The 56,234-nt window shown below is 67.3% G+C and carries 52 protein-coding genes and 1 tRNA gene (1 of these 53 running past the window's edge); 30 read left to right on the forward strand and 23 right to left on the reverse strand.

Translation table 11 applies throughout. The annotated features are described in order from the left end of the window. Positions 1-427: 427 nt before the first annotated feature. Entirely contained in the window at positions 428-886 is a 459-nt protein-coding gene (locus MKI84_RS13265) for a CBS domain-containing protein (RefSeq protein ID WP_241620172.1), read from the forward strand. Positions 887-1,108: 222 nt separating this feature from the next. Here MKI84_RS13265 and rpoH read toward each other — a convergent pair whose 3' ends face one another. Continuing rightward, positions 1,109-2,020: an RNA polymerase sigma factor RpoH gene (rpoH, locus tag MKI84_RS13270; protein WP_241620175.1), complete on the reverse strand. Its 912-nt coding sequence runs from the start codon at positions 2,018-2,020 to the stop codon at positions 1,109-1,111. A gap of 167 nt (positions 2,021-2,187) precedes the next feature. Beyond that, the gene (locus tag MKI84_RS13275; RefSeq protein WP_241620177.1) at positions 2,188-3,252 is read right to left on the reverse strand and encodes an RluA family pseudouridine synthase; all 1,065 of its coding nucleotides are present in this window, start codon (positions 3,250-3,252) and stop codon (positions 2,188-2,190) included. On the opposite strand from MKI84_RS13275, the gene MKI84_RS13280 reads away from it, so the two are divergent. Next, complete coding sequence (locus MKI84_RS13280; RefSeq protein ID WP_241620179.1) at positions 3,251-3,589, forward strand: hypothetical protein; 339 nt, start codon at positions 3,251-3,253, stop codon at positions 3,587-3,589. The two genes, MKI84_RS13275 and MKI84_RS13280, sit on opposite strands and share 2 nt — an antisense overlap. Before the next feature lie 76 nt (positions 3,590-3,665). Then, a tRNA-Glu gene (locus MKI84_RS13285) sits at positions 3,666-3,740 on the forward strand. A 633-nt stretch (positions 3,741-4,373) separates the two neighbouring features. Here MKI84_RS13285 and MKI84_RS13290 read toward each other — a convergent pair. From MKI84_RS13290 to MKI84_RS13300, 3 genes are all read right to left on the reverse strand, one after another. Next, complete coding sequence (locus tag MKI84_RS13290; protein ID WP_241620181.1) at positions 4,374-5,189, reverse strand: NAD-dependent epimerase/dehydratase family protein; 816 nt, start codon at positions 5,187-5,189, stop codon at positions 4,374-4,376. Next, positions 5,186-5,653 (reverse strand): MarR family winged helix-turn-helix transcriptional regulator, encoded by a 468-nt coding sequence (locus MKI84_RS13295; RefSeq protein ID WP_241620183.1) that lies wholly within the window; start codon positions 5,651-5,653, stop codon positions 5,186-5,188. Before MKI84_RS13295 ends, MKI84_RS13290 begins: the two co-directional genes overlap by 4 nt. A gap of 142 nt (positions 5,654-5,795) precedes the next feature. Next, positions 5,796-6,728, reverse strand: coding sequence for a LysR family transcriptional regulator (locus tag MKI84_RS13300; protein ID WP_241620185.1), 933 nt, complete (start codon positions 6,726-6,728; stop codon positions 5,796-5,798). Positions 6,729-7,028: 300 nt separating this feature from the next. Here MKI84_RS13300 and MKI84_RS13305 point away from each other — a divergent pair, with 300 nt between their 5' ends. The 8 genes from MKI84_RS13305 to MKI84_RS13340 all read left to right on the forward strand — a co-directional run bounded on the left by MKI84_RS13305 (position 7,029) and on the right by MKI84_RS13340 (position 15,211). Beyond that, positions 7,029-7,577 carry a hypothetical protein gene (locus MKI84_RS13305; RefSeq protein ID WP_241620188.1) on the forward strand — a complete coding sequence of 183 codons (549 nt, stop codon included), beginning with the start codon at positions 7,029-7,031 and terminating at the stop codon, positions 7,575-7,577. After that, positions 7,574-7,816, forward strand: a complete 243-nt coding sequence (locus MKI84_RS13310; protein WP_241620190.1) for an alcohol dehydrogenase catalytic domain-containing protein — start codon at positions 7,574-7,576, stop codon at positions 7,814-7,816. Before MKI84_RS13305 ends, MKI84_RS13310 begins: the two co-directional genes overlap by 4 nt. 257 nt (positions 7,817-8,073) lie before the next feature. Next, a complete protein-coding gene (locus MKI84_RS13315; protein ID WP_241620192.1) occupies positions 8,074-10,374 on the forward strand; it encodes an FdhF/YdeP family oxidoreductase in 2,301 nt (766 codons plus the stop codon). A 1-nt stretch (position 10,375) separates the two neighbouring features. Further along, complete coding sequence (locus MKI84_RS13320) at positions 10,376-11,791, forward strand: cytochrome ubiquinol oxidase subunit I (RefSeq protein WP_241620194.1); 1,416 nt, start codon at positions 10,376-10,378, stop codon at positions 11,789-11,791. A gap of 2 nt (positions 11,792-11,793) precedes the next feature. After that, entirely contained in the window at positions 11,794-12,831 is a 1,038-nt protein-coding gene (gene cydB, locus MKI84_RS13325; protein ID WP_241620195.1) for a cytochrome d ubiquinol oxidase subunit II, read from the forward strand. Between the two features lie 429 nt (positions 12,832-13,260). Then, the gene (locus MKI84_RS13330; RefSeq protein WP_241620197.1) at positions 13,261-13,662 is read left to right on the forward strand and encodes a RidA family protein; all 402 of its coding nucleotides are present in this window, start codon (positions 13,261-13,263) and stop codon (positions 13,660-13,662) included. Between the two features lie 91 nt (positions 13,663-13,753). After that, the gene (locus MKI84_RS13335; RefSeq protein ID WP_241620199.1) at positions 13,754-14,104 is read left to right on the forward strand and encodes an ethanolamine utilization protein; all 351 of its coding nucleotides are present in this window, start codon (positions 13,754-13,756) and stop codon (positions 14,102-14,104) included. An 87-nt stretch (positions 14,105-14,191) separates the two neighbouring features. Beyond that, complete coding sequence (locus MKI84_RS13340) at positions 14,192-15,211, forward strand: homoserine dehydrogenase (protein WP_241620201.1); 1,020 nt, start codon at positions 14,192-14,194, stop codon at positions 15,209-15,211. 59 nt (positions 15,212-15,270) lie between these two features. Here MKI84_RS13340 and MKI84_RS13345 read toward each other — a convergent pair whose 3' ends face one another. The 5 genes from MKI84_RS13345 to MKI84_RS13365 all read right to left on the reverse strand — a co-directional run bounded on the left by MKI84_RS13345 (position 15,271) and on the right by MKI84_RS13365 (position 21,867). Beyond that, positions 15,271-16,404, reverse strand: a complete 1,134-nt coding sequence (locus MKI84_RS13345; RefSeq protein ID WP_241620203.1) for a response regulator — start codon at positions 16,402-16,404, stop codon at positions 15,271-15,273. Between the two features lie 8 nt (positions 16,405-16,412). Further along, entirely contained in the window at positions 16,413-16,976 is a 564-nt protein-coding gene (locus tag MKI84_RS13350) for a chemotaxis protein CheB (RefSeq protein ID WP_241620205.1), read from the reverse strand. Further along, positions 16,973-17,812: a CheR family methyltransferase gene (locus MKI84_RS13355; protein ID WP_241620207.1), complete on the reverse strand. Its 840-nt coding sequence runs from the start codon at positions 17,810-17,812 to the stop codon at positions 16,973-16,975. Before MKI84_RS13355 ends, MKI84_RS13350 begins: the two co-directional genes overlap by 4 nt. Next, positions 17,809-21,243, reverse strand: a complete 3,435-nt coding sequence (locus MKI84_RS13360; protein ID WP_241620209.1) for a response regulator — start codon at positions 21,241-21,243, stop codon at positions 17,809-17,811. Before MKI84_RS13360 ends, MKI84_RS13355 begins: the two co-directional genes overlap by 4 nt. 141 nt (positions 21,244-21,384) lie before the next feature. After that, entirely contained in the window at positions 21,385-21,867 is a 483-nt protein-coding gene (locus MKI84_RS13365; RefSeq protein ID WP_342593637.1) for a response regulator, read from the reverse strand. Positions 21,868-22,227: 360 nt separating this feature from the next. Between MKI84_RS13365 and MKI84_RS13370 the strand changes: the two genes are divergently transcribed. From MKI84_RS13370 to MKI84_RS13395, 6 genes are all read left to right on the forward strand, one after another. Continuing rightward, on the forward strand, positions 22,228-23,286 hold the full coding sequence (locus MKI84_RS13370) for a pyridoxal phosphate-dependent aminotransferase (protein ID WP_241620211.1): 1,059 nt from the start codon (positions 22,228-22,230) through the stop codon (positions 23,284-23,286). Between the two features lie 52 nt (positions 23,287-23,338). Then, positions 23,339-24,346 (forward strand): GlxA family transcriptional regulator, encoded by a 1,008-nt coding sequence (locus tag MKI84_RS13375; RefSeq protein ID WP_241620213.1) that lies wholly within the window; start codon positions 23,339-23,341, stop codon positions 24,344-24,346. A gap of 12 nt (positions 24,347-24,358) precedes the next feature. Then, a complete protein-coding gene (locus MKI84_RS13380; protein WP_342593638.1) occupies positions 24,359-26,101 on the forward strand; it encodes a thiamine pyrophosphate-requiring protein in 1,743 nt (580 codons plus the stop codon). Then, positions 26,102-27,436 (forward strand): dihydroorotase, encoded by a 1,335-nt coding sequence (locus MKI84_RS13385; RefSeq protein WP_241620217.1) that lies wholly within the window; start codon positions 26,102-26,104, stop codon positions 27,434-27,436. It abuts the gene before it with no gap. 633 nt (positions 27,437-28,069) lie between these two features. Next, entirely contained in the window at positions 28,070-29,317 is a 1,248-nt protein-coding gene (locus MKI84_RS13390; protein ID WP_241620219.1) for an MFS transporter, read from the forward strand. A gap of 232 nt (positions 29,318-29,549) precedes the next feature. Further along, entirely contained in the window at positions 29,550-30,575 is a 1,026-nt protein-coding gene (locus MKI84_RS13395) for a GlxA family transcriptional regulator (RefSeq protein WP_241620221.1), read from the forward strand. On the opposite strand, the gene MKI84_RS13400 is transcribed toward MKI84_RS13395, so the two are convergent. From MKI84_RS13400 to MKI84_RS13425, 6 genes are all read right to left on the reverse strand, one after another. After that, positions 30,560-31,822 carry a Zn-dependent hydrolase gene (locus tag MKI84_RS13400; protein WP_241620223.1) on the reverse strand — a complete coding sequence of 421 codons (1,263 nt, stop codon included), beginning with the start codon at positions 31,820-31,822 and terminating at the stop codon, positions 30,560-30,562. The two genes, MKI84_RS13395 and MKI84_RS13400, sit on opposite strands and share 16 nt — an antisense overlap. A 1-nt stretch (position 31,823) precedes the next feature. Continuing rightward, complete coding sequence (gene puuE / locus MKI84_RS13405; protein ID WP_241620225.1) at positions 31,824-32,741, reverse strand: allantoinase PuuE; 918 nt, start codon at positions 32,739-32,741, stop codon at positions 31,824-31,826. Positions 32,742-32,803: 62 nt separating this feature from the next. After that, positions 32,804-33,697 carry a glycine betaine ABC transporter substrate-binding protein gene (locus tag MKI84_RS13410; RefSeq protein WP_241620227.1) on the reverse strand — a complete coding sequence of 298 codons (894 nt, stop codon included), beginning with the start codon at positions 33,695-33,697 and terminating at the stop codon, positions 32,804-32,806. A 30-nt stretch (positions 33,698-33,727) separates the two neighbouring features. Next, the gene (locus MKI84_RS13415; protein WP_241620230.1) at positions 33,728-34,468 is read right to left on the reverse strand and encodes an ABC transporter permease; all 741 of its coding nucleotides are present in this window, start codon (positions 34,466-34,468) and stop codon (positions 33,728-33,730) included. 6 nt (positions 34,469-34,474) lie between these two features. Further along, entirely contained in the window at positions 34,475-35,599 is a 1,125-nt protein-coding gene (locus tag MKI84_RS13420) for an ABC transporter ATP-binding protein (RefSeq protein WP_241620231.1), read from the reverse strand. Further along, positions 35,596-36,264 (reverse strand): ABC transporter permease, encoded by a 669-nt coding sequence (locus MKI84_RS13425; protein ID WP_241620234.1) that lies wholly within the window; start codon positions 36,262-36,264, stop codon positions 35,596-35,598. Before MKI84_RS13425 ends, MKI84_RS13420 begins: the two co-directional genes overlap by 4 nt. Positions 36,265-36,499: 235 nt before the next feature. Between MKI84_RS13425 and MKI84_RS13430 the strand changes: the two genes are divergently transcribed. Further along, positions 36,500-37,375 (forward strand): LysR family transcriptional regulator, encoded by an 876-nt coding sequence (locus MKI84_RS13430; RefSeq protein WP_241620236.1) that lies wholly within the window; start codon positions 36,500-36,502, stop codon positions 37,373-37,375. A gap of 34 nt (positions 37,376-37,409) precedes the next feature. Here the strand turns inward: MKI84_RS13430 and MKI84_RS13435 are convergent, their stop codons facing one another. From MKI84_RS13435 to MKI84_RS13455, 5 genes are all read right to left on the reverse strand, one after another. Then, positions 37,410-38,333 (reverse strand): nitrilase-related carbon-nitrogen hydrolase, encoded by a 924-nt coding sequence (locus MKI84_RS13435; RefSeq protein WP_241620237.1) that lies wholly within the window; start codon positions 38,331-38,333, stop codon positions 37,410-37,412. Then, complete coding sequence (gene hydA / locus MKI84_RS13440; RefSeq protein WP_241620239.1) at positions 38,318-39,745, reverse strand: dihydropyrimidinase; 1,428 nt, start codon at positions 39,743-39,745, stop codon at positions 38,318-38,320. Before hydA ends, MKI84_RS13435 begins: the two co-directional genes overlap by 16 nt. A gap of 73 nt (positions 39,746-39,818) precedes the next feature. Then, positions 39,819-40,166 carry a RidA family protein gene (locus MKI84_RS13445; RefSeq protein WP_241620242.1) on the reverse strand — a complete coding sequence of 116 codons (348 nt, stop codon included), beginning with the start codon at positions 40,164-40,166 and terminating at the stop codon, positions 39,819-39,821. Between the two features lie 12 nt (positions 40,167-40,178). Beyond that, positions 40,179-41,345, reverse strand: coding sequence for an NAD(P)/FAD-dependent oxidoreductase (locus MKI84_RS13450; protein WP_241620244.1), 1,167 nt, complete (start codon positions 41,343-41,345; stop codon positions 40,179-40,181). A 221-nt stretch (positions 41,346-41,566) separates the two neighbouring features. Continuing rightward, positions 41,567-42,466 carry a LysR family transcriptional regulator gene (locus MKI84_RS13455; RefSeq protein ID WP_241620246.1) on the reverse strand — a complete coding sequence of 300 codons (900 nt, stop codon included), beginning with the start codon at positions 42,464-42,466 and terminating at the stop codon, positions 41,567-41,569. 151 nt (positions 42,467-42,617) lie between these two features. Between MKI84_RS13455 and mmsB the strand changes: the two genes are divergently transcribed. The 7 genes from mmsB to MKI84_RS13490 all read left to right on the forward strand — a co-directional run bounded on the left by mmsB (position 42,618) and on the right by MKI84_RS13490 (position 48,934). After that, positions 42,618-43,523: a 3-hydroxyisobutyrate dehydrogenase gene (mmsB, locus tag MKI84_RS13460; RefSeq protein ID WP_241620247.1), complete on the forward strand. Its 906-nt coding sequence runs from the start codon at positions 42,618-42,620 to the stop codon at positions 43,521-43,523. Between the two features lie 86 nt (positions 43,524-43,609). Beyond that, positions 43,610-44,821 (forward strand): ABC transporter substrate-binding protein, encoded by a 1,212-nt coding sequence (locus MKI84_RS13465; RefSeq protein ID WP_241620249.1) that lies wholly within the window; start codon positions 43,610-43,612, stop codon positions 44,819-44,821. Between the two features lie 84 nt (positions 44,822-44,905). Further along, entirely contained in the window at positions 44,906-45,448 is a 543-nt protein-coding gene (locus tag MKI84_RS13470) for an amino acid synthesis family protein (RefSeq protein WP_241620251.1), read from the forward strand. A gap of 138 nt (positions 45,449-45,586) precedes the next feature. Beyond that, positions 45,587-46,342 (forward strand): ABC transporter ATP-binding protein, encoded by a 756-nt coding sequence (locus MKI84_RS13475; protein ID WP_241620253.1) that lies wholly within the window; start codon positions 45,587-45,589, stop codon positions 46,340-46,342. Then, the gene (locus MKI84_RS13480) at positions 46,335-47,054 is read left to right on the forward strand and encodes an ABC transporter ATP-binding protein (RefSeq protein ID WP_241620255.1); all 720 of its coding nucleotides are present in this window, start codon (positions 46,335-46,337) and stop codon (positions 47,052-47,054) included. Before MKI84_RS13475 ends, MKI84_RS13480 begins: the two co-directional genes overlap by 8 nt. A 27-nt stretch (positions 47,055-47,081) precedes the next feature. Beyond that, positions 47,082-47,945, forward strand: a complete 864-nt coding sequence (locus MKI84_RS13485) for a branched-chain amino acid ABC transporter permease (protein ID WP_241620563.1) — start codon at positions 47,082-47,084, stop codon at positions 47,943-47,945. A gap of 2 nt (positions 47,946-47,947) precedes the next feature. Then, a complete protein-coding gene (locus MKI84_RS13490) occupies positions 47,948-48,934 on the forward strand; it encodes a branched-chain amino acid ABC transporter permease (protein WP_425353842.1) in 987 nt (328 codons plus the stop codon). Positions 48,935-49,061: 127 nt separating this feature from the next. Here the strand turns inward: MKI84_RS13490 and MKI84_RS13495 are convergent, their stop codons facing one another. Continuing rightward, positions 49,062-50,054: an MBL fold metallo-hydrolase gene (locus MKI84_RS13495; protein ID WP_241620259.1), complete on the reverse strand. Its 993-nt coding sequence runs from the start codon at positions 50,052-50,054 to the stop codon at positions 49,062-49,064. Between the two features lie 134 nt (positions 50,055-50,188). Here MKI84_RS13495 and MKI84_RS13500 point away from each other — a divergent pair, with 134 nt between their 5' ends. Then, positions 50,189-51,085: a LysR family transcriptional regulator gene (locus tag MKI84_RS13500; RefSeq protein WP_241620261.1), complete on the forward strand. Its 897-nt coding sequence runs from the start codon at positions 50,189-50,191 to the stop codon at positions 51,083-51,085. 152 nt (positions 51,086-51,237) lie between these two features. Further along, a complete protein-coding gene (locus MKI84_RS13505) occupies positions 51,238-51,723 on the forward strand; it encodes a fasciclin domain-containing protein (RefSeq protein WP_241620263.1) in 486 nt (161 codons plus the stop codon). An 89-nt stretch (positions 51,724-51,812) separates the two neighbouring features. On the opposite strand, the gene MKI84_RS13510 is transcribed toward MKI84_RS13505, so the two are convergent. Further along, on the reverse strand, positions 51,813-52,415 hold the full coding sequence (locus MKI84_RS13510) for an IMPACT family protein (RefSeq protein ID WP_241620265.1): 603 nt from the start codon (positions 52,413-52,415) through the stop codon (positions 51,813-51,815). A 357-nt stretch (positions 52,416-52,772) separates the two neighbouring features. Between MKI84_RS13510 and MKI84_RS13515 the strand changes: the two genes are divergently transcribed. The 3 genes from MKI84_RS13515 to MKI84_RS13525 all read left to right on the forward strand — a co-directional run. Then, on the forward strand, positions 52,773-53,819 hold the full coding sequence (locus MKI84_RS13515) for an AbrB family transcriptional regulator (protein WP_241620267.1): 1,047 nt from the start codon (positions 52,773-52,775) through the stop codon (positions 53,817-53,819). A gap of 291 nt (positions 53,820-54,110) precedes the next feature. Then, positions 54,111-55,664 (forward strand): glycerol-3-phosphate dehydrogenase, encoded by a 1,554-nt coding sequence (gene glpD, locus MKI84_RS13520; protein WP_241620269.1) that lies wholly within the window; start codon positions 54,111-54,113, stop codon positions 55,662-55,664. Beyond that, positions 55,661-56,234: the 5' portion of an ABC transporter ATP-binding protein gene (locus MKI84_RS13525; RefSeq protein WP_241620271.1), read on the forward strand. It continues 560 nt past the right edge of the window; only the first 574 of its 1,134 coding nucleotides appear in the window; the start codon lies at positions 55,661-55,663; its stop codon lies off the right edge, out of view. Before glpD ends, MKI84_RS13525 begins: the two co-directional genes overlap by 4 nt.

Genomic DNA, 56,234 nt, shown 5'->3' on the forward strand with positions numbered 1-56,234 from the left:
AACGAGCTGTTCTTCCGCGACAACACCATGATGCTCTTCGCCGACGCAAAGAAAATGGTCGAGGATATCGTCAAGAACCTCGCGCACTGAGCGACGTCGCTCCGCCGCTTCCGACAGCGACACCAAGGCCGGGCTCACGCCCGGCCTTTTGCGTTTGCAAGGTCCGCGCCTCGTCTGGCTGCATCGGCCTTACTGCACGCGCCATGCTGCACCGCCGCGACACTTCTTGTTGACGGCAGGTGTATTGCATACCAGACTTCGACAAAAGAATAAGATCGACGTGTCGGCCACGAGCATCCTCGTCGTTCCGCCGATGTGGGCGGACCGGGAACCGGGTGCTCAGCTCAGTGAATCCAGAGCCCTTCGGAACGATCAGCCGGCTTCATCCGATCGCCAGGGGCTCCGGACATCAACCGGAGGGAATGCCATGCTGGTCGCTGATCTGATGAAGCTGAAAAGCGCGCGGGTGCCGAGCATCCGCATGAACGAAACCATCGAAATGGCCGCGACGCTGCTCAACCGCGAGCGGATCGGCGCCGTGGTGGTGAAGGATGCCTGCGGTTCGGAGGGCGATACCGTGGTCGGCATCTTCTCCGAGCGCGATGTGGTGCGTGCCATCGCCGAAAAGGGCGGCGCGTCGCTCAAGCTGCCGGTGTCGACGCTGATGTCGCGCAACATGATCTCCTGCGCCATGGAAGACACGGTGGACCATGTGCGGGCGCTGATGGACAGCCATCATGTCCGCCACCTGCCGGTGCTGGAAAATCATCAACTCGTCGGGGTGTTGAGCATTCGCGACGTGCTCGCCCATGACGTGCGTTGCGCCGAGGAGGTTGCGGCGGCCGCCCGGCCGCTGGCGAGCGCGGGAATGACGCTGCCGGCCTGAAGCCTCAACACATCGAGGCGGACCATCGATCTGCGTTCGGCCGGCGCCTCGCACGGCCGGAATGACCCCGGCAGGCGGGCAGGGGCTGGCCCTCCTGTCGGGTGTCGCCGTTGATCGCGCCTCCCGAGACGAAAACGCGCAAGGCAGAAAACGCGCACGACGAAAACGCCGGCGCATCGTGCGACGCGCCGGCGTGAACTCGTTAATGCGCAGGCGCGCCGCTCAGTGCGCGGGGGAAGCTTCCTGCCGCATCGGCGCGGCTTCCATCTGGTGCACGCGGTCGATGACCGCCTTCTGCACCTTCTCGAAGGCCCGCACCTCGATCTGCCGCACGCGCTCGCGCGACACGCCAAACTCGGCGGCCAGTTCTTCCAGTGTCACCGGATCATCCGCGAGACGGCGCGCCTCGAAGATGCGGCGCTCGCGCTCGTTCAACACCGAGAGCGCACCGGACAGCGCATTGCGGCGATTGTCCATTTCCTCATGCTCGACGAGGATGGTCTCCTGGCTGTCGGAATCGTCGGCCAGCCAGTCCTGCCATTCGCCGCCAGCCTCAGCCTCGCCGCGGATTGGGGCGTTGAGCGAGGAATCGCCGCCGAGGCGACGGTTCATCTCCACCACCTCCTGCTCGGTGACGCCGAGCTTGGTGGCGATCTGCTGCACCTGGTCGGGGCGTAGATCGCCTTCCTCCAGCGCGGAAATCTGGCTTTTGGCCTTGCGCAGGTTGAAGAACAACTTCTTCTGCGCCGCCGTGGTGCCCATCTTCACGAGGCTCCACGACCGCAGGATATATTCCTGGATCGAGGCCTTGATCCACCACATGGCATAGGTGGCGAGGCGGAAGCCCTTGTCCGGCTCGAAGCGCTTCACCGCCTGCATCAGGCCGACATTGCCCTCCGAGATCACTTCGGAGATCGGCAGGCCATAGCCGCGATAGCCCATCGCGATCTTGGCGACGAGGCGCAGATGACTGGTGACGAGCTTGTGCGCGGCTTCCGGGTCGTCATGCTCGCGCCAGCGCTTGGCGAGCATGTACTCCTCCTGCGGTTCCAGCATGGGGAAGCGCCGGATCTCGGACAGATAGCGGGACAGGCCGCCTTCTGCCGACGGGATGGACAAAGCGGAACGGGCCATGGAGCGCCCTCCTTCCTTTCATTCGGCCCCCATTCTGGGCGACCGTGAACGCGACCGCAATCAGCCGGCCGCTGCAACATACTAATAGGAACGGCCTAAAATTTCCAAAGCGCAAGATGGCGTATCGGTTCGCGGCGGTCACGAACGGTTGATCGCGCGCGATATATCTACAGCGCGTCGGCCAGCGTCGCCTCCAGCGCCAAGAGGTCGGGCGGCAGCGGGCTGTCGAAGACGAGGAAGTCGCCGGTCACCGGGTGCTCGAAGCCGAGCCGCCCGGCATGGAGCGCCTGCCGGCCCAGCGCGTCGAGCGCCGCGCGGGCCTGCGGGCCGAGCCGCCCGGCCTTGGTGCGCTGGCCGACGCCATAGAGCTGATCGCCGAGCAGCGGATGGCCGATATGGTCCATATGGACGCGGATCTGGTGGGTGCGCCCGGTTTCCAGCCGGCACTCCAGCCGGCAGGCGAGGGGGCGGCCCTGGGGGTCGTCATAGGCCTCCTGCCGCTGCCAGTGGGTGATGGCGAAGCGTCCGCCGGCGCGCACCGCGATCTTCTCGCGCGACACCGGATGGCGGCTCAGAGGCGCATCCACCGTGCCGCTCGGCAGGTCCGGCACGCCCCAGGCGAAGGCGACATAGGCGCGCTCCAGCGGGCCGGTCCGGCCATGATCGGCGAATTGCGCGGCGAGCGCCTTGTGGGCGCGGTCGTTCTTGGCGACCACCAGCAGGCCGGAGGTATCCTTGTCCAGCCGGTGCACGATTCCCGGCCGGCGCACGCCGCCGACGCCCGAGAGGCTGCCGGCGCAATGATACAGCAGCGCATTGACCAGCGTGCCGTCGGGATTGCCCGGCGCGGGATGCACCACCATGCCGGCCGGCTTGTCGATGACGATGAGGTCGTCATCCTCATAGACGATGGCGAGGGGGATATCCTGCGCCACCGGCTCGGCCGCCTCGGGCGGCGGCAGGATCAGGCTGAAGCTCTCGCCGGCGCTCACTTTTGCCGAGCTGCCGCCGACCGCCCGGCCGTCGCGGGTGAGCTGGCCCTGCGCGATCAGTGCCTGCAGCCGGGTGCGACTGATCTGCGGGGCGAGCGTCGCGAGATGGCGCGCGAGCACGCGGTCGAGCCGCAGGCCTTCATCCTGCGGCCCGGTGATGATATCGACGCGCTGGGCGGCCGCTTCCTCGGCCGCGCCCTCGTCCCAATCGTCCATTTGTTCGCCCGGCGGTGCCCGCATGACTTCTCCTGACGCAGACGACAAGCTCGACCCGCAGCAGGAGCGGATCCTGCGTAAGCTGCGCGGCTTCGCCGTCGGCTCCGGCGTGCTGATGGGCTTCGGTTTTCTCGCCCTGTTCGGTGCTATCGGATACAGGGTCGTGGTCGGATGGCAAAGCGTTCCGGAGACGATCTCTGGCACCATCCAGCTTCCTCAAGGGTCGCAGGTGCTGTCGGCCATGGTTTCGGCCGATCTGATCGCGGTGACGATCGAGCGGCAGGGCCTGGTGGAAACCCGTTTCTTCGACGCGAAGACCCGCGCGCCGCGCGGCACACTCGGCTTTGCGGGCGAGCCCTGAGGCGAGACTGTTGATTAGTCGTGCCGAGGGCCTTGATCCCGTGCGCGTTTAGCCCTAAGAGACCGGCCTGCCGCACGCGCCCATCGTCTAGCGGTCAGGACGTCGCCCTCTCACGGCGAAAACCGGGGTTCGATTCCCCGTGGGCGCGCCACTTCCGTACAAAACCGCGAACACCCGGCTGGGTGGCGTGGTCGGCGAGTACGGCTCTCTCCAGCACCGTCCTTGATCCGTGGATGCGCACGACGTGCTGGTCGACTTCGACGGCGTCGATCAGCGAGAGCAGACAGGCTTTGCCGAACGGTACCTCGCCCTCGGTGATGTTTGACCACATGAGCTGCCCGAAGCGGGCGAGCTTGTCTGGATCAAGCCGGCTTGCGGCGGCACCCTGATTCTCGATCCGCTCCAGCGCCGAATGTGCACGGTCCCGATCTGCCTTCAGCTTGGCAATCTGCTCCTTGAGCAACTCGTCGGGCTCAGTGATGCCCTCGGCGACAATCTGTTAGAGCCGCCGCAGCTTGTCTTCCGCTGTCGTCTTTTCGCGCGAGAGTTCGTCAATCCGCGCCTGTACCTCGGCATCGGCTTTCACCCACCGATCGACGACGGACTGTAGCAGCGCATCCACCGCTGGTGCATCAGGACGCCTTCGGCCATATGGCGTGTAACCAGATGTACAAGGCATCGGGCAACATCCGCGCGATCCAGATAATCGCCGCAGACAAATATGTCGGTTCCAGGCTGCCTGAAGTCGCACGAGATTGCGGAGAGTCGGTTGCCCTGAAAAATGTCACATCAGCCCTTGTCGCGCGGCTTGATGGACGCTTCGCACGACTGGCTGGAAGCCCAGGCTGCGCGCGAGGGAGGCATCCACATGCAGATGCCATGGATGGGCGAGCGGAGCGGACGATGGCTCCATCGTTTCGCCAACCAGCGTTGCCAATTCATAAATCGACGTTGGCGCCTCGTCCGCGATATTGACGATCTGGCCGTCCATCGCGCCGGCCAGGGCAAGGTTCACCGCCGTGGCGATGTCCCGGTGATGAACCAGGCTCATGCGCTGGGCGGGATGCATGTTGAAACGGGCAGCGAGCCGGGGCAACTCGTCCAGGTGGCCATCCCCATCGCCGTAAACGAAGCCGAAGCGCAGAATCGCCCAGTTCAGCCCGCTGTTCCGGAGCAGGTTCTCGGCGGCAAGCTTGCTGGCGGGATAGGCCTGCTGAGGGTTCACGGCATCGTCCTCGCGGCCGGGGCGCGGGCTGTCCAGGCCGTAAATATTGGACGTGCTCGCGAGGATGAAACGCGCCTGCGGGGCACCCGCCTTCGCCGCTGAAATGAGGTTGCGGGTGCCTTCGAGGTTGCTCTTCCAGATCAGGTCGGTATCCGGCGTGCGAAAGACCGCCGCAAGATGAATGATCGCGGATACGCCCTTCACCGCGCGCAGGAGGGAGGCGGGATCGAGAAGGTCCGCCTCCACGGATGCAACGCCGGCCGGCACGTCTTTGCCCCCACGCAACAGGACGCGACAGTCCAGCCCGGCATCGACAAGGTGCGGAAGAAGACGGGCTCCGACGAGCCCGGTGGCGCCGGTGAGCAGAATTGTCATGGGTGGTTTCCTTTCTGCAGGAGCTTTTCGAGCCGCTCCGTCGCGGTCTGAAGCACGCGCACCGCGACCGCGATGTCCGCCTCGTCGATCCCGCCAAATGCGGCTGCACGAATGAAGGTGAGATCCGGCAACTCGGCCCACAGCCTTGCGCCGGCATCCGTGAGGCGCAGGCATCTCTGGCGCTGATCGACGCTGTCAGGCGCTTGCTCGATGAGGCCCTTGCGTACGAGCGTCGCGACAATGCCGGTCATCGTCGCGCGTTCGACGGCGAGTAACCGCACGAGATCGCGCTGCATGGTCGGGCCGGAAGTGGCGAGATGGTAGAGCACGTACCACTGCACAGAGCCGAGATCGTGCGGGCGCAGGACTGAATCCATGACGGCCCGGCCGGCGAAATAGCAGCGCTTTGTCCATGTGGCGACGAGGCCCTGATCCTGGCGTTCCCGTTCATCCACCAACCGCATCCCTCTATTTCGCTAACTACCTAACGATTAAATGTAAGGTAGCAAACAATGTCAAGGAGCACATATATGGGAGCGTCTGCCTGCCCGGAGTTGGGGGAGGTGCCCATGCTGTCCATCGGGGCTGCGGCACAGCCATCGACCGTCAGCCGTCCGTCACGCACCGCTCCCAACTTGGCGGGCTCCCGATAGAAGCCCGCAATGCCTCGGTGAAGGCGCGCACCTTCGCGCTCGGCTGCGGCAGGGCGCGAAGGAGATAGATGCCCGACGGCCCATCGTTCCAGGGCTCGCCGCCCAGCCCCAGCCGCACCAGCGTTCCCGCCCGGACATCGGGTCCGACGACCCAACTCGACAGGAACGCGATGCCAAGCCCCGCCTTGGCCGCCGCGCGCAGGGCCTCGAAATCGTCCGAGCGGAAGGTCACCGTGCCGTTCCCGGCATGGCCGGCCGGGCAGCCGAGCACGTCGCGCCAGCCGAGAAGATCGGCGCCATGCAGCTTGTCGAGCAGACGATGCGAGGTCAGATCCGCCGCGCTGCCGGGCGTGCCCGCGCGCGCCAGATAGGCCGGGCTCGCCACCAATAGCCGCGTGAGGGGCGCGAGCTTTGTCGCGATCAGCGTGCTGTCGGTCAGCGCGCCCATGCGGATGACGGCGTCGAGACGTTCGATGACCGGATCGGCCAGCCGTTCCGTCAGGTCGAGTTCGACAAGGAGGGCGGGGTGTTCGGCCTGCAGCGCCGCGACGACCGGCAGGACATAGCGCTTGCCGAAGGTCGGGAAGCAGGCGATGCGCAGCGTGCCCGAAACGGAGCCGTCAAAGGCCGCCACCTCGGCATGGGTGTCGGCCAGTTCGTCGAGATGGCGCAGCGCCCGCTCATGCAGCCGCCGGCCGGCATCGGTGAGCGTGAGCGCCCGCGTCGAGCGGATGAACAGGGCAACGCCGAGATCCTCCTCCAGCGCATCGATCTGGCGGACGATCGCCGAGGGCGTAACCGCCCGCCGGCGGGCGGCGCCGGAAAAGCTCCCCGCCCGGACGACATCGACGAAGGTGGCGAGATATTCGGCGAAATGGGGTCTCATCTTTGCGATCCGGGCAAAGCCGTTTGCAGCAGGCTCCGGCTTATCGCCGGTCCGGGACCGTCGCATATTCGCGGCGTTCACACAGCGGCCGCACCGCGTCGCCGCACCATAATCGCGCGGCGGAGCAGGCCGGCGTTTCATCTCGCAAGCGCTGGCGGCGGCCGTGGAATTCTCGAAATACACCTCGCCCGAGCGTCGCGCATAACCCTGTGCAGGGCGGTTCTTCGTCGGCCGGCATCCCGGCCACCGAGAAGACGACCGCTTTTGTTCCAGTACAGTTTTCATCGAGAAGGCAATTCCATGAAAATCCTGACCGGCAAGATCCTCTCGCAGTCTGCCTATACCGCGGAGATCGACATGCCGCTGGAGAAAATCGACATCGCCGAGTGGCTGTTCAACCTGCCGGAGGCGGAATATCTGCGCTGTTGCCCGCCCGACCATATTGGCTCCGGCGTCACGACGACCGATGATGGACGCCGCATGGTGATCAATGTCGAGATGATCGGCACCGGGCTGGTGATCCAACACTATGTCGCGGAGGAAGCCACGGCGAGCTATTGCCGGATGAACTCGATCTCCGACGTGTTCACGCCCGTGGGCCGCACGCAGGTCAACGTGATCTGGGAACTGATCGCCGAGTCGATCGAGGGCGGGCGCACCCGCTACACCAACCGCGTCACCTCGCACCCGACCGACGTGTTCATGGACTTCGTGGCCGCGCACGGCCAGACCTTCGAGCAGGCGGCCGTGGCCCGGCAGGAAGCCGGCGGCGACCACAATCGCCGCGAGACGCCGCTCTTCGCCGCCAGCATCGCCCGCCGGGCGCTGGCCAAGGCCGCGGCGAAATGAAAGCGATCACGTTCGACGCGTTCGGTGCGGCGGATGTCCTCCGCCTCACCGAGGCGCCCATCCCGGAGCCGCGCCCCGGCGATCTTCTCGTCAAGGTGCACGCGGCCGGCGTCAACCGCGCCGATCTGCTGCAACGGCAGGGCTATTACGGCCGCCAGAGCTATGGCGAGAGCGATCTGCTCGGCCTGGAAGTGGCGGGCCAGGCGGTGGCCGCAGCGGCGGGGGCGGCGTGGACGTGATCGTCGATTTCGTCGGCGGTAATTATCTCGCGCGCCCTCACGAAACCCGCACGGCGGGCGAAAAGGTGGGTCATGCCCACCATGAGCGGAAGCCGTAATACCTAGGTTTATTGCCCGCATATGATGAGATCATTTATCCGCCCCCGCCTTCGTCTTTAGATGACGATGGGTTGGCTGGGCGAACTTCTATAGCGCAGCGATTTCTTTGGCGGCGACACGCCGACCGATCTCTCAAGCCATGCGGATAGGAGACTTCTATGGGCGTTGTGAAGACTATTCGTCCTTATCATGAGCCGGCCGGTGGCTGGGGGGCGCTGAAGGCGATGGGCACCGCCCTCGTCGAACAGGATATCGCCCTCTCCGGCATGGCCACATTGTCGCGCATGAACCAGCATGGCGGTTTTGACTGCCCAGGTTGCGGCTGGGCCGATCCGAAAAATCCCTCGCCGTTTGAGTATTGCGAGAATGGCGGCAAGGCCGTGGCGTGGGAAGCCACCACGAAACGGTGCACGCCGGAGTTCTTCGCCTCCTTCACGGTGAGCGAACTTGAGGCCTTCACGGACTTCGAGCTGGAGATGCAGGGACGGCTGACGCACCCGATGCGTTACGATTCCTACACCGACCGCTATGTCCCGGTGAACTGGGACGAGGCCTTCGCCATCGTCGCGCGGCATCTCAACGCCCTTCCCGATCCCAATATGGCGGACTTCTACACGTCCGGCCGCGCCTCCAATGAGGCCGCTTTCCTCTACCAGCTGTTCGCCCGCGAATACGGCACCAACAACTTCCCCGACTGCTCCAACATGTGCCACGAGGCCACCAGCGTCGGCCTGCCGCAGTCGCTGGGCGTTGGCAAGGGAACCGTGCTGCTGGAGGATTTCGAGAAGGCCGACGGCATCTTCATCTTCGGCCAGAACCCCGGCACCAATTCCCCACGTATGATGACGGATCTGCGCACCGCATCAAAGCGCGGCGCCACCATCATGTCGTTCAACCCGTTCCGCGAGCGGGCGCTGGAGCGCTTCCAGGCGCCACAGAACCCCGTGGAGATGGCGACCCTCACCTCGACGCCAATCTCCCAGCGCCTGTTTCAGGTCCGGGTCGGCGGCGATGTCGCGCTCATCAAGGGCATGATGAAGCTGATGGTCGAAGCGGACGAAGCTGCCCGCGCCGAAGGGCGTGGGCCGGTGCTGGACTGGGATTTCATCCACGGCCACACCGTCGGCATCGACGCGCTGATCGCCGATCTGAAGGCGACGCAATGGGCCGATATCGAACGTAAATCCGGCATCGCGCGGGCCGATATAGCGGTCGCCGCCGAGGCGTACATGAAGGCCGAGCGGGCAATCCTCGTCTTCGGCATGGGCATCACCCAGCACCGCCACGGTACGCGGAACGTTCAGCAACTCGCCAATCTAGCGCTGCTGCGCGGCAATATTGGCCGCGAGGGTGCCGGCATCTGCCCGGTGCGCGGCCATTCCAACGTGCAGGGCGACCGCACCGTCGGCATCACCGAAGTGCCGAGCGATACGTTGCTCGACGCCATCGAGGCCCGCTTCGGCTTCGTGCCGCCGCGCGCGCCCGGCCACAACGTCGTCACCGCGCTGGAGGCCATGGTGCGCGGGGAGGCGCGGGTCTTCATCGGGCTGGGCGGCAATTTCGCCGCCGCGATTCCCGACTGGGAGCAGACCCAGGCCGCCATGCGCCGGCTCGACCTCACCGTCCACATCGCCACCAAGCTGAACCGCAGCCACATCGTTCATGGCCGCGAGGCGCTGATCCTGCCCTGCCTCGGCCGCACCGAACTTGACGAGCAGGCCGGCGGTCCGCAGGCGGTCACGGTCGAGGATTCCATGTCGATGGTGCATGCCTCGCGCGGCCATAACCGCCCGGCCTCCGAGCACCTGAAGAGCGAGCCCGCCATCATTGCCGGCATGGCGCGGGCGACGCTGGGCGCGCGCTCCAGGATCGCCTGGGAGGAGCTGACGGCGGACTATGCGCGGATCCGGGACGACATCGAGGCAGTGTTCCCGATTTTCCAGGGCTATAATGAGCGGATCAAGGAGCCCGGCGGCCTCCATCTCACCTCGCTCGCCCGCGAACGGATCTGGGCGACGCCATCCGGCAAGGCCAACCTGCTGGTCTGCGAAGGCCTGTGCGAGGACCCCGCCGTGGATGATCCCGACGCGCTGTGGCTGACCACGGTACGCAGCCACGACCAGTACAACACCACGCTTTACTCGCTTTCGGACCGCTATCGCGGCGTGTACGGCCAGCGCGACGTGCTGTTCCTCAACGAGACGGAGATGAACCGGCGCGGCCTGAAGGCGGATGACAGGGTCGACATCCTCACCCTGTCGCAGGACGGCATCGAGCGCGCGGTGCGTGGCTTCAAGGTTGTGCCCTACAGCTTTCCGGAAGGCAGCTGCGCCGCCTATTACCCCGAGACCAACCCGCTGGTGCCGCTCTACGCCCACGATCCGCAAAGCTTCACCCCGTCGTCGAAGGGGGTGCCGGTCCGCCTCGTGAAGACCAACACCCAGCAGGGAGCGCAGTGAGATGGACGCGGTCGCCCTTTCCCGTCTGCAATTCGCCTTCACCATCGGCTTCCACATCCTGTGGCCGACGCTGACCATCGGCACCGCGTGGTTCGTCACCGTGCTCAGCGCCCTGTGGTGGCGTACCGGCAACACGGTGTATCGCGACCTGATGCGCTTCTGGATGCGGCTGTTCGCGCTCGGCTTCGGCATGGGCGTCGTGACCGGCATCGTGCTGAGCTACGAGATCGGCACAAATTGGGCCGGCTTCTCGCGCTCGGTCGCCAATGTGCTCGGGCCGCTTTTCGCCTATGAGACGATGACCGCCTTCTTTCTGGAGGCCGGCTTCATCGGCATCATGCTGTTCGGCGAGGGCCGGGTGTCCCGGGGAGCGCACTTCTTCGCCTGCCTGATGGTGGCGGTTGGCGCGCTGATTTCCTCCACCTGGATCATTGCCGCCAATAGCTGGATGCAGACCCCGGCGGGCGCGATCGCCGATGCCGACGGCATTTATCATGTGGTGAGCTGGTGGGACGTTATCTTCACCGCCTCCTTCCCCTATCGCCTCGCCCATATGGTGTGCGCGAGCTTCCTGACCTGTTCCTTCGTGATCGCCGGCGTCTCGGCACTCCATCTCTGGCGCGGCCAGCATGTGGCGGCCTCGCGGACGGCCTTTTCCATGGCGCTGTGGCTCGCGCTGGTGCTGGCGCCGCTGCAGATCGTCATCGGCGACATGCATGGCCGCAACACCATGGTGGAGCAGCCAACCAAGCTGGCCGCGATGGAGGGCCTGTGGGAGACCACCAAGGGGCCGGCTATGACGGTGATCGCCTGGCCGGACATGGCGGCGCAGAAGAATCTCTACGCCATCGACATTCCCCACCTCGCCAGCCTCTACCTCACCCATAGCTGGGACGGCGAGGTCCAGGGCCTGAAGGCGGTGCCAGAGGCCGACCAGCCCTATGTGCCGGTCGTGTTTTTCGCCTTCCGGATCATGGCCGGCATTGGCGTGGTGCTGCTGGCCACCGCCATCACCGGCTTTGTGCTGCGCCTGCGGGGAAGGCTGTTCACCGCCCGCTGGTTCCAGATCGTCACCATGGCGACGACGCCGCTCGGCTTCCTCGCGGTGCTGGCCGGCTGGACGGTGACGGAGTCGGGGCGGCAGCCCTGGATCATCTATGGCGCGCTGCGCACCGCGGATGCGGCGGCGCCCGTGGCGGCCGGGGCGGTGACGACCAGCCTGCTCATCTTCTTCGCCGTCTACAATGTGCTGCTGCTGGCCTTCGTCTGGTTCGCCGGCCGGGTCGCCCTGAAGGGGCCGATCGATAGCTCGCCCGCCGCGCGCGAGCATCCCGGCATGGAGCGCAGCACGCTCGGCGCCTTCACCACGTCTCCCGTCCCGTCGCCCGTGCGCGGCACCGACCCAGCGAGGGCCTGACCATGACCGAACTTCTGCAGGCGGATTATGTCCCGCTGTTCTTCGCCGCCGTCGCCGTGTTCTGCGTCACGGTCTATGTGCTCGCCGACGGGCTCGACCTCGGCGTCGGCATCCTGTTCCTCTTTGCGCCGCGCGACGCCGATCGCGACCTCATGATGGCCTCGATCGAGCCGGTGTGGGACGGCAACGAGACCTGGCTGGTGATGGGCGGCACGCTGCTCTTCGCCGCTTTTCCGGCCGGATACTACATCCTGCTGCCCGCGTTCTATCTGCCGATCATGTTCATGCTGTTTGCGCTGATCTTCCGCGGCGTGGCGTTTGGCTTCCGGCTGCAGGCGACCCGCTTCCGTCTGGTCTGGGACATCGCCTTCTTCGCGGGCTCCGTGCTGGCCACTTTCTGCCAGGGGCTGATCCTGGGCGGGCTGATTGCCGGCGTGCCGGTGGAGAACGGCATGTTCGCCGGCGGGCCGTTCAGCTTCCTCAACCTGCTCGGCGTCCTGTGCGGGGTCGGCCTTGTCGGCGGCTATGCGCTGATCGGCGCCGGCTGGCTGATCTGGAAGACCGACGGCGCGACGCAGGTCTTCGCCCGCGAGATCGCCCATGCCGCGCTCATCCTCACGGGCGCGATGATGGCGCTGGTGAGCGCCTGGAGCGCGTGGAGCGTGCCGGAGGTGGCGGCGCGCTGGTTCGCCCTTCCCAATCTGCTGCTGCTCGCGCCGGTGCCGCTGGTGACGCTCGCCGTCATCGTCGCGCTCTGGCGCGGCATCTGGGAAGGCGCGCAGGCCCGCACCTTCCTGCTCGCGCTGGCCCTGTTCGCCCTCGGGCTGGTCGGGCTCATCGTCAGCCTCTGGCCCTATCTCGTGCCCCGCCACGTCACGGTGTGGGACGGCATGTCCGACACGCAATCGGTGGCCTTCCTCGCCGTTGGGGTCGCGATCATCATCCCGATCGTCCTCGCCTATCAGGCGCATGCCTATTGGGTGTTTCGCGGCAAGACCGTTCACGAGCACGGCGCCTATGGCGGCCATGCCGGCTCCTGAACGGGCTGTCTCCTGTCGATGCGGGTCGACAGGCGGCGAGTGAGACACAATGGCAAACAAGCGCGTTTTCCGGCGACGGTAGCCAGCCCACCTCACCGTCCGGAACAGTGCGGGGCGGCTGCCCGCGGCCGTTGATGAGTACGCGGCCGCGTTCCATGACGAGACGGAGGGGGCGCGCGAGGACGACGCTACCCTTCGCGCCTGCGACGCGGCCACGCTCGAAGGGTCCGCGGATCCGCGATGTCCACGTGGGGTGTTCCTCGCTCCGCGACACGGCGTGCCGGATTGTGGCGCTACCCTATCGCCTGACGAGACGGCACATTACGGCAACCAAGCGTCGCCCGCTGGCGCATGTCTCGATGCGGTTTGATCCGTCGGTCCGCCTCACCACGACGCGGACCCGTCGAGCAGACTTGAAAGATAAGCCAAATGGAAAAGCCGGAATTCTTCGTCACCCCGGGCTATGGTCAGCAGCTGCGCGACCTGCTGCACTATTCACAGGCAGTAAGGATAGGAACCCGCGTCGAGACATCGGGCCAGGGTGGCTGGGATGACGATCTGCGGATTCCCGACGCGTTGGAAGATGAGATCACCCAGGCCTTCCGCAATGTGGAGCGCACATTGGCGACCGCAGGGGCAGGCTGGGAGCACGTGGTGCACATCAATTCCTACCATGTCGGCGGCTTCCCCGCGGAGGTCAACGAGACGATGGCGCGGCTGTATCGCCAGTATATGCCCCATCATGCGCCGATCTGGACGCAGACCGGCGTCGAGGCGCTGGGGCTGCCGACGATGCGCATCGAGATCCGCGTGACGGCCATCATCGCCTGAACCGTGCGGTGGTCGCAGGGCCATGTTCGCCGTTCTCCAGCCGCCGCGGTCGGGAGGGCGGCCCGAAACGATCTGTGTGAGGAGAAAAGTGATGAAGCTTCGCAAGTTCACCCTCGCCGATGCGTCGCTGGAACGCTCGCCTGGACAGGAGGCGGATGTGTTCGTCGGCAATCTGATCGACGAGCGGCACGGCGGGGCGATCACCATCGGCTATGGACGCTACGCACCCGGCCAGAGCCTCGCCGAGACCATGGCGGTCGACGATGTCATGATTGTTCTGGAGGGACGGCTGACGGTTTCCACCGATCTCGATACGGTCATCGCCGGCCCCGGCGACATCGTCCACATGCCCAAGGGTGAAACCGTCACCATTCGCACGCAGGAGGAGGGCGCATTGACCGCCTACGTCACCCATCCGCATTGGCGCCCCGCGCACGCCTAGCATGCGCCGCCCGTCATCGGTAACGTTCTCGATGCCGCGGCGGGAGGATCAGCTCATTTGCCGACCGATCGGAGAAGAGGTTAGCCGATGCGCGTGATGAAGATCGCCATAGCCGGCTTCGGCGGCGTCGGTCGCGCAACGGCCAGGCTGTTGTTGTCCCGACGCGAACGCTACCGTCGCCTCTATCGCAGAGATGTTCGTCTGGTCGCGGTCTGCGGTTCCCGTTCCGGTCTCTTCGATGCCAACGGACTTGAAGCCGACCGGCTGGACGTGCTGGAGGCCGGCTTGACGGGACCGGACTTTGTGGCGGCAACGGGCGCCGAGGTCCTGATCGAGGCCGGCCCCAGCGACTTTCGCACCGGTGGCCCCGGGCTCGCCTATATCCGCTCGGCCCTTTCCGGCGGACAGGATGCGATCGTCATCTCGAAAGGCGCGTTGGTCCATAGCGGAGCGGAGTTGCGGCAACTGGCCAAGCGCTCGAATGCCCTCCTGAAAATCAGCGGCGCGGCCGCCGCCGCTCTGCCGACCATCGACCTTCTCGACCATAGCCTTCTCGGCTCCACCGTGATCGGCGTGGAAGGAATCCTCAACGCCACCACAAACTACCTCCTTGACGCCATGACCTCGCGCGGGATCGGCTTTGAGGGCGCGCTGCGCGAGGCTCAGGCCGCAGGGTTCGCGGAGGCGGATCCGCGCAACGATACCGAAGGGTGGGACACGGCGGCAAAGCTCCTGATCCTGGCCAATTTCGGCCTCGGGCTGGAGCTTGCGATGGAGGATCTCACCGTAACGGGGATCCAGTCCGTGACACACCGGGAGATCGAGGCGTGGAGAGCCGATGGCCTCGTGCCCAAGCTTGTCGGCAGCCTCCTTTATGCGAATGGCGGCGTGCGAGCCGATGTGGGGATCCGAGCCTATCCGCTCGCGGATCCGTTCGCCCATGTCAGCGGGAAGACCAAGGCGATCCGCATCACGACCGATGCCATGGGCGAGACGGTCGCCATGAGCCATGGAACCGAACCGCTCGCGACCGCCGCGGCGGCGCTCAAAGACCTTGAGCACATCCTGAAGGCGAGATCCGCCGAAGGGCCGCCACGGGAAGCGTAGTCATCACCCGGCCGCATGGCCCCGCTCGAACCGGTCCGAACATGGCAGAGGCTTCAGCTTCATGAAGGACTGATGCTTCCCATCGGAATTTCCAGCGTGAGCGAGAGGCCGTCCTCCGTCCAGGCGCGGGAGACCATGCCGTTCATCCCGCGCAGCACGGCCCTTTCGAGCACCGACCCGAAGCCCTCGCGCGAGGGCGAGGTGCCGCGCTCAAGCACCGCCTGCTCGTCCCACGTCATCTTGAAGAGATCGTCCACCGACGTGACCTGAATGGTCAGCCGTCCATCGGCCTGCGAGAGGGCGCCATATTTGGCGGCGTTGGTCGTGAACTCGTGAAACAGCAGCGCGATCGATGTCAGGGCGTTGCCGGACAGCGCGATATCCGCGCCGCTGACCGTGATGCGGTGGCTGTTCGGGCCATTCTGCGGGCAGTGATAGGGAGCCAGAATGGCATTGAGCAGGGCGACGACCGTGGTCTCGGATTTGGCCTCGGCCTCGCGGCTCAGGTCAGGCAATGTGAGATCATGCGCGCGCGCCAGCGCCTGAAGCCGTGAGCGCAGGTCGCCCGCGAGTTGCTCCGCGCTACCGGCCGCCCGCGCGCTGAACTCGATCAGGCCGACGGTGACGGCGAACAGGTTCTTGATGCGGTGGTTGATCTCCCGCAGCAGCATGTCCTGCTGCTCGCGGGCATGCTGATGGCGGTGGACGTCATGTGTCAGCGTGATCAGGAACTCGTCCTTGCGCCGTCCCGCCTCCCTGAGCGCCTCGGCCTGCACTTCCAGTTCGTCGCGCTGGGCGGCGATCATCTGCCGCTGCCGGTAGAGTTCGAAGAACACATCGGCCTTGCTGCGCAAGATGTCCGGCTCGATGGGCTTCTGAATGAAATCCACGGCCCCGGCCTCATAGCCGCGGAACCGGCGTTGGCTGTCGGCACTGCCGGCGGTGACGAAGATGATGGGAATGCCACGGGTCCGCTCGCTGCCGCGCATGAGCTCGGCAAGTTCGAATCCGTTCAGGCCCGGCATCTGGACGTCGACCAGCGCCAGCGCCACGTCATGCTGCAGCAGCAGCTCCAGCGCCTCGTCGCCGGAGCGTGCCTTCAGCAGCAGGAGGTCGTCCCTGCGCAGCAGCGCTTCGAGCGAGACGAGATTATCCTCGAGATCGTCAACCAGCAGGAATGGAACGGGGCTCATGGTCACGTTCAAACCTCTCGCAGATAGGCTGCAATGGCGTGGAGAGACATAATCCGCGCGTCCGGGCAGAGATTGATCGCGGCCTCGGGCATCGCCGATGCGAATGCCTCGTCCGGATCCTGCACCAGCGCGATGCCGCCGAGAGCGGCGACGGCGCACAGCCCCTGCGCGCCGTCCTGGTTGGCGCCGGTCAGCACGATGGCGATCAGTGCCGCGCCATAAGCGTCGGCCGCGCTCTCAAAGAGCACGTCGATGGAGGGGCGCGAGAACAGCACGGGTTCGTCGCTGGACAGCGAGAGTGTCCGGTCCATTTCCACCAGGAGGTGATAGTCGGGCGGCGCGAAATAGACGGTGCCACCAACGACCGGCTCCTTGTCATCGGCCTCGCGCACCTCGATCTGGCATTTGTTCTGGAACAGCTCCGCAAGCACGCTGCGCTTGTCGGCGGGAACGTGCACGACCACCATGACCGGTAGTCTGAACCCCGCGGGCAGCGAGGGGAGAATGGCCGACAGTGCCTCCAGCGCCCCCGCTGACGCGCCGATCACGACCGCTTCCGAGCGCGCCGTCATTGGGCGCTCCTCTGGTAGATCTTTTCTTCGCGCACGAAGTCCACGAAGGAGTCCGCGTGGCCGGAAAACCGCAGGCTCTCCTTCGCGCCCAGCCCAAGAAAGCCTTTGCGCACGAGCGAGTCCTTGAACAGGCCCAGCGCGCGATCCTGCGCGGAGCGGTTGAAATAGATGAGGACGTTCCGGCAGGAGATGAGATGCATCTCGCCGAAGACCGCGTCCGTCACCAAGCTGTGGTCGGAGAACACGACCTTCCGTCGCAGGCTCTTGTCGAAGGACGCCCGGCCATAGGCGGCGTGATAATAATCCGACAGCGAGTTCCGCCCGCCGGATTTGCGGTGGTTCTCGGTGAAGAGCGGAATGCGGTCGAGGTTGAAAATGCCGGTTTCCGCGGCCCGGAGCGCGTCCTGATTGATGTCGGTCGCGTAGAACAAAGTCCGCTCCTCCAGGCCCTCCTCGCGGAACAGGATGACCATGGAGTACAGCTCCTCGCCGGCGCTGCAGCCCGCGATCCAGACCTTCAGCGACGGATAGGTGCGCAGGTGCGGCACCACCTTTTCCCGCAGCGCGCGGAAATAGGACGGGTCGCGGAACATCTCGCTGACCTGCACCGTCAGATAGCCGAGAAGACGCGGCAGCATGTCGGGATCGCGCATCAGCGCGTCCTGCATGGCCGAGAAGCTGGCAAAGCCCAGCTGCTGGCGCCCCTGCCGCAGCCGCCGCTTGATCGAGGCCATGGCATAGTCGCGGAAATCATAGTGATAGCGGTAATAGAGAGCATCCAGCAGCAGCCGGATCTCGATGTCCTCGGTCCGCTCGTTGGCAAGGTCCTCCGTCACCGCGGCATCCACACGCGCACGAGGGACAGGAGCTTCTCGACGTCGAGAGGCTTGGCCATATAGTCGTTGGCGCCGGCGTCGACGCATCGCTGCTGGTCGTCGGGCATCGCCTTCGCGGTCAGCGCGATGATCGGCAGCTTCTTCCACGCCGCATTCCGGCGGATTTCGCGCATCGCGGTGAGGCCGTCCATGACCGGCATCATCACGTCCATCAGCACCAGGTCGATCGCACCCGCCGCTGTATCCGCCGATTTCGCGAGGGCGTCGAGCGCCTCCTGCCCGTTGCGGGCGATCTCGACGATCACGCCTCTCGGCTCGAGGATGTTGGTCAGCGCGTAGACGTTGCGGATGTCGTCCTCGACGATGAGGATCCGCCGGCCCTCCAGCAGCGCGTCACGGTTCCGCGCCTTGCGGATCATCTTCTGTTGCTCGTCCGGCAGCTCGGATACCACCTGGTGCAGGAAGAGGCTGACCTCGTCGAGCAGGCGCTCGGGCGATTTGGCACCCTTGATGATGATCGACTTCGAGTAGCGGCGGAGCTTTTCCTCGTCGTCGACGGAGAGTTCGCGGCCAGTATAGACGATGACCGGCGGAAAGGCGTAGGCGCTCTCCTGGCTGAGGGTCTCCAGCAGCGAGTAGCCGGAAGCGTCCGGCAGGGTCAGGTCGAGCACCATGCAGTCGAAGGTCTGTTCCCTGAGCAGCGTGAGGCACTCGGCCGCCGTGCCGGCGGTGACGGTCTGCACGTCGTGCGACGACAGCAGCCGCGCGACGGCGTCCCGCTGCACCGGATCGTCCTCGACGATGAGCACCCTGTGGAGCCGCTGCGACAGCTTGGCTTCCAGCTTCTGCACCACCTCCACCAGTTGCTCGCGCTGCACCGGCTTCAGCGCATAGCCGACGGCGCCGAGCGAAAGTGCGGTCTCCATGTTGTCGGAGGCGGAGACGACGTGAATGGGAATGTGACGGGTGCGGACGTCGTGCTTGAGCCGGTCCAGCACGGACAGGCCGGACTGATCGGGCAGGCCGACATCGAGCACGATGGCGTTGGGCATGAACTGCCGCGCCATGGCGAGCGCCTCCTCCGCGGTTCCCGCGACCAGCGCGCGGAAGCCCATTTCGCGCGAGAGGTCGCGCAGGATTTCCGCGAACGAATCATCGTCCTCGACCACCAGCAGAACGCGCTTCTCGTCGGAAGGCGCGTTGCGGTCGTCCTCGACCTTCCGCTGGAGCCGCGCCGGGGTCGCGCGGGTTGGTTCCGCATCGGCCGGCGCCGGCATGGCCGGGCTCGGCGCCGCCGGGTCGCGAGGCGCGACCTTGGCGGGGTCGTACTCGGCTGGAATGGTCAGGGTGAAGGTGCTTCCCGCGCCCTCGCGGCTTTGCAGTTCGATCGAGCCGCCCAGAAGCCGCGCCAGCTGGCGCGAGATGGAGAGGCCGAGACCGGTGCCGCCATATTTGCGGCTGATCGTGCCGTCGGCCTGATGGAAGGCTTCGAAGATCGAGCGCTGCTGCTCCGGCGCGATGCCGATGCCGGTGTCGGTGACGGCGAAGGCGATCTTGCCGTCGCCCACCGGCCCGATCGACAGAGTGACCTTGCCGTTCTCCGTGAATTTGAAGGCGTTCGACAGGAGGTTCTTGAGCACCTGTTCGAGGCGCAGGCCATCGGTGTCGATCGTGCTCGGGCAATCGGGCGAGATGTCGACGATGAAATCCAGCCGCTTCTGCGCCGCCACGGGCTGGAACAGCGGCTGAAGACTGGTGGCGATGCGCTGGAGAGGCAGCGTCTCCGGCCGGATTTCCACATGCCCGGCCTCGATCTTGGACAGGTCGAGAATGTCGTTGATGAGGTTCAGCAGGTCATTGCCCGACGACTGGATGGTGCGGGCGAATTTGACCTGCTCGTCGCTCAGGTTGTCGTCGGGATTGTCGGCAAGCAGCTTGGCGAGGATCAGCGACGAGTTCAGCGGTGTGCGCAGCTCGTGCGACATGTTGGCGAGGAAGTCGGACTTGTAGCGGCTGGCTTGCTCCAGTTCGCGGGCCTTCAGCTGGACGGCGGCATTGGCGCGCTCCAGATCGTCGCGCTGCCTCTCCAACTGCTGGGTCTGCTCTTCCAGCTGCGAGTTGGTCTGCTCCAGTTCCACCTGCTGCTGTTCGAGCCGGGCCTGAGATTCCTTCAGGGCGCGGCTCTGTTCCTCCAATTCCTCGTTCGAGACCCGCAACTCCTCGCTCTGGGTCTGCAGCTCTTCCGACTGACGCTGCGTCTCGTCGAGCAGGGTCTGCAACTCGCTGCGATAATTCGCCGAGCGCACGGCGATGGCGATGGCGTTGGATGCCTCCGCGAGAAGCTCGACCGTCGCGGTGTCCACCGGCTGCAGAAAGCCGAGCTCCATCACCGAATTGACACTGCCGTCGACGCTGCCGGGCGAGATGGCGATGCTCCTGGGCTTGTCCTGTCCCATGGCCGAACCGAAGACGAGGTACCCGTCGGGCACATCGCTGATGAGGAGCGGCCGGTTTTCCGCAGCGGCCTGTCCGAGCAGCCCTTCGCCCCGACGCACCTCAAGGGGAAGCTCGGCATCGTCCGGCACGCCATAGGTGGCGGCGCGCCGGTAGCGCGCACCATCCGCGACGTAGACGGCACCCGCGACGGCGCCCAGATAGGTCGAGAGGAACGCCAATATGCTCCGCGTCAGCTGTTCGATGCCCGGGTCGCCCATCATCGCGGTGGCAAGCCCCATCTGCCCGCTCTGGAGCCATTCCTCGCGGCGGCGTGCCACGGTCGCCCGGCGAATGAGGAGGGCGATGGCCCCGGTGAGCAGGATGCCGAGGAAGCTGGACAGCAGCGTACTGGCGAGCGCGACCTTCTGCGACCAGTCCATTTCGATGAGCCGCTCGCGGCGCAGCCGGACCTCCTCCTGGGACAGGGCCGCGAGCTGCGTGCGGATCGCGTCCATCTCGACCTTGCCCCGGTCGGTCGTGACGATGGCCAGCGCGGCTTCCAGCCCCTGGGTCCGGCGCGTCTCGATGGTCTCGCCGAGTTCGGCCAGCTTGGCCGCCACATGCAATCGCAGCAGCGCCAGCCTCGGCTTCTGGGAGGGATTGTCGCTCGTCAGCTCGGCGACTTCGTCGATCTTCGCGGGAATAGCGGCTAGTGCGAGCTGGTAGGGTTCGAGATATTTGTCGTCTTCGGTCAGCAGGAAGCCGCGCTGGCCGGTCTCGGCATCCTGGACGCTCGAACGGATGGCCGCGAGCGCGATGATGACCTCGTGCGAATGGAAGATCCGCTCGCTATTGTCCTTCAGCGTCCTGAGATTGAAATAGGCAACGGTGCCGCTCAGCAGGAAGAACACGATGGCGCTGAAAAGGCCGACCGCGACCGAGGGGTCGAGCCCCAGCCAGCGTCCCCATCCGCCCGTCGCCGTACCTTGAGTCATGATGCTGCCGTCAGTGATGAGGAACGTTCAGGGGCGGGCAGGCGCGGAGTGAAATTCGCGCGCGTCGGGGCTGTGTGTGGTCGATGGCGGGGAGCGGACGGAGGCCTCGGGGGAAGCGTCGACGGCACGGTCATCTTCCACTCACCCGATGAATTGGCGCAGGGCCTGCGACAGTAGCGCGCCCGACAGTGGCTTGTTGAAGAAAATCCCGTTCTCGGGAACATCGTCGCCGCCGGCGGTCTGCCGGCCGGAAACGATGATGATGTGCAGGCTGGGCCAGCGTTCGCGGACATGTCTTGCCAATTGCAGCCCGTCCATCGATCCGGGCATCTCGATATCGGTGATGACGACGCGAATATCCGGGCGGGATGCGAGCAGCGTCAGCGCATGATCGGCATTCGCCGCCTCGATCGCGTCGAACCCGGCGTCCTCCACCATTAAAACGGTATCGATCCGAAGGAAAATCTCGTCCTCGACGACAAGGACGGTCGACTTTTCCGGATCCCGGCAGTCGGGCATGTCGATACCTGGGGGTTGCGCTGCGTAGCGGAGGGATGGCGGCGGGGTGAGGACGAGGCTATGAGCCGCTATAACCCCAAGGGTTTCATTCGGTTCCCTGCTCACGTGAATATTTGTCCGCTCATCGACAGCGCATTCGTCGGGAGCCGACATATTGCCGGCTAAGGACCTGATTGGGCTGTCTTCGTGCGCGGGCCACGGACACCGGGCGTGAATCACGCTTGGCGTGGCTGATGCGGTGATCTTTGTGAGAGTCCGGGAATGTTTCCAGGCGTGGAGCGCGAAGACGCCGGGCGCGGTGTACCGGAACCGGAGTTCGGCCAGGGGTGCCCTGTCGCATTGCGCATGAAACCTGTCGCACGGAGAACTTCAGCGGCGTGAACTTCGCCGCACAATCCGTCATGGCCGGAGGTCGTTCTCCGCGGCTTTTTCCATCCGGCTTCACCGGTTCTCAAAGGGGTCGACATGCGGGCCGTCAGGCATGTGGAGCAATTGGCCGCCTATGCGCTGGCCGATCTCGGCGGTCAGCGGCGCACGCTGGCGCAGAATGAAAGCGCGTACCCGCCCAGCCCGCTTGCCATCGCCGCCGGCCACGCCGCGCTGGAAAACGCCGCGCTCTATCCCGATCCCGACTGGACGGAGCTGCGCGCCGCGATCGCGGCCCAGCACGGGCTCGACCCCGCGACCATCCTGTGCGGCACCGGGTCGATGGACCTGATCAGTTGCACCATTCGCGCCTTCGCCGGTCCCGGCCGCGAGGTGCTCGCGCCCCGCTATGGCTATCTGTTCGCCGCCACCGCCACGGCGCAGGCCGACGCTACCTATGTGACCGTGGATGAAGCCCGCGGCATGGTCGATGTCGACGGGCTGCTGCGGGCCGTCACCCCGGCGACCGCCATGGTCTTCCTCTGCAATCCGGGAAATCCCACCGGCACCCGCATCCCGAGCCGCGAGATCCTTCGCCTGAGGGACGGGTTGCCGGCCTCGGTGCTTCTGGTCGTCGATCAGGCCTATGGCGAATTCGACGATCAGGACCACCGCGCGGTGTTCGGTCTGGTTGCGCGTGGCGACACCGTGGTGCTGCGGACCTTCTCCAAGGCCTACGGGCTGGCAGGCGTGCGGATCGGCTGGGGCGTCTTCCCGCCCGAGGTCGGCCGGGAGGTGCGCAAGCTGCAGAACTCCAACGACGTGACCGTCATCGCCCTCGCCATGGCGGCGGCGGCGATGCGTGACCAGCTGCATATGCGCGATGTCGTCGCCCGCACCGCCGCCACCCGCGCGATCTTCGCCGAGGGCCTCACCGCCGCGGGCTATGCCGTGCTGCCGAGCCACACCAATTTCGTCATGGTCCGCCTTGCGGATCGAGGCGAAGCCGACCGCGCCCATGCCGCCCTGCTCGGCGCCGGGCTGATCGCGCGGCAGCTCGGCGGCTACGGGCTGGCGGACAGCCTGCGCATCACCATCGGCCTGCCGGAGGAGATGCAGGCGGCGCTTGCGGTTCTCACCGGCCTCGCGCCGCGCTGAGCCCCCCGGAACGGCAGCGTGGCAGGACCTCCAACCGATGCTAGACGCCCCCATGTCCCTGTCGCACACCTTCGGGCATCTCGGCCAATCCGAGCGTCCGGTACGCATCGGCTTCTTCCTGGCGCCGGACTATCCGCTGATGACCTTCTCGGCGGCGCTGGACGCCCTGCGGCAGGCCAACCGCATCGCGGACCGCAAGGCCTTCGAATGGGTTCTGATCACGGCGGATGGAGGAGAGGCGCGCTCCAGTTCCGGCCTCGGCTTTCCGGCCAACGCCTCGCTCCGTAACGCGCCCCGTTGCGATGTCGTCATCGCCTGCGCCGGCGTCAACTTCGCCGCGGCCTACAGTCCGGCGCTGTTCAGCTGGCTTCAGCGGCTCTACGCGGAAGGCTGCGTGCTTGGCGCCATCAGCACGGCGGTGTTCTATCTCGCCAGGGCCGGGCTGCTGGAGGGCCGGCGCTGCGCCATTCATTGGGAATCGCTGGAAGCGTTCCGCCATGAATTTCCCGGCTGCCTCGCAACCGACGATATCTTCGCCATAGACGGGCGCATCCTCACCTCGTCGGGCGGCACCGTTACGCTCGACATGATGCTGTACCTGATCACGCAGATCGAGGGGCGCGATCTCGCCTTCAGGATTTCCGACCAGTTCAATCATTCCCGCATCCGCCGGCAGCACGACAGCCAGCGCGTGCAGGCGGAGGATCGCTTCGACGTCCGCCATGCCAAGCTCGCGCAGGTGATCAAGCGGATGGAAGGCAGCCTGTTCGAGCCGGTCGGCATCGCCGCGCTGGCGGACGCGGTGGGTCTGTCCTCGCGCCAGCTGGAGCGGCTGTTCCGCACGCATCTCGGCACCAGCCCGTCGAAATTCTACATCGGGCTGCGGATGGAGCGCTCGCGTGACCTGCTGCTGCATACCGAATTGTCGGTTGCCGAGATCGCCGGCGTCTGCGGCTATGAAACGGCCTCGCATTTCAGCCGTTTCTATCGCCAGCACTTCAAGGAAGGCCCGCGGGCGACCCGTAAAGCCGACCGGGCGAGCCGGATGACGGCGCGCTGAGCATGTCGCATCGTGCAGGCTCGATGTCGGCTCGCGACATTCTGCATCGGCGTCAGGGCTCTTAGTGCTGATCTGGCCGATAACGCGACCCGCACGGAACAGATGGACGATCGAAAGACCACCACCGGCGCCGGCTATATCGCCTCCGTGCTCAAGGGCGCTGGCGTGCGCCATCTCATCGGCTATCCGACGAGCGAACTGTTCGACGCCGCCGCCGAGCTGGACATTCCCCCGATCATGGCGCGCTCGCAGCGCGTGGCGGTGAACATCGCCGAGGGCTGCGCCCGCACCGCGCAAGGCGCCGAGCCGGTGGTGGTGACGGTGCAATATGGGCCGGGCGTCGAAAGCGCGTTCGGCGGCATCGCGCAGGCCTTCAATGATCGCGCGCCCCTGCTTTTCCTGCCGACCGGCTATCCGCGCGACTCCCAGGGCGTGGCGCCGAATTTCGAGGCGCAGCGCAGCTTCCAGCACATCACCAAATGGAGCGAGCGCGTCTCCCGGACGCAGGACCTGCCGCGTCTGCTGCACGCGGCGCTGTCGCGCCTGCGGCAGGGCAGCCCCGGCCCGGTGATGCTGGAACTGCCCGCCGACCTGCTCGCCGAGCCGTTCGAACCGCCGGCCGCTGACTGGCCGCTGCTCCCGCGCAGCGCCCCGCAGGCCGATCCGGCGGAGATCGCTAGCGTAATGCGCAGGCTGCTGAACGCGGACAACCCGCTGATCCTCGCAGGTCAGGGTGTGCTGGCGGCGGGTGCGAGCGAGGAACTCGTCGCCTTCGCCGAGCGGTTCTCGATCCCGGTGGCAACCACGCCGAACGGCAAGAGCGCCTTCCCGGAGACGCATCCGCTCGCGCTCGGCGCCATCGGGCGCGCGCGGCCGGCAACCGTCGATCATTTCCTGGGCAAGGCCGATATCGTGCTGGCGCTCGGCAGCAGCCTGACGCGCTCCTACTACATCCTGCCGATTCCGCCGGACAAGACGATCCTCCAGGTCACGCTCGACGCGGCCGACATCGGCAAGGACTACCCCGTCGCCCAGGCGGTGATCGGCGATGCGCGCGCCGTGCTCCGGCAGATGCTCGATGCCGGCCATCCGGCGCGGGAGGGCAGGGGCCTGCGCGAGGAGATCGCGGCCGTGCGCCGCCGCTTCCTGGAGCGATGGGCGCCGCTGCTCGCCGCCGACAGCCACCCCATCTCGCCGTATCGCGTGGTCGGGGAAATGATCGCCGCGCTCGATCCGGCCCGCACCATTCTCACCCACGATGCCGGCAATCCGCGCGACCAGCTCATGCCGTTCTACGCGGCGACGATGCCGGGCGGCTATGTCGGCTGGGGCAAGACCACCCAGCTCGGCAGCAGCCTCGGCTTTGCCATGGGCGCGCGGCTCGCCCGGCCGGACCGGCTGTGCGTCGCGCTGATGGGGGAGGCCGCCTTCGGCATGACCGGCATGGATTTCGAGACCGCGATCCGTTGCGACCTGCCCATCCTCGTCGTGCTGCTGCGCAATGGCGTGATGGGCGGCTCCGCCGCCGGCATGCCCAAGGCGACGGCCAAATACGGCGCCAATCGCGTCACCGGCCGCTACGCTCCGATCGCGCAGGCGCTCGGCGGTTATGGCGAAAGCGTCGCTGATCCGGCCGACCTGCGCGCGGCCCTGCTGCGCGGCATCGCGCGGGTCGATGGCGGACAGGCGGCGCTGATCGAGGTGGACACCCACGAGGAGCCCCGGCTTCCGGGACTCTGGCAGAAAGAGCTCTAGATGTTCGACACGCTCATCACCGGCGGCACCGTCGTCAATGCCGAGGGCGCCGCACCGGCCGGGCTCGCGCTGAGCGGCGGGCGCGTGGCGGCGCTGCTCGCCCCCTCCGAGAGCGCGCCCGCGCGGCGGACCATCGACGCTTCCGGCCTCTACCTCCTGCCGGGCCTCGTCGACGCGCATGTGCATCTGCGCGAGCCCGGCCTCACGCATAAGGAGGACGTCACGTCCGGCACGCAGGCGGCGGCGCTCGGCGGCGTGACGACGCTGCTCGACATGCCGACCGACGAGCCCTGGACGGTCAGCCCGGAAGACCTTGCCGACAAGGCGGCCGTCACGCAGGGCCGGCTGCATGTCGATGTCGGATTCCAGGTCGCGGTGCGGCACGGCGGGCCCGACCGGACCCGCTTCACCGGCCTCTCGCCGGTCTCCTTCGAGGTCTTCACGGCCGACGTCCCCGAGCTCTTCCTGTTCGACACGATCGATCGCCTGACGCAGGCGCTGGCCGCCTTTGCCGGCAGCCGGCAACTCGTCGGCGTCTCGCCGGGCGACCAGTCGATTCTTGACGGACAGGCCGCGCGCGACAGCGCGGGCGACGCGGCCGCGTTCGGCCGCAGCCGGCCGCCGCTCGCCGAGGCCAACGGCGTCGCGCGCGCCGTGCTCGCGGCGGCGACGACCGGCGCGCGCATCCATGTCCGGCAGATCAACGCCGCGCTCGGCGTCGCCACCTGGCGCCGGATGCGCGATCTCGCCGACGCCTCCGTCGAGACGACGGTGCAGAACCTGTTCTTCACCGCCGCCGATTATGAGACGCAGGGCGCGCGCCTGAAGGCCTCGCCCCCTTTTCGCGATCTCGCGGATGTCGAAGCCCTGCGCGCCGCCCTCGCCGAGGGGCTGATCGACATCGTCGCGACCGACCACGCCCCGCACGCCCCGGCGGAGAAGGCGGCGCCGTACTCCGCCTTTGCCGACATTCCCGGCGGCATGCCGGGCGTGCAGACCCTGCTGCCGGCCATGCTGCGGCTGGTGGAGGAGAAGGTGATCGACCTGCCCGCCCTGGTGCGCCTGTGCGCGTGCAATCCCGCCGCCCGCTTCGGCCTCGCCACGCGCAAGGGGCGGATCGCGCCGGGCTTCGATGCCGACATCCTCTTTCTCGATCCGCGTGGCGAAACCCAGATCCGCGACGAGGCGCAGCTGTCGCGCGGCGGCTACACCCCGTTCCACGGCTGGACCGTGCCGGGCGCGCTGAGGGCGGTGCTGCTGCGCGGGACCGAGGTCATGCGCGACGGCCGGCTGGTCGGGCCTCCCCACGGCCAGGTGGTCGGCGGCACGTTCTGAACGACCCGGAGGGCGGGCTCGGCCATGACGCGGGAAGGCGCCATCAAGGGGAGGTGTTCATGGATCGGGAACGGGGTGGCAGGACCGCGCCGGCGTTCGGTGCCAGTGGCGGGCTCGGCGGGGCGATCGCGCGCGCTCTGCCGCGAAAGGCACGAGCGTGGTGGTTGCCGACATCAACGGCGCGGCCGCGCAGGTGACGGCCGACGACATCGCGCAGGCGGCGCCGGGCGTGTCGCCTTCCTCGACCGGCAGAAGGCGCAGCGCGGGCCGTTGAGGACGTGGCGGCACAAAGCACTGCCGCCATTCCGGTCCGCCGCTAGGGCGGTCCGCGCGAACAGGGCGATACCGTCGCCTGCCTCGCGAGTACGCGCGCCTCTTAACAATACCGGCAGCGCGGTGCGCGTCGATGGCGGGCTGATCGCCAGCGTCCGAGGGCGGCATGGGCGGCGGGATCGAGTATCGCCGCCGTCCCCCGCCCCGCATGTCGCATGCTGCATATTTTGCTGCCATTCCCGCCATTCACGCGCACGGCGCCACCGACATAGTGGAGGCGATCGGCCATTCGTCGATCGGCCACGCGTCCCCCGCTCGGGTCGCATGGCCGCGCACCCCCAAGCTCACGATCACCTTCCCATGTCGCTGATGTCCCGCGCCGGCCTCGCCCCGGCGTCCCGCCTTCGCCAGCTCGGCCCGATGATGTTCAGCCTCCTGGTGGTCATCAGCGGGAACGCGGTTCTCACCTCGGCGCTCTCGCTCCGGCTCGCGCAGCCGCATTGGGCGGAATGGGAGGTGCAGTGGCTGCTCACGGGCTTCCCCGCCGGCTTTCTCGCCGGGTGCGTGCTGGGGCGGGTGCCGGTGGCGCGGCTCGGCCACCAGCGAGCGTTCCTGGTGCTGGGCGGCGTGGTGGTGCTGGCGGCCCTCGGTCTCGGCCTCACCGATCGGATCGAGGTGTGGCTGCCGCTGCGCTTTCTCAACGGTTTCGCCGTCGCCGCGATCTTCGTGGCGATGGAGAGCTACATCAACCTCTACGCCGAGCCGCGCCGGCGCGGGGTCTATTTTTCGCTCTACATGGTGGCGACCTCGCTGGCCGTGGTGATGGGCCAGATCGTGATCACGGCGGTCGGCACCGAATCGCCCTATCTGTTCGAGGTCGGCATGCTGGTGTGCCTGGCCGGCCTGCTGCACTGCCGCTATGTCGGCCGCGCCTGGCCGTCCTTGTCGGTGCCGCTCGTGTCGGCGACGCTCGTGCCGGCGCCGCCGGAGCGTCCCGTCCCGACGCGATGCGGCAACTTTGCCAGCCTGTTCCGCAGCGCGCCCGCGACGATCATCTGCGTGTTCCAGGCCGGCATGACCAATATGAACGTCGTCGCGCTCACGCCGATCTACGGCGCGCAGATCGGCCTGCCTTCCATGCTGTCGATCGCCATGGTCACGGCGTTCATGACCGGTGGCCTGCTGGCGCAGGCGCCTGTCGGCTGGCTGTCGGATCGCACGCCGCGGCTGCTGCTCCTGCTGGTGCAGAGCCTGCTCGCCTGCGCACTCTGCCTCGTGATCGTCCTCATCGGATCGGCTGCGCCGCTGTTGCTCTGGTTGGTGTTCTTCGCATATGGCGCGGCGGCGCTGACCATGTATCCCGTCGCCAGCGCGCATGCCAATGCCCAGATCGACAGCCGGCAGATGGTCGCCGCCTCCGGCCTGCTGCTGTCGCTTTATTCGCTCGGCAACATTGCCACGCCGGGCACCGCGGCCGGCCTGATGAGCCGCTTCACGCCGGGCGCCCTGTTCGTGATGCTTGGGGCCGGCGCCGTGCTGGTCGGCGCTACCGCCCTGTTCAGTCTGGTGCGCGAGCGCCGTGGCGCGGCGCGCCCGGCGGCCCGGTGACGCTCACATGCGCGCCGGTCTCAATTTCATCGGCTTTCCCGAACAGAAAATAGGCGTCATGCTTTCGGGATGGACGGTGGTTCGATCGAACGCGCGGTGAAAGGGTTCCCTCGCGATTCGGGTGAGATGAGGCTGCGATTTGGAAGAGCTGACCCGAGCCGCCGAAAGACCCTGCGCACCATCGCCGCGAACCGGCAGTGCGTCCGCTGCCCCGCCCATCCGCGTCGCTTTCGTGCTAACGCCAGGCTTCTCCTTCATCTCCTTCGCCTGCGCGATCGACGTGCTGCGCGTCGCCAACATGCTGAGCGGGCAGACGCTGTACAGCTATCGGGTGCTGTCGACGGTGGAAGGGCAGGTGCATGCCAGCAATGGCACGCCGGCTGTGCCGGAAGCCCATTTCGAGAAGGGCGGGGACTGCCAGCTCATCGTGGTTTTCGCCAGCTATGGCGCCGAGCAGACCGAGGACGAGGCCCTGTTCGCGTGGCTGCGTCGTGCCTCCCGGCGCGGCACCTGCATCGCGGCCGCCGGCACGGCGCCTTACATCCTGGCGCGAGCCGGCCTGCTCGAAGGGCGCCTCGCGGCGCTGCACTGGGAAAGCATCAATTCCTTCATGGAGGAGTTTCCCGGCCTTGGCGTGTGCGACCGGGTGTTCGTCGAGGACAAGAACGTCTGGACCTGCTGCGGCGGCACCTCCGCCTTTGACATGATGGTCGCGCTGGTGGCGCGCGATCATGGGGCGGAGCTGTCACGCGCGGTCGCCGATCAGCTGGTCTATCCGTCGGTGCGCAAATCCGGCGACACCCAGCAGCGCAGCGCCGAGCGGCTGCGGCTGGTGGACCCGGAACTCGCCGCTCTCATCAAGCTGATGGAGGGCACGCTCGAAGACCCTCTCACCCTCGAACAGCTGGCGCGGCGCGCGCACCTGTCGCCGCGCAAGATGCAGCGGCTGTTCGCGACGCGCATCGGCCGCACGCCCAAGCAGTTCTATGTGGAGCTGCGCCTGGCCCGCGCGCGCAGCCTGCTGTCGCAGACCCGCATGCCGGTGGCGGAAATCGCCGTGTCCTGCGGCTTCAGCTCGGCGTCGCACTTCAGCAATCTCTATAAGCGCGTCTACCAGATCAGCCCGCTCGCCGAGCGGGCGCGCGCGCAGGCGAGTGCCGGCGGCAGCTATAATCTCGCCTCCTCGATGCCTCCGAAACAGGCCTATCGCTTCACGCCCGCGGCCGACGGTCCGACCGGCGATCACGCCGGCTCGTAGCCGTTCACAAAGCCGAGCAGCAGCTGGATGCCGCGATCGAGGTCCGCCATGTCCAGATGCTCATCCGGGTTGTGGCTGCCATGGGCGTTGCGCACGAAGATCATCCCGGTGGGAATGCCGGCGGAGGCGAACACCGCCGCGTCGTGGCCGGCGCCGCTGGAAAGAACGGGTGCCGCCAGACCCAGATGCGCCGCCGTCCGCGACAGGCGTTCGACGATATCCGCGTCCATGCGGCCCGGCGCCCATGAGTAGGCCTCGCCGAGATCGATGCGGGTGTGCCGCCGGTGCCCGGCCGCGTCGGCGAGACGCTCGATCTCGCGGCGCACGGCGTCGAGGTCGTCCTGATGCTCGGAGCGCACATCCAGCGTGAAGCCGAGCTCGCCCAGAACACGGCTGCCGCCATGCTGGGCGGGATCGCTCTCCACCCGCCCGAAGGTGAGGGTGAACTCCTTGCCCGCCTCGGCAAGCCGGTCCCACAGCGCTTCCAGCGCGTTGACGAATTCGGTGAAGCCGAGAACGCTGTCGGCGCGGCTCCGGCGCGGCTCGGCGCCGGAATGGGCGTAGGTTCCGAGACAGCGCGCCCGCTGGTAGCGGAAGCCGCCATTGATGGCGGTGACGATGCCGAGCGCGCAGCCGCGATCCACCAGGCGCGGGCCCTGTTCGATGTGCAGCTCGACGAAGGCCGCGATGCGGTCCGGCTTGATCTGCCGCTCGCCGCGCGCCACCGCCCGCGGATCGAAGCCGGCCTCCCGCATGTGCTCGGCAAGGCTGCGTCCGGTGTCGGCGCGAGGGGCATCGAGGGCGTCGTCGGGCAGCAGTCCGAGCGCCGCCCGCGAGCCGGGATAGGACACGGGGAACCACGCGGCCTCTTCCGAGCGGATCGCCATCACCGTCACGTCGCGGCTCGGCCGGCCGCGCTCGCGCAGGGCCGAGAGCGCCGCGACGCCGGCCACCACACCGGCGGCGCCGTCATAGTTCCCGCCATGGGGAACGCTGTCGAGATGCGAGCCGATGACCAGCGCCGGGAGCGTGCGATCCGCTCCCGGCAAGGTCAGATAAAGGTTGCCGGCGGCATCGACGCGGGCCTGCGCGCCAAGGCGCTCCGCCTCGCGCCGCACGATGTCGTGGGCGCGCTGCTCGCCCGCGCCATAGGCCGCGCGGGTGACGCCGGGCGCATCGCCTGTCGCCGCCGCGATCTCCTCCAGCAGCCGGGAGGCCAGCGCGCCCGCGGGCGAAAGTGCCGTCACCTCACGCCGCCTGCGCCGTGAACGGGTGCTGCGCGATCCAGTGACGGGCGATCTGCGCCCGCCCGGCGAACCAGACGGCTTCATGGGCCATCATGTGATCGAGCAGCCGCTCAAGCGCGCCGATCCGGCCCGGACGTCCGATCAGTCGGTTGTGCAGTCCGACCGACATCATGCGCGGCATCACCGCGCCGCGGCGGTGCAGCCAGTCGAAGGAATCGCGCACATAGGTGTAGAAGTGCTCGCCGAGGTCGAAGCCCTGGGCCCGGGTCATCCGGCTGTCGTTATTGTCGAGGCTGTAGGGCACGATGAGGTGCGGCCGGCCGTGTTCGGTCGTCCAGTACGGCACGTCGTCGCTGTAGGAATCGCAGTCGTAGAGGAAGCCGCCCTCCTCGACGAGCAGGCGCCGCGTATTGATGCTGGGCCGGCCCGTGTACCAGCCCACCGGCCGCGTGCCGGTCATCTCCTCGATGACCCTGATGCACCGCTTGATGTCGGCGCGCTCGTCCTCTTCCGAGACGGTGTGGTAGTCGATCCAGCGATAGCCATGGCCCGCGACCTCGTACCCCGCCTCGCGAATGGCGGCGGCGACCTGCGGGTTGCGTTCCAGCGCCATGCCCACGGCATAGATCGTCAGCGGCAGGTTGCGCTCGCGGAACAGCCGCAGGATCTCCCAGAAGCCGACGCGGCTACCATACTCGAAATTGGATTCGACGTTCAGGTGGCGCTCGCCGAACATCGCCGGCGGCGAGTCCAGATCGGTCAGCACCGTCTCGGAATGCGGATCGCCGTGAAGGATGGAGTACTCGCCGCCTTCCTCGTAGTTGAGGACGAAGGAGACCGCGACGCGCGCGTCGCCGGGCCAGTGCGGGTTGACCGGGTTCGGGCCATAGCCGATCAGGTCGCGGGGATAGCTCTGCATGAAAGATCCTTCATTGGTCCCCGGAGCGCCCCGGCGGGCGGGGCACTCCGGTCACTTTGCGGTCAGATGAGGCCCTTGGAGGCCAGGAAGCCCTGGGCGGTGGCCTCGACGCTCTTCTTGTCGACGTCCACCTCGGCATTGAGGCGCGCCATGACATCGGCATCCAGCAGGGCGGAGACCTTGTTGAGCAGCGTGCCGATCTGCGGATTCTTGTCGAGCACCTCCTGCCGGACCACCGGGGCCAGGATGTAGGAGGCGAAGACCTGCTTGTCGTCCTTGAGCGCGACGAGATCGAAGGCGGGGATGCGCCCGTCGGTGGCGAAGCCGAGCGAGACGTCGACCTGCCCGTTCTTCACCGCGTCATAGACGAGGCCCGAGCTCATGACCTTGGTGTTGGGACGGCCGAAGCTGTAATCATAGGTCTTCTCGACCAGCTTCAGCCCGTCGACACGCTGGGTGAATTCGGGATCGCAGGCGAAGGTGACCGTGGTCCCGTCCGTGATGAGCTTGGCCATGTCCGACATGCTGGTCAGCTTGTGCTTGGCCGCATTCTCCTTCGTCATCATGAAGACGAAGGTGTTGTCGGCCTTGGACGGTTCGAGCCAGACGATGCCCTTCTTGGCGTCCAGCTCCTTGACCTTCTTGTAGGTCTCGTCCGGCGGCAGCGTTTCCTTCACCTTGTTGTAGCTGAGGAGCGAGGTGCCGGTATATTCCCAGTAGACGTCGATCTGGCCGTTCTCCATCGCCTGCCGCACGACGCTGCTGCCCATGTCGACCTTGCTGTCGACGGTGAAGCCGTTCTTCGCCAGAAGCTGCGAGGTGATGGAGGCCAGGATCAGTTGCTCGGTGAAGTCCTTGCCGCCGACCACCACGGACGGGCCGGCGGCGAAGCCGGGGGTGGCCGAGGCGAGCAGGCCGACAATGCCGGCCGCGATGATGAATTGACGCCGTTTCATGCTGTAGACCCTCTGGTTTGTAGTGAGGCACTAGGTGCCCGTGTGTGGATGGGTGAGCAGCTGGGCGAGCAGGCCGATCAGCAGATCGGCGAGCAGGGCCAGAAGGATGACCGGGATGGCGCCGGACAGGATCGTGCCGAACTCATAGACGGCGATGCCGCTGAAGATGAGCTGGCCGAGCCCGCCGCCGCCGATCAGGAAGGCGAGCGGCGCCGTGCCGACGGCGAGCGAGATCCCGGTGCGCAGGCCCGCCATGATCGCCGGGAAGGCCCAGGGCAGTTCCACCTGCACGAGGACCTGCCGCGGCAGCATTCCCATGCCGGCGCCGGCTTCGAGGAAGTCGGGCGGGACGGTGGTCAGCCCGACATAGGTGTTGCGCACGATCGGCAGCAGCGCGACGAGGCAGAGCGCGAGCACAACCGGCGGCGTGCCGAGGCCGAGCACGGTCATCGACAGGGCGATCACCGCCAGGCTGGGAATGGTGTTGCCGATATTGAGCAGCTGGATGACCGGCTCGGCCACCCGGCGCAGGCGGGGGCGGCTCAGCAGCACGCCGAGGGCGAGCCCGGCCACAGCCGCCGGCAGGAAACCCTGCAGCGTGATCACGACGTGCTCGCGCGCAAGATAGGTGATGTCCTCCCAATGGTCGGCGAAGGCCTCCTCGTTTCCGGTCGCCACCACGATGAACCAGCACACCAGCGCGGTGAGGAGCAGCGGCAGCGACTCCTGCAGGAGCTTCACGAGACCGGAGCGGAGCGCCGACGACGACATGGCCGCCTACCTCCGCTCACGATAGGTCTGGCCGAGCCTGTGGGTGATCGCCGCCTGGCTGATTTCCCCGTCGAAGCGGCCTTCCCCATCCGTGCAGGGCAGCCAGCCGATATCGCCGCGAAACATGTTCGACACGGCGGTGCGCAGATTGTCGTCGAGGGAGACGCTCGTCGCCGGCGTCATGGCGCTTTCGAGCGTGGCGGCCGGCACGCCGGCGGACAGGCGCGCCTGCGTGACGTAGCCGACCGGCCGTCCCGCGCCATCGAGCACGGTGAGGTGCTCCCGGCCCTGCGCGTTCATGAGGGCGAGCGCCTCCTCCACCGTCCGGTCCTGGGACAGCGCGGGAGCGTCCGCCACGCGCGCCGAGCCGACCCGGATCAGCGCGAGCCGCTTCAGCTCGCGGTCCTTGCCGACGAAATCGGCGACGAAATCGCTGGCGGGGTGCGCGAGCAGTTCGTCCGGCGCGGCGAACTGTTCGAGCCGGCCGGCCCGGAACAGCGCGATCTTGTCCGCCATCTTGACCGCTTCGTCGATGTCGTGGCTGACGAACACGATGGTCTTGCGCAGCCGCTGCTGCATCGCCAGGAACTCGTCCTGGATGGATTCCCGGTTGATCGGGTCCACCGCGCCGAACGGCTCGTCCATGATCAGCACCGGCGGGTCGGCGGCGATGGCGCGGGCGACGCCGACGCGCTGCTGCTGGCCGCCGGACAGTTCGGCGGGATAACGATGCAGGAAGTGGCCGGGCTCGAGGCCCACCGTCGCCAGCACCTCGGCGGCGCGGCGACGGGTGCGCGCCTTGTCCCATTTCAGCAGCCGGGGAACGATCGAGACGTTCTGCTCGATCGTCATGTGCGGGAACAGGCAGATCTGCTGCACCACATAGCCGATCGAGCGCCGCAGCTCGGCGATGTCGAAATCGTCGAGATCGCGGCCATTGATGCGGATGGTGCCGGAGGTGCGCGGGATCAGCCCGTTGAGCATCTTCAATATGGTGGTCTTGCCGCAGCCCGAGGGGCCGAGCAGCACGCACGTCTCTCCCGCCGCGATCCTCATGCTGACGCGGTCGGCCGCGAAGGTGTCGCGGTTGTTCGACGAGAACACCTTCGAGAGATTTTCGATATCGATCATGAGGCGCCTCCCGCGCGGCGGCGCAGGCCGGGAGAGGTGAGAAGCCGCTGCACCTGCAGCAGCACCAGGTCGATGAGCACGGCGAGCAGCGCGATGGCGACGGCGCCGGTGATGAGCTGGCGCGGATCACTCTGGGCGATGCCGCGGCTGATGAGGCGCCCGAGGCCGCCCGCGCCGACATAGGCCGCGACCGCCGCCACGCCGATATTGGAGACGACGGCGATACGCACCCCGGCCATGATCATCGGTACCGCCATCGGCAGCTCGATCCAGAACAGGCGCTGCCAGGGCCGCAGGCCGATGCCGCGCGCGGCCTCCATCAGGGCGCTGTCGAGGCCGGAGATCGCGACATAGGTGTTCCGCACGATCGGCAGCAGCGAATAGAGCACCACGGCGACCACGGCCGGGACGGTGCCGATGCCGTGGCCGATCGGCGAGAGGATCGGAATCAGCACGCCGAACAGGGCAATCGAAGGTATCGTTAGAAGAACGGTCGCAGCCCCGAGCACAATTCTTGAAGCGATGCGGCTTGAGCAGATGATGATGCCGAGCGGAACGCCGGTAAGGATCGCAATGAATACAGAAGAAAATACGATGACGATGTGCTGGATCGTTAGATCGAGCAGGGTCGAAAAATTTTCTACTATGTATGTCAATATGTCCATTGGCGGATCAGGTCTGCATCGCGTCTTTTCATGGTTATGATGTTAGCGTGCCATGAAAGAGGCGCCTCGCGCATTTACGACGGGATTTATCGCGAATCCGCACGACTTGATCGCTTTGACGGCGCAATTCCACCTTGACCATAAAATGGGCAAGCGGGCTTTTGTCGGCGATGAAACGCGGGGCGCGGCGGGTTGTCGGCTATGATCCTCGCGATCGCGAATCGGTATTCCCAGCATGAACATCGAAGCCTTGCGGAGCTTTCTGCACGTAACCGAAAGCGGCAGCTTCAGTCTCGCCGCGCTGAAGATCGGGGTGATGCAGTCGACCGTCTCGGCCCGGATTCACTCTCTGGAAGAAGAGCTGGGCGCTTCTCTGTTCAGCCGCTCGAAAAGCGGCGTCGTGCCGACGGCGGCGGGCCGCGAATTCAAGGCCTACGCCGAAAAGATCGTGCAGAACTGGGACCAGGCGCGCCAGCAGGTGGGCCTGCCCAAGGGGTATTCCGGCATCTTCCGTCTCGGCGGGCCGGTCACGCTGCAGGACGATCTCAGCATCGCCTGGGTGGCGTGGATGAAGCGCCACGCCCCGCATGTCGCGCTGCAGATCGAGGCGGCGCGCTCGGAGGTGCTGACCGAGGCCATCCTCTCCGGCACGCTCGACGCCGGCATCATGTACCTGCCCATGCATCGCCCCGGGCTGGTCGTCGACGTGCTGCTGCACGAGAACCTGACCCTCATCGCCCATGCCGAGGCCGCGGCCGACTGGCGCAGCCATTACGTCAGGGTGGAATGGGGCGACGATTTCCGCGGCGGCTTTTCGGAAGCCTTTCCGGATCTTCCCGCTCCGGTGCTCTCGGTCGGGCTCGGGGCGCTGGGGCTTAAATATGTGCTGGCGCTCAAGGGCGCGGCCTATCTGCCGCAGAGCCTCGTCGCCGGCCGCCTCGCCGCCGGCGAACTGGTCGCCGTTGCCGGGGCGCCGGTGTTCCGCCGGCCGATCTACATCGTCTACCCGGCCAAGCCGCGCGAGCCGGAAACCCAGCACCTCGCGCTGGAGGGGCTCCGCAGCCTCGCCGCCATGCCGGGCGACGCCCCCCGCGACCAGGACGACGCCTGAGCCGGTGGACCGGCCGCCCGGCCCGGGCGTCGCGTCAGACCAGCGGCCCCGCCTGCTCGGCGATGAGGCTGTATTCGCGCGGCCGGCGGTAGCGGGAGAAGTCGAAATTCACCTTCCGGCAGATGTCGATCATGTCGAGATCGGCCCGGTGGATGATCACCTCGTCCTCCTGCGAGGTCGCGAGCGCGGCGATCTCCCCGCTCGGCGCGATGATGCAGGAGCCGCCGAGCAGATGCTGGCCGTCCTCGAAACCCGCCTTGGCCGCCGCCGCGACCCACACCGTGTTCTGATAGGCGCCGGCCTGCATCGGCAGGTGGTTGTGGAACATGCGCAGATGCGCCAGCGAGGGCGCCTCTTCCAGCTGCACCGGCGTATTGTAGCCGATGAGCACCACCTGCGCCCCGTTGAGGCACAGCATGCGATAGGTCTCCGGCCAGCGCCGGTCGTTGCACAGCGCAAGGCCGATGCGCGCGCCGCGGAAGCCGTAGACCGGAAAGCCGAGATTGCCCGGCTCGAAATAGCGCCGCTCGAGATGCACCGTGGTTCCGGGTTCCGGCATTTCCGAACCCGGTACGTGGATCTTGCGGTAGCGCCCGATGATCTCGCCCCCGTCATCGACCAGCGCCATGGCGTTGAACCGGCGCTGGCGGTTGCCGTCCCGCACCAACTCCGAATAGCCGAGCGCGAAGCCGATGCCGAGCTTGCGCGCGGCGTCGAACAGCGGGCGCGTCTGCGGGCCGGGCATCTGCGTCTCGTAGAACACGTCGATGTCGCTTGCGGGCAGGTCCCAGCGCGGAAAGAAGGTGGTGAGCGCCATTTCCGGGAACACGGCAAGGTCGGCCCCCGCCAGCGCGGCGCGCTCAAGCAGGGCGACGAGCCGCTCCACCACCTCGCGGCGCGAGGTGCTGCGCTGGACCGGGCCGGTCTGGCAGGATGCGAGCGTCAGGAAGCGCGCCATGGCTGGGTCTCCTCGAGCGGTCTCATAAGGGTTGCCGGGTCCGCCGCCCGGCGGGGTACGAAGCGGCCGGCGGGCGGCAGGGAACTGAGCGTGCCGCGGTCGAGCACGAGGGTCCCGCGCACCAGCGCCGTTTCCGGCTTGCCGGTGATCGCGTGCCCTTCGAAGGGGGTGAAGCCGACATGGGACTGCAGCGCCTCGGCGCGGATCTCCCAGCGGTGCCCGGGGTTCCACAGCACGAGATCGGCGTCGAGGCCGATGGCGATCGCGCCCTTGAGGTGATCGAGCCCATAGGTCTGTGCCGCCGCGCCGCCGGCAAGGTCCAGATAGCGCGCCAGCGAGAGCCGCCCGGTGACCAGCCCTTCGGAGAACAGCAGCGGCAGCCGCGTCTCCAGCCCCGGCACGCCGCTTACCGCGCGGTCGAAGCGCGCGGTCTCGCCCTCTTTCAGCTTGTCGCTCAGCCGATAGGGCGAATGGTCGGATGACCAGAGCCGGATCGCGCCATCCTCCATCGCCTGCCACAGCGCGGCGTTGTCGGCGCTCGTGCGGGCGGGCGGGGCGAAGATGTAGCGCGCGGCTTCCGCGTCCGGCGCGTCGAGCCGCGCCCCGGTCAGGAACAGATATTGCGGGCAGGTCTCGCCGATGATCGCGACGCCGCGCCCGGCCGCGCGCACCACCTCGTCGAGCGAGGCGCCCGACGAGACATGCACGATGACGAGGCGCGCCCCGGTCACCTCCGCGAAGGCGGCGACGCGGTGGGTCGCTTCCCGCTCGGCGACGGCGGCATGGGCGAGCGTGTGATAGCGCAGCGCGACATCCCCGCGCGCCAGCAGCCGGTCGCGCATCCGCTCGATGATCGCGTCGCTTTCGGCATGAAGCATGACGGTGACGCCGTGCGCCCGGGCTTCGTCCATCATGGCGAGCAGGCGGCGGTCGCTGACGGCGAAACCCTCATAGGTGAGGAACGCCTTCACCGAGGGTACGCCCTGCCGGACCAGATCGGGCATCTGCGCGTCGATGGCGCCGCTTTGCTCGGTCACGACCGCGTGCAGTCCGTAATCCACCACCGACCTGCCCCGTGCCAAGGCCTGCGACCGGGCGACGGCGTCGAGCGTGCTCATCTGCGGGCCGGGCATGGCGAAGGGCACGATGCAGGTGGTGCCCCCGAACAGGGCGGATGCCGAGCCCGAGGCGAAGCCGTCCGCCGTCGTCGCGCCGCCCCAGGACGGCTGGTCGAGATGGCAATGCGCGTCGATGCCGCCCGGCAGCACCCAGCGCTCGCGGGCATCGATGATCGTCGCGCCGGAAAGGTCGGTGCCTAGCGCCGCGATCTTGCCGCCCTCTATGGCGATGTCGATCGTCCGCCAGCCATCCGGCAGGCCGACCCGGCCACCCTTCACCACGATTTCATGCATGAGCGTCCTGTCCTTCCGTCGGCGGTTCCGGCGTCATCAGCGGCGCGCCGTCGTTCGCGCGGCCGGCGGTCGCTCAGAGTGCGGCCGTCACCATGATCTCGACGCGGTATTTCTCGCCGGCCATGCGCGCTTCCACCGTCGCGCGCACCGGCATCGCCGCCGGATCGATCCACGCGTCCCAGACCCCGTTCATCAGGTCGAAATCGGAGATGTCGCGCAGCCAGATCACCGCGCTGAGCACGCGGCTCTTGCTGGTGCCGGCGAGGGCGAGATAGTGGTCGATCTTGGCCAGCGTGTTGCGGGTCTGCTGCACCACGTCGACCTCGATGTCGTCCGAGGTCATGCCGGCGAGATAGACGGTGCCGTTGTGGGTGAGCACGCGGCAGAAGCGCGCGCCGTTGTCGATCCGGTTTATGTCCATCGGCACCATCCGTCAGTGGGTTGCAGGCGCGTCGAAGCGTGTCGGCGCGAGATCGTTCTCGGTGAGGCCGAGCCGGGCGAGGTCGTCGGGCACTCCCTCGCTCCGCAGCAGGGAGGCGGCGAGGCGGGACAAGGCGGGCGAGGTCTTCACCCCGTAGCCGCCCTGTCCGGCGAGCCAGAAGAAGCCCTCCGCCGCTGGATCGAAGCCCGCCACGGGAGAACCGTCCGGCGCGAAGGTCCTGAGCCCCGCCCAGGAATGCGACACCCGCCGCACCCGGAGGGTGGTGGCGCGCTCCAGCCGTTCCACGCCTATCGCGACATCCATGTCGTCGGCATAAGCATCCATCGGCGCGGACGGCGTGGCGTCCGAGGGCGAGACGAAAAGCTGGCCGGCATCGTTCTTGAAATAGAATTCGTCGCCGACATCGTTCACCAGCGGCCAGGCGCGTATGTCAATTCCCTCGGGCGCGGGGATGTTGAAGGCGGTGCGGCGAAGCGGAGCGAGGCCGAGCGGGCGCACGCCGGCCATCCCGGCGATCTCGTCGGCCCAGGCGCCGGCCGCGTTCACCACCACGGGCGCGACATAGGCGCCGGCCGCCGTCTCCACCCGCCACGCGCCGCCGATGCGCTCCAGCGCGGTGACGGCGGCATTGACCTCGATCCGGGCCCCGCGCCGCCGCGCCCCGCGCAGGAAGCCCTGGTGCAGGCCGTGGACGTCGACCTCCATCGAGTTCGGCTCGATGAAGGCGCCGGCGAGATAGTCCTCCCGCAAAACCGGCACGCGCCGCCGCGCCTCCTCCGTGCTGATCCGGCTCATGCTGGGAACGAGGGCCCGCCCACGTTCCAGCTCTGCCGCCAGCCGGTCCATCTGGTCGGCGCGGGCAATGGTGATCATGCCGCGCGGCAGCAGGATGTCGTGGTCGCAGAAGCCGGCCGGCGGCGCCGACAGGAAGTCGCGGCTGCCGAGTGCCAGTCGGCGGACGATGGCGCTGCCGTAATTCTCGGTAAAGCTCGCGGCCGAGCGCCCGGTCGCGTGAAAGCCGCAGGACGCCTCGCGTTCCAGCAGCACGACGGTCCGGCTCCCGGCCATCTCGAACGCGGCACCGGCACCGGCGATGCCCCCGCCGAGGACGATGATGTCAGCCGAGGCGATAAGCCCGCAGGGGGTGCTGGCGGCCATGAAACGTCAACGTCGCTGGTGGTGAACGGTGGTGCATGTGCATCAATCGTCGCTCAGCTAACATCGAAATATTGAATTTTGCAATCGTATGATATCGAAAAAATAATTGACAACATTATCATGTTCAATACGCGCATGTTCGCGGATCAGGCGCGGACGGCGCGCGCCTGACGGTCCCGCCGGCCTTCCCGCAGGCGACGACACGGAGACCCGAAGCCGCGTCAGGCGTTGAAGTGGCCGCGGTGGGCGTGGAACAGCCGGCTGATGAAATCCATGACGATGCGCACGCGGGCAATGTCGCGCTGCGATTCATGAACCACCAGCCACCAGGAGCGCGTGAGCCGCACGGTGTCGGGCAGCACGGGCGTCAGATCGGGGAATTGGGCGCCCAGGAAATGCGGCAGTACCGCCAGTCCCGCACCGGAACGCGCGGCATTCATCTGCGCGATGATGCTGGAACTCTGGAAGGTCGCCCGCGCGCCGCGCGCGGCCTCGTCGAGATAGTCGAGTTCGGCGGTGAAGATCAGGTCGTCGATATAGTCGATGAAGCGGTGGCGCTTCAGGTCGTTGGCATCCCGGATCGCGGGCGCGTCCGCGAGATAGTCGGCGCTGCCATAGAGGCCCAGCGAATAGTCCGTGAGCTTGCGGGTCGCCAGCCGGCCCTGTGTGGGAATGGCCAGCACGATGGCGAGGTCGGCCTCGTGCTTGGTGAGGTTGAACAGGCGCGGCATGGCGACCAGTTGCACCGTGAGATTGGGATAGGAATCCAGCAGCGGGCGCAGGTGGCGGGCCAGGAAGAAGGCGCCCACGCCGTCGGGAGCGCCGATGCGCACCGTCCCGCCCGCCGACAGGTCGCGCCCGCCGATCTCTTCCTGTGCCAGCAGGATCTGGTTCTCGACGATCTCGGCCGCTTCCATCAGCCGTTCGCCGGCGGCGGTCAGCGTGACGCCGGACGGGCTGCGTTCCACGATCTTCGTGCGCGCGGCCTCCTCCAGCGCCGTGAGGTGGCGGCCGATGGTCGAATGCTTGACCCCGAGCGCGGCGGCCGCGCCCGACAGCGTGCCGACCCGTGCCACGGCGAGCAGGGCGCGCAGGTGTTCCCAGTTCGGCGTCGTGCTCATGCTGCTTCGCTCGTCATCTGTCGCACACTCGGCGTCAGGCTAACCTGTTTGTCGAAAGATGCACAACGGGTGGTCAAAATTTGGGGATATCTGTCCATCATTCGAGAGGGTATCCCTAGGGCAACAGAACAGAAGTCGAAGGGGAATCGCTGTGGCAGTCGTCGCCTTTATCGGATTGGGCAATATGGGGGCCCCCATGGCCGCCAACGCCCTGAAGGCCGGGCATGCGGTTCGCGGCTACGACATCTCCGCCGAGCGTCGCGCGGTCGCCGCGCGGCTGGGGATCGAGGTTTCGCAGGAACTCGCTGAGGCGGCACAGGGCGCCGACATCGTGCTCACCATGCTCAATGCCGGGCCGGCGGTCATCGAGGTCTGGGCGCGCGCGCTCCCCGCCATGAAGCCCGGTGGCCTCATCATCGACTGCTCGACCATCGACGTGGACAGCTCGCGCCGCGCCCATGCCCAGGCGCGCGAGGCCGGACGGCTGTCGCTCGATGCGCCGGTCTCCGGTGGCGTCGAGGGCGCCACGGCGGGCACGCTCACCTTCATGGTCGGTGGCGACGAGGCGGCCTTCGCCGAGGGCCGGGCCTTCCTCGAAGCGCTCGGCCGCCGGATCGTCCATTGCGGCGAGGCCGGCACCGGCGAGGCGGCCAAGATCTGCAACAACATGATCCTCGGCATCAGCATGATCGCCGTCAGCGAGGCCTTCCTGCTGGCGGACGGGCTCGGCCTCTCGCGACAGGCGCTGTTCGACGTGGCGTCCAGCGCCTCCGGCCAGTGCTACGCGCTCACCACCCATTGCCCGGTGCCCGGCCCGGTGCCGACCTCCGCGGCCAATCGCGGCTACAAGCCGGGCTTCGCCGCCGAACTCATGGCCAAGGATCTGCGGCTTTCGCAGGAATGCGCGCGCTTCGCCGGGGCGGCAACACCGCTCGGACACGCCGCGTCCGCGCTCTATGAGCGTTTCATCGGCGAGGGCGGGCGGGGCATCGATTATGCCGGCATCATACGCTTCCTGCCCGATGCCGACGCGCCGCTGGCACAAGCTGGAGAGTAGGAAACGGCCTGCCGTAACGGCCTGCGCAACGACGCGGGCCGCGACAAAAAAGAAGCATAACGAGGAAACGCCAAGGGAGGATGACTATGAGGATCGTAACCGCGTGCGCGGCTGCCGCGCTCGTGCTGTGCGCCGCCGTTCCCGGCTCCGCGCAGGAGAAGACGCTGAAGATCGGCGTGCTCAACGACCAGTCGGGCCTTTACGCCGACATGGGCGGTCTCGGCTCCGTGGCCGCCGCCCGGCTGGCGGTCGAGGATTCCGGCCTGCTGGAGAAGGGCTGGAAGATCGAGGTGGTGGGCGCCGACCACCAGAACAAGCCGGACGTCGCCTCCAACATCGCGCGCCGCTGGTTCGACGTCGACGGTGTCGACGTCATCACCGACGTCACCAATTCGGCGGTGGCGCTGGCGCTCAGCCAGCTCGCCCGCGAGAAGAACAAGGTGGAGCTCGCCTCCGGCGCCGCCACCTCCGAGCTGACCGGCAAGGCCTGCTCGCCCAACACCATCCATTGGACCCACGACACCTGGGCGCTGGCCAACGGCACCGGCAAGGCGATCGTCGAGACCGGCGGCGACACCTGGTTCTTCATGACCGCCGACTATGCCTTCGGCCATGCGCTGGAGCGCGACACCGAAGCGGTGGTGCTCAAGAGCGGCGGCAAGGTGCTGGGCAAGGTGCTGACCCCGCTGAACACCGCGGACTTCTCCTCCTTCCTGCTGCAGGCGCAGGGGTCGGGCGCCAAGATCGTCGGTCTCGCCAATTCCGGCGTCGACACCAGCAACTCGATCAAGCAGGCGGCCGAGTTCGGCATCGTCGACGGCGGGCAGAAGCTGGCCGGCCTGCTGGTCTACATCACCGACGTGCATGCCGCGGGCCTGCCGATCGCGCAGGGCCTGATCCTGGAGTCCGCCTTCTACTGGGACCTCAATGAAGGCTCCCGCGCCTTCTCCGAGCGCTTCGCCAAGGCCATGAACGGACGCAAGCCCAGCATGGTGCAGGCCGGCGTCTACAGCTCGATCATCCACTACCTCAAGGCCGTGGAGGCGCTTGGCGGCGATTCCAAGGACGGCGCGGCGGTGGTCGCCAAGATGAAGTCCATGCCCACCGAGGACATCGCCATGGGCAAGGGCGAAATCCGCGTCGACGGCCGCAAGATCCACGACATGTACCTCTTCGAGGTCAAGAAGCCGTCCGAATCCAAGGGTCCGTGGGACTATTACACCCTGCGCAGCACCATTCCGGCGGCTGAAGCCTTCCGCCCGCTCGATCAGGGCGGCTGCCCCCTCGTCGTCAACTGAACCGGCCCTCCGCGGTCACCTTGCGCCGGCATCCCATGCTGCCGGCGCCCTTTTCATCGCCCAAACGGAGCAATCATGTCTGCCATGCAGTTGCGCAAAATCGTCGTGCAGGTCGAGGAAACCCATAGCGACGTCGGGCAGGCGGTGTCGCCGCCCTCGCGGAAGGTGACCATCGCCGCCGTCATCGCCAACCCCTATGCGGGGCGCCATGTCGAGGAACTCGCCCCGCTTTACGACCTTGGGGCGGAGGTGTCGGCCCTGCTCGCCCAGCGCGGACTTGAAGCGCTCGGCGTCGATGCGGACGCGATCCAGAACTACGGCAAGGCCGCCATCATCGGCACCGATGGCGAGATCGAGCACGCCGCGGCGCTGTTGCACCCCAAATTCGGCGCGCCGGTACGCACCGCCGTCGCCGGCAAGGACATCATTCCCTCGACCAAGAAGATCGGCGCGCCCGGCGCGGCGATCACGTTCCCGTTGACCGGCAAGACCTCGATCTGGGATTTCGACCAGATGGATGCCGCCGAAATCACCATTCCCGATGCGCCCCGCGCCGACGAAGCGGTGGTTATCCTCGCGCTGGGGGTTGGCGGGCGCCCCCTGCATCGGATCAAGTTGCCCGGTTGAGAGGGCGGAGCCCGCCATCCGGCCACCGCATAGAGCGGTGCCGGACGGCCGGCGACGCCCCGCTTATCGGACGGACCGCGCGACAGCTTCGCCAAAAAAAGAGGCGCGCGCGGCACCGAACCTAGGAGGAAAACGCCAATGCCCGAGGACTATATCCTCGCGACGGAAGGGCTTTCGAAAAGCTTCGGCGGCTTCAACGCCGTCACCGATGTCGACCTGAAAGTGCGGCGGGGCGCGATCCACGCCCTGATCGGCCCGAACGGCGCCGGAAAGACCACCTGCTTCAACCTGCTCACCAAGTTCCTGGTGCCGACCGCGGGCCGCATCCAATACAATGGCCGCGACATCACCCGCGTCTCCTCGGCGGGCATCGCCCAGTTCGGGCTGGTCCGCTCCTTCCAGATCTCGGCCGTGTTTCCGCATCTGACGGTGCTGGAGAATGTGCGCGTCGCCCTGCAGCGCCAGCGCGGCTTTTCCTTCGATTTCTGGCGCTCCGAGAAGGTGCTGCGCGGCTACGACGCGCGTGCGCTGGAGCTGCTCGACGAGGTCGGCCTCGCCGGCGACGCCGACCGCAACGCCAGCGAACTGTCCTATGGCCGCAAGCGCGCGCTGGAGCTGGCGACCACGCTGGCGCTCGAACCCGACATGATGCTGCTCGACGAGCCGATGGCCGGGATGGGCCACGAGGATATCGACCGCATCAGCACGCTGATCCGCAAGGCGGCGGCGGGGCGCACCGTGCTCATGGTGGAGCACAATCTCTCCGTGGTCGCCAATCTGTGCGACCGCATCACCGTTCTGGCGCGCGGGCGCATTCTGGCCGAGGGCGATTATGCCACCGTCTCCGGCGATCCCCGCGTGATCGAGGCCTATATCGGAGCCGGTCATGCTTGAGCGCTCTCCCACCAGGCCGCTGATGGCGGTTCATCGGCTCGAAGCGTGGTACGGCGAGTCCCACATCCTGCACGGCATCGATCTCGACATCGCCGAGGGCGAGGTCATCACCCTGCTGGGGCGCAACGGCGCGGGCAAGACCACGACGCTGCGCTCGATCATGGGCATGGTCGGCCGCCGCGCCGGCTCGGTGCGGATCGCCGAGGTCGAGACCATCGGCCATGCCTCGCGCCAGGTCGCCCGGCTCGGCGTCGGCTATGTGCCGGAGGAGCGCGGCATCTATGCCAGCCTCACCGTGAAGGAGAACCTTCATCTACCGCCGCGCGTGCGCCCCGGCGGGTTGAGCGACGAGCAGATCTTCGAGCTGTTCCCGAACCTTCGCGAGCGGCTGACCAGTTATGGCTCGAAGCTGTCCGGCGGCGAGCAGCAGATGCTGGCGCTGGCGCGGATCCTGCGCACCGGCGCGCGCCTCCTGCTGTGCGACGAGCTGACCGAGGGCCTGGCCCCGGTGATCGTGCAGCAGATCGGCGCCACCCTGCGCACGCTGCGCGAGCGCGGCTTCACCATCCTGCTGGCGGAAAGCAATTTCCGTTTCGCGCAGACCATCGCCGACCGCCACTACATCGTGGAGCAGGGCCGCATCGTCGACCGCATCGAGAATGACGAGATGGAGGCCAGCCTGCCCAAGCTCAACCGCTATCTGGGAGTGTGAGGCGTGATTCCTTTCCTGGACATTCCCATGCAGGCGCTGTTCGGCCAGCTGCTGCTGGGCCTGATCAACGGGTCGTTCTACGCGCTGCTGAGCCTCGGGCTCGCGGTGATCTTCGGGCTGCTGAACATCATCAACTTTACCCATGGCGCGCAGTACATGCTCGGCGCCTTCGTGGCGTGGATGCTGCTCAACTATCTCGGCATCGGCTATTGGTGGGCGCTGCTGCTGGCGCCCCTCATCGTCGGGGCGAGCGGCGTGGTGATCGAGCGCCTGCTCATTAGCCGGCTCTACAAGCTCGATCACATCTACGGCCTGCTGCTGACCTTCGGCATCGCGCTGATCATGCAGGGGCTGCTGCGCAACCAGTACGGCGCCTCCGGCATGCCCTACGCCATTCCGCCGGAACTGGCGGGCGGGCAGCGGCTGAGCTTCATGTTCCTGCCGAACTACCGCGCCTGGGTGATCGTCGCGTCGGTCATCGTCTGCCTCGGCACCTGGCTGCTGATCGAGCGCACGCGGCTCGGCGCCTATCTGCGCGCGGCGACAGAGAATCCGGGCCTCACCCAGGCTTTCGGCATCAACGTGCCGCTGCTGGTGACGCTGACCTATGGCTTCGGCGTCGGCCTCGCCGCGCTCGCCGGGGTACTGGCGGCGCCGATCTACTCGGTCAATCCCAATATGGGCGCCGACATCATCATCGTGGTGTTCGCCGTGGTGGTGATCGGCGGCATGGGCTCGATCCTCGGCGCCATCGCCTCGGGCTTCGCGCTCGGCCTCGTCGAGGGGCTGACCAAGGTGTTCTATCCGGAGGCGTCGACCACCGTGATCTTCGTGATCATGGCCATCGTGCTTCTCGTGAAGCCGGCCGGACTGTTCGGGAGGACCGCATGACCATGGTACAGCACATTTCCCCGGCGCAGCTGGCGAAGCCGACCAACCCGCCGCGCGCCGGCCTTCCCGCCTCGCTGTATGGGCGGCTGTTCATCGCCCTGACGGCGGTGCTGCTGGTGGCGCCGCTGGCGCTTTACCCGATGTTCCTGATGACGCTGCTGTGCTTCGCGCTGTTCGCCTGCGCCTTCAACCTGCTGCTCGGCTATGGCGGCCTGCTGTCCTTCGGCCACGCCGTCTATTTCGGCATGGCCGCCTATGTCACCGGCCACGCGGCCAAGGTCTGGGGCCTCGGCCCCGAGCTGTCGGTGCTGCTCGGCGCCTTGACCGGAGCAGGCCTCGGCCTCGCCTTCGGCGCACTGGCGATTCGGCGGCAGGGCATCTATTTCTCGATGATTACCCTCGCCCTGGCGCAGATGGCGTTCTTCTTCTGCCTGCAGGCAACGTTCACCCATGGCGAGGACGGCATCCAGGCCATTCCGCGTGGCCATTTGTTCGGGCTGATCGACCTGTCCGACGACCGCGTGCTCTATTACGTGGTGCTGGCGGTCTTTCTCGCCGGGTTGCTGGGCATCTTCCGCATCATCCACTCGCCCTTCGGGCAGGTGCTGAAGGCGATCCGCGAGAACGAGCCGCGCGCCATCTCGCTCGGCTACAACGCCCAGCGCTACAAGCTCGCCGTGTTCGTCCTCTCCAGCACAATTGCGGGCGTCGCCGGCGGCATGAAGGCGCTGGTGTTCCAGCTCGCCACCCTGACCGACGTGCACTGGACCATGTCGGGCGAGGTGGTGCTGATGACGCTGGTCGGCGGCATGGGCACGGTGTTCGGCCCGATCGTCGGCGCGGCGGTCATCGTCACCATGCAGAACTATCTGGCGCATCTGGGCGCCTGGGTGACGGTGGTGCAGGGCGCGATCTTCGTCGCCTGCGTGCTGCTGTTCCGCGAGGGCATCGTCGGTGTCATCGCCCGCCACCTGCGCTGGCGGCTCTAGGGCGATGGATCGGGAGGGCGCGCGCCCGGCGTCGCCTTGAAGCGCGCATCGCCCGCTGGCTGTCGACACGGCCGGGACGGCACGAGCGGGGCATCTCCGCGTCGTGCCGTCCCGGCCATGGCGCGTCTCAGTCCTGCAAGGCCCAGTCCGCGACCTGCCAGCGCATCTCCCCGCGATCCTTGACGATGCGGCCGAGCCCGGGGAAGGGCATGTGGGTGGCGGCGATCAGCGCGCCTTCCGCGGCGGCGAGGGGAAAGAAGCGGTCGCGCATCGCCTTTGCGGCCGCCTGGTCCTGCTCGAACACGAAGAAGACGTCGGTCGCCCCGGGATGCACCACCGGAAACACCATGTCGGAGACCATGATGAGGCTCTGGCCGCCATCCTCGATCCGCACGCCGATATGGCCGGGGGTGTGGCCGGTGAGGTCGACGATGGAGACGCCGCGCACGATGTCCCGCTCGCCGTCGATCGCCTGGAGTTTCGGGTAGAGCCGCACGACGTCATCGGCCATGCGGAAGCTGGTCTGCAGATAGTCGGGCGCCCCGTTGCGCTTGGCCGGATCGGTCCAGTGGGTGACATCGCGCCGGTCGATATAGAGTTCCGCCTTCGGGTAGTTGTTCTTCCCGCCCGCGATCAGCCCGCCCATATGGTCCTGGTGCATGTGGGTGACGATCACGGCGTCGATCTGGTCGCGCTTCACGCCGAGCACGTCCAGCGCTTCCGGCAGCGCGCCGGTCTTGCCGATCGAGCCGGCCGGACCGGCATCGATGAGGATGCGGTGCTCGCCATCCTCGACCAGATACTGGTTGAACAGGAACCGCACGCCGCTCGGCCGGGCGGTGAACTGCGCGGTCGCCGCCTGCTCGACCTCGGCCGGGCTGCGCCCGGGAAAATAGGTGTAGGGCATGTCGGCATAGCCGTCCGTCAGGGCGGTCACCGTGAAGCGGCCGATGCGGATCTGCGCGAGCGGCGTCACGCTCACCGGCGACCCGGCCGTTGCCGGGGTCGCGCCGAGAGCCGGCGCGGCCGAGCCGGCCATGAGGCTGCCTCCGAACAGGCTCCCCCCGAGAAGCCCAAGGGGGATGCCACCGGCAAAGGCACGACGGGACAGTTGAGGCATGGTGCCCTCCTTCGGTCATCGGATATGGCGGGACGCGGCTGGCCGTCCCCTACCGGGATGAGGCTATGGCGTCTTGAATCAAGCGGGTATCCTGCCGATTTGGGATATGGCCTCCCGAATTCCGGAAGAATGTCATGGATCGTTTCGAGGCGATGTCGGTATTGCTGGCGGTTGTCGAAGCCGGGAGCCTCTCGGCGGGCGCACGGCGGCTGCGCGCGCCGCTGGCCACCGTCAGCCGCAAGGTCGGCGATCTGGAAAAGCATCTGGGCGTGCGCCTGATCCTGCGCACCAGCCGTGGCATCGTCCTCACGGAGGAGGGGCGCAGCTTCGTTGCCGCGTCACGCCGCATCCTGGAGCAACTGGACGCCGCGGACCGGCAGGCCGGCGGTGATTATGGCGACGTGCGCGGGGGCCTGCATGTGACCGCGCCGATCGCCTTTGGCGAGCGCCACCTGCTGCCCATCGCGCTGGACTTCATCAAGGAGCACCCCGAGATCAATCTGCGCCTCACGCTCGCCGATCGGCAGATCCGTCTGGATGACGAGCACATCGACGTGGCGCTGCGGATCGGACATCTGGCGGACAGCGCGCTCATCGCGACCCGCATCGGCACGGTGCGCAGGGTGATCTGCGCGAGCCCGGCCTATCTCGCCCGTCACGGCGTGCCGCGCCAGCCGGACGACCTTGCCACGCATGACGGCATCAGTTTCCAGGGCTTCGCGATGGCGCCGGAGTGGCGCTACCGCCGGGACAGCGCCGCCTTCACCGTGGAGCCCCGGCCGAAACTCGCGGTCAACACCACGGAAGCGGCGATACAGGCGGCGCTGGCGGGCATCGGCATCGCCCGCCTGCTGTCCTATCAGGTGGCCGAGCAACTGCGCTCCGGCGCGTTGCAGGAAGTGCTGACGGAGCTGGCCCCCGAACCGCTGCCGGTGAACCTCATCCATGCGCCGGCCCAGCCTCTGGCCCGGAAAGTGCGCAGCTTCATCGACTGGACCGCCCCCCGCCTTCGCGAACGGATGGCGCGCTAGGGGCGATCGACATTCGGATCCCGAATGCCGATGCACGAGATGTCGATTTTTTTGCTGCGGCGCTGATCCGAGGGAAAGAAACCCACGTAATCGCCATGCAACGGTCAGCTTACATCCGTTGATCGTTATGTCTCATGTGGAGGATTACGCAAATGTTCCGCAAGGTATTGATTGCCGGCGCAATAGCTATTGCTGTCACGTCGACCGCCTTTGCTGACAAGAAGTCGGACATTGTGTCGGTCGCCGTCAGTACTCCTGAGCTTTCAACGCTGGTTGCTGCCGTGAAGGCGGCGGGTCTGGTCGACACGCTGTCCGGCGCGGGTCCCTTCACGGTGTTCGCCCCGACCAATGCCGCCTTCGCCGCGCTCCCCGCGGGCACGGTCGAAGAACTCCTCAAGCCCGAGAACAAGGCCAAGCTCACCGAAATCCTGACCTTCCATGTCGTGCCCGGAAAGGTCATGGCGGCCGACCTCAAGGAGGGCATGAAGGCCAAGACGGTGGAGGGTGAAGAGGTCACCATCACGCTGACCGGCGGCCCCAAGGTCAATGGCGCCAATGTGACCATGGCCGACGTGAGCGCGTCCAACGGCGTGGTGCACGTCATCGACAAGGTGATCCTGCCGAAGGCCGCGCCGTAGCACGTCAGCGCCGCCGGGATGTCTCCCGCAATGACAAGGCGGCGCGCTCGCGTGCCGCCTTCGGGGCGCCCCCGCTCCACCCCGTGGCTCTACGCCGGGTCGTCCCATCGGATCGCGGAGCGTCCGCTGGTCAGGTCCGCAAGCAGCCGGTCCACGCCACCGGCATCCGACGTCGGCGCCGACACCGACAGGATCGCGCCGCTGTCCGTGAAGCTCTGGACCTCCATCTGCACGCCGGGGAGCGCGCCCAGCCGGGCCTGAACCAGCGCCAGATCGCTGAACCCGCATGTCAGTGTCCCCGACACGGTCTCGATGAGCGCCACCTTCGCGGCGTCCCGCAGGCACAGCGCCGCGGTTCCGCCATAGGCGCGGATCAGGCCGCCGCTGCCCAGAAGCACGCCGCCGAACCAGCGCGACACGACAACGGCGACGCGATCGAGGCCTTGCCCGTCGATCGCGGCAAGAATCGGCTTGCCGGCGGTGCCGCCGGGTTCGCCGTCATCGTTGAAACGGTAGTTCTGCCCCAGCCGCCATGCCCAGCAATTGTGACCGGCCGACGGGTCCGACTGGGCCGCGATGAAGTCCTTCGCCGCCGCCTCGTCCGCCACCGGACCGGCGACCGCGATGAAGCGGCTCTTCCGGATCTCCTGCCGGCCTGTGGCGCGTTCAACGAGGGTAAGACGTGGGGGCATGGGCCCGTCTAGCATGACCCCGGCCGCCAATCTCCCCCGTCCGACGCCGGCCCGACGTCCATCCTCCGCGAGGCGGGCGATCACGGAACGCCGTCATGAAGGCCCGGCAGGCGCGGCCATGATCGGCCTCCGGCCACGCCATCATCTTGAACTGGCGTCGAAACATCTATAGGACCCGAGCCTCCGGGAAGCTCGCGGCGCCGTCCTCCTGCCCGCCCCCAAATCTTCCGCCTCAAACTCGCATGGGGCGCGTGTGGTGAACCGCGACACAGGGTTGACCGCTCCGTGCCCGCCCGGGCGCTTTCGCTGAGCCGGTTCGCTCCGGCCCGTCTTCCTGCCCGCCAACAGGCGCTGCTCATGGTCACCTTGTTCCACACCGCCGCCGCGCTGCTGATCGGAGCGGTGGGGGGCTACGTGTTCGTGCTGCTGCACGCGCCCCTGCCGTGGACCCTCGGGGCGCTGACCGCGACGGCGCTGGTGTCGCTGGCGGGCCGGCGGTGGTTCCTGCCGCCCTTCGCGTGGAATCTGGCGCGGCCCTGCATCGGCGTGCTCGCCGGCAGCTCCTTCACTTTGCCGATCCTGCTGTCGCTGGCGGGGTGGTGGGACGTCATCCTGATTCTCGTCGTGTACTCGCTGGCGATGACGCTGCTCGGCTCCGCGTTCTTCCGGCGCGTTGCCGGCTATGATCCGGCCACCTCGTTCTTCGCCTCGGCGCCGGCCGGGCTGGGCGAGCTCAGCCTGCTGGGCTCCTCGCTCGGGGGCAATCTGCGCACGCTGGTGCTGGTGCACTCGGTGCGCATCGTGCTGGTGGTGTTCACCGTGCCCTTCGCCATACGCTGGATGATGGCGGGCGGCGCCGCCCCGCCGCCGGCCCCGGCCCATGTCGAGGGCGCGGGCGGCCTGATCGACTGGGCGCTGCTGATCGGCTGCGGTGTGATCGGCTTCTTTCTGGGCCGCCCCTACCGCACCTTTGGCGGCGTCATGCTGGTGCCGATGGTGCTGAGCGCGATCGTGCACATCGCCGGGTTCACCACCCTGTCGCCGCCCGCCTGGCTGGTGACGCTGGTGCAGATCACCATCGGCTCGATCGCCGGCTCGCGCTTTGCCGGGCTGAAGCTGGCGGAATTCCGCTCCACCATCATGTACGCGCTGGTCTGGGCGGTGACGCTGGTGGTCACGGCCTTTCTCGCGGCCATGGCCTGCCTGGGCCTCACCGAGCACACGCTGGCGGAACTCGCGCTTGGCTTCGCGCCTGGCGGCATCGTGGAAATGACCATCGTCGCCTATGCGATGAGCGTCGAGGTGGCGTTCGTGGTCACCTGCCAGCTCAGCCGCATCACGCTGGTGCTGATGCTCGCCCCGGTGCTGTTCCGGCTTACCGGGCACAAGCCCCCGGCGGACTGACGACGCGGACGGATGATCCCGGCCCGGCCGGCATTTTCCCGCGTGTGCCCTGCACCATGAAACCGGCGGCCGCCCAAGGGATTGCCCGCTTTGCGCAATCGGCGAGGCCCGCGTCTGGCATCCCAGGCGCGTGCCCCCGTTTAGCCGCGAATGTGCTGCAATGCACCTAAACGAACCTTCGTATCTTTCGTTTAATGGCTATTGATGGCCATACGTGTTTCAGATAGCGTCATTACGAACATAAAAACGAAAGCGCCCGCACATGAAGCGGCGCGACCCGGGAGGCGTCAGGTGGCCGTCGGCACGCTGGACGAAATCTATGACCTCGCCATCATCGGCGGCGGTGTGAATGGCTGCGGCATCGCGCGCGACGCGGCGGGGCGGGGCGTTTCCGTCGTGCTGTTCGAGCAGGGCGATTTTGCCGGTGCTACCTCCTCGGCCTCGACCAAGCTGATCCATGGCGGGCTGCGCTATCTCGAACATTACGAGTTCCGGCTGGTGCGCGAGGCGCTGATGGAGCGTGAAGTGCTATGGGCCATCGCCCCGCACATCATCCGCCCGCTGCGCTTCGTGCTGCCCCATCACAAGGGCCTGCGCCCGGCCTGGCTGCTGCGGCTCGGCCTGTTCCTCTACGACCATCTGGGCGGTCGCAAGCTGCTGCCGGCGACGCGCACGCTGGATCTACGCCGCGACGAGACCGGCCGGCCGCTGCGCGAGGGCTATGCCCGCGCCTTCGAATATTCCGACTGCTGGGTCGAGGATTCGCGCCTCGTGGTACTGAACGCGCTGGACGCCGCCGAGCGCGGCGCCGACATCCGCCCGCGCAGCCGCGTGGTCAGCGCCACCCGTGCGGCGGATTGCTGGGAGATCGAGGTCGAGCAGGACGGTGCCCGCGCCCTCGTGCGTGCCCGCGTGCTGGTCAATGCCGCCGGCCCGTGGGTGCATGAGGTGCTGGCGAAGGTGGTGCGGGTCAACACGCCGGCCAATGTCCGCCTCGTGCAGGGCAGCCACATCGTGGTGCCCAAGCTCTACGATCACGACCGCGCCTATATCTTCCAGAACGCCGACGGGCGCATCATCTTCGCCATTCCCTATGAGCACGACTTCACGCTCATCGGCACCACCGACCGCGATTTCGGCTCGACCCCGTCCAGGCCGGTCGCCAGCCCGGAGGAGATTTCGTATCTCTGCGCGGCGGCGAGCGAATATTTCGCCCGTCCGGTGCTGCCGGACGAGGTGGTGTGGACCTATTCCGGCGTGCGCCCGCTCTATGATGACGGCGCCTCCAAGGCGCAGGAAGCCACCCGCGACTATGTGCTGGAGATGGAAGAGGAAGAGGGGCGCGCCCCTCTGCTCTCGGTGTTCGGTGGCAAGATCACCACCTATCGCCGCCTCGCCGAGCACGCGCTGGAAAAGCTCAGTGCGTTCCTGCCCAAGGCCGGCAAGGCGAGCTGGACCGGCACCGAGCCGCTGCCGGGCGGCGACTTCGCGGTGCATGACCAGCCGCGCATCGTCGGCCAGCTCAAGCGCGCCCATCCCTGGCTCGACGAGGCGCTGGCCCGCCGTCTGGTGCGCGCCTACGGCACCCGCGCGCTGCGCCTGCTGGACGGCGCGCGCGGCCCGGCCGATCTCGGCCACCTGTTCGGCGCCGATCTTCATGAAATCGAGGTCCGCTATCTGATGCGCGAGGAATGGGCGCGCAGCGCCGAGGACGTGCTGTGGCGCCGCTCCAAGCTTGGCCTGCGCTTCACCCGCGAGCAGATCGACGCGCTCGACACCTATATGCGCATCCATGCGCCGCACGCCGCGTCCGCCGGCACCGAACCCCGGGGGGCCGCGCAGTGACGCTCGAACTCGTCAATGTCTCCCGCACGGTGAACGCGGCCAGCCATCTGCGCGATATCTCGCTGCGGCTGGAGAATGGCAGCCTCAACGTGCTGCTCGGCGCTACGCTCGCCGGCAAGACCAGCCTGATGCGGCTCATGGCCGGCCTCGACGCGCCGACCACCGGCCGCGTGCTGGTGGACGGGCGCGACGTTACCGGGCTCTCGGTCAAGAAGCGCTCGGTGGCGATGGTCTACCAGCAGTTCATCAACTACCCCGCGCTGACGGTCTACGAGAACATCGCCTCGCCATTGCGTCTCCAGCGCCTGCCCCGCGCCGAGATCGAGGCGCGCGTCAACGAGGCGGCGCGCCTGCTCAAGCTCACGCCTTATCTGGAGCGCACCCCGCTGGCGCTGTCGGGCGGCCAGCAGCAGCGCACCGCGATCGCCCGCGCGCTGGTGAAGCGCGCCGACCTCGTGCTGCTCGACGAGCCGCTGGCCAATCTCGACTACAAGCTGCGCGAGGAATTGCGCGAGGAACTGCCGCGCATCTTCGCCTCCACCGGCGCCGTGTTCGTCTACGCCACCACCG

It is taken from the genome of Ancylobacter gelatini, assembly GCF_022601675.1.
Classification (GTDB): domain Bacteria; phylum Pseudomonadota; class Alphaproteobacteria; order Rhizobiales; family Xanthobacteraceae; genus Ancylobacter; species Ancylobacter gelatini.

Excerpts from the sequence above, each read along its gene's own strand:
- MKI84_RS13465 (WP_241620249.1), top strand. The coding sequence starts at position 43,610 with ATGAGGATCGTAACCGCGTGCGCGGCTGCCGCGCTCGTGCTGTGCGCC.
- MKI84_RS13435 (WP_241620237.1), bottom strand. The coding sequence starts at position 38,333 with ATGGCGCGCTTCCTGACGCTCGCATCCTGCCAGACCGGCCCGGTCCAG.
- MKI84_RS13300 (WP_241620185.1), bottom strand. The coding sequence starts at position 6,728 with ATGAGACCCCATTTCGCCGAATATCTCGCCACCTTCGTCGATGTCGTC.
- MKI84_RS13510 (WP_241620265.1), bottom strand. The coding sequence starts at position 52,415 with ATGCCCCCACGTCTTACCCTCGTTGAACGCGCCACAGGCCGGCAGGAG.
- MKI84_RS13505 (WP_241620263.1), top strand. The coding sequence starts at position 51,238 with ATGTTCCGCAAGGTATTGATTGCCGGCGCAATAGCTATTGCTGTCACG.
- MKI84_RS13425 (WP_241620234.1), bottom strand. The coding sequence starts at position 36,264 with ATGGACATATTGACATACATAGTAGAAAATTTTTCGACCCTGCTCGAT.
- MKI84_RS13280 (WP_241620179.1), top strand. The coding sequence starts at position 3,251 with ATGACTTCTCCTGACGCAGACGACAAGCTCGACCCGCAGCAGGAGCGG.
- MKI84_RS13420 (WP_241620231.1), bottom strand. The coding sequence starts at position 35,599 with ATGATCGATATCGAAAATCTCTCGAAGGTGTTCTCGTCGAACAACCGC.
- MKI84_RS13345 (WP_241620203.1), bottom strand. The coding sequence starts at position 16,404 with ATGAGCCCCGTTCCATTCCTGCTGGTTGACGATCTCGAGGATAATCTC.
- MKI84_RS13485 (WP_241620563.1), top strand. The coding sequence starts at position 47,082 with ATGCAGGCGCTGTTCGGCCAGCTGCTGCTGGGCCTGATCAACGGGTCG.
- MKI84_RS13475 (WP_241620253.1), top strand. The coding sequence starts at position 45,587 with ATGCCCGAGGACTATATCCTCGCGACGGAAGGGCTTTCGAAAAGCTTC.
- MKI84_RS13490 (WP_425353842.1), top strand. The coding sequence starts at position 47,948 with ATGGTACAGCACATTTCCCCGGCGCAGCTGGCGAAGCCGACCAACCCG.
- MKI84_RS13315 (WP_241620192.1), top strand. The coding sequence starts at position 8,074 with ATGGGCGTTGTGAAGACTATTCGTCCTTATCATGAGCCGGCCGGTGGC.
- MKI84_RS13415 (WP_241620230.1), bottom strand. The coding sequence starts at position 34,468 with ATGTCGTCGTCGGCGCTCCGCTCCGGTCTCGTGAAGCTCCTGCAGGAG.
- MKI84_RS13450 (WP_241620244.1), bottom strand. The coding sequence starts at position 41,345 with ATGGCCGCCAGCACCCCCTGCGGGCTTATCGCCTCGGCTGACATCATC.
- MKI84_RS13340 (WP_241620201.1), top strand. The coding sequence starts at position 14,192 with ATGCGCGTGATGAAGATCGCCATAGCCGGCTTCGGCGGCGTCGGTCGC.
- MKI84_RS13455 (WP_241620246.1), bottom strand. The coding sequence starts at position 42,466 with ATGAGCACGACGCCGAACTGGGAACACCTGCGCGCCCTGCTCGCCGTG.
- MKI84_RS13275 (WP_241620177.1), bottom strand. The coding sequence starts at position 3,252 with ATGCGGGCACCGCCGGGCGAACAAATGGACGATTGGGACGAGGGCGCG.
- MKI84_RS13515 (WP_241620267.1), top strand. The coding sequence starts at position 52,773 with ATGGTCACCTTGTTCCACACCGCCGCCGCGCTGCTGATCGGAGCGGTG.
- MKI84_RS13480 (WP_241620255.1), top strand. The coding sequence starts at position 46,335 with ATGCTTGAGCGCTCTCCCACCAGGCCGCTGATGGCGGTTCATCGGCTC.
- MKI84_RS13495 (WP_241620259.1), bottom strand. The coding sequence starts at position 50,054 with ATGCCTCAACTGTCCCGTCGTGCCTTTGCCGGTGGCATCCCCCTTGGG.
- MKI84_RS13410 (WP_241620227.1), bottom strand. The coding sequence starts at position 33,697 with ATGAAACGGCGTCAATTCATCATCGCGGCCGGCATTGTCGGCCTGCTC.
- MKI84_RS13265 (WP_241620172.1), top strand. The coding sequence starts at position 428 with ATGCTGGTCGCTGATCTGATGAAGCTGAAAAGCGCGCGGGTGCCGAGC.
- MKI84_RS13350 (WP_241620205.1), bottom strand. The coding sequence starts at position 16,976 with ATGACGGCGCGCTCGGAAGCGGTCGTGATCGGCGCGTCAGCGGGGGCG.
- MKI84_RS13360 (WP_241620209.1), bottom strand. The coding sequence starts at position 21,243 with ATGACTCAAGGTACGGCGACGGGCGGATGGGGACGCTGGCTGGGGCTC.
- hydA (WP_241620239.1), bottom strand. The coding sequence starts at position 39,745 with ATGCATGAAATCGTGGTGAAGGGTGGCCGGGTCGGCCTGCCGGATGGC.
- MKI84_RS13500 (WP_241620261.1), top strand. The coding sequence starts at position 50,189 with ATGGATCGTTTCGAGGCGATGTCGGTATTGCTGGCGGTTGTCGAAGCC.
- MKI84_RS13295 (WP_241620183.1), bottom strand. The coding sequence starts at position 5,653 with ATGCGGTTGGTGGATGAACGGGAACGCCAGGATCAGGGCCTCGTCGCC.
- MKI84_RS13470 (WP_241620251.1), top strand. The coding sequence starts at position 44,906 with ATGCAGTTGCGCAAAATCGTCGTGCAGGTCGAGGAAACCCATAGCGAC.
- puuE (WP_241620225.1), bottom strand. The coding sequence starts at position 32,741 with ATGCAGAGCTATCCCCGCGACCTGATCGGCTATGGCCCGAACCCGGTC.
- MKI84_RS13370 (WP_241620211.1), top strand. The coding sequence starts at position 22,228 with ATGCGGGCCGTCAGGCATGTGGAGCAATTGGCCGCCTATGCGCTGGCC.
- MKI84_RS13385 (WP_241620217.1), top strand. The coding sequence starts at position 26,102 with ATGTTCGACACGCTCATCACCGGCGGCACCGTCGTCAATGCCGAGGGC.
- MKI84_RS13320 (WP_241620194.1), top strand. The coding sequence starts at position 10,376 with ATGGACGCGGTCGCCCTTTCCCGTCTGCAATTCGCCTTCACCATCGGC.
- MKI84_RS13310 (WP_241620190.1), top strand. The coding sequence starts at position 7,574 with ATGAAAGCGATCACGTTCGACGCGTTCGGTGCGGCGGATGTCCTCCGC.
- MKI84_RS13390 (WP_241620219.1), top strand. The coding sequence starts at position 28,070 with ATGTCGCTGATGTCCCGCGCCGGCCTCGCCCCGGCGTCCCGCCTTCGC.
- MKI84_RS13305 (WP_241620188.1), top strand. The coding sequence starts at position 7,029 with ATGAAAATCCTGACCGGCAAGATCCTCTCGCAGTCTGCCTATACCGCG.
- MKI84_RS13335 (WP_241620199.1), top strand. The coding sequence starts at position 13,754 with ATGAAGCTTCGCAAGTTCACCCTCGCCGATGCGTCGCTGGAACGCTCG.
- rpoH (WP_241620175.1), bottom strand. The coding sequence starts at position 2,020 with ATGGCCCGTTCCGCTTTGTCCATCCCGTCGGCAGAAGGCGGCCTGTCC.
- MKI84_RS13330 (WP_241620197.1), top strand. The coding sequence starts at position 13,261 with ATGGAAAAGCCGGAATTCTTCGTCACCCCGGGCTATGGTCAGCAGCTG.
- MKI84_RS13290 (WP_241620181.1), bottom strand. The coding sequence starts at position 5,189 with ATGACAATTCTGCTCACCGGCGCCACCGGGCTCGTCGGAGCCCGTCTT.
- MKI84_RS13430 (WP_241620236.1), top strand. The coding sequence starts at position 36,500 with ATGAACATCGAAGCCTTGCGGAGCTTTCTGCACGTAACCGAAAGCGGC.
- MKI84_RS13445 (WP_241620242.1), bottom strand. The coding sequence starts at position 40,166 with ATGGACATAAACCGGATCGACAACGGCGCGCGCTTCTGCCGCGTGCTC.
- cydB (WP_241620195.1), top strand. The coding sequence starts at position 11,794 with ATGACCGAACTTCTGCAGGCGGATTATGTCCCGCTGTTCTTCGCCGCC.
- MKI84_RS13375 (WP_241620213.1), top strand. The coding sequence starts at position 23,339 with ATGTCCCTGTCGCACACCTTCGGGCATCTCGGCCAATCCGAGCGTCCG.